This is a genomic window from Citrobacter sp. RHBSTW-01044, assembly GCF_013781945.1.
GTDB lineage: Bacteria > Pseudomonadota > Gammaproteobacteria > Enterobacterales > Enterobacteriaceae > Citrobacter > Citrobacter braakii.
Window position 1 is genome coordinate 4,191,451 of sequence record NZ_CP056180.1, and the last position, 56,951, is coordinate 4,248,401.

A 56,951-nucleotide genomic window follows, 5' to 3' on the forward strand; every position below is an offset into this window, starting at 1 on the left:
GGGTAGATCTCAAAGATACGCAGCTTACCCGGCGGTTTCTCAATAAAACTCTGAATCGCGCGATAGCTGGCTTCATGGTGCTGGACCAGATTCAGCAGCGGTTGCAGGCTGCTTTCGCCCAGCCAGCGTTCCATACGCTTGAACCACTGCGGGGTGTAATACATTTGCGAAGGCACGGTGCGGATAACCACCAGCGTTTTTGCCCCCTGCTTCGCCGCTTCCTGCACGGGAATGGCGTCGCTGACTCCCCCATCGAGATAATTCACACCATCCAGCGCAACCCCTGCGCGGTAGAACCCGGGAATCGCGCTGGAGGCACGAATAAGATCGAGCCAGTTTTGCCGGTTCGGCGAAAAATAGCCTGGCGTGTAGTCATCGCCCCGACAGGCGCACATATAAAACGATTTCCCTGCGGCAAACAGGCGCTCGGCGTTATCCATCGCCAGCGGCATCTGGGACGCGGTCGAATCCACCAGCCAATCGAGATCGATTAAGTTTCCCCCGCGCACAAAGCGCACCGGGTCAAAAAATTCACGTCGGGTAGTGTAACGCATGATGACTTTACGACCGTAACCCGGCTGGTTACAAAGATAGGCTGAAAGGTTTTGCGCACCAGCGGAGGTCCCGTAGAAGAGATCAAAAGGATTGAACTGCGCGCGCATGAATTCATCCAGTACGCCAGCGGTGAAGATGCCTCTTTGTCCGCCGCCCTCACACACCAGCGCCATACTGCCTGGTTGAAACGGACGTAACGATAACGGCGCAATATTGCCGAGCGTGACGGGTATTCTCTGCCCCACCTCTGCCTTCCTGTTGTTTTTGTAATAGAACAACAAAGTAACGCAAATTGCCTGATGCTAAAACCGTAAAAGCCAGTCCGGTGGACTGGCTTAGTAGCAAGTTATCTTTACGGTTAATCCCCAAAATAATTCGAGTCACAAGAAGGCGGCAAGGGCGTAAATCCCGATCTGCTTACTCTGGTAAGTGATACGGGCGAGCACGCGTAGCCAGCGCACCTTTAACTTGAAGAATAAAGGGGATGTCGCTAGGGCCGTTTACGACCTGTAAACAGGCTGACCAGAAACAGAATGATCCCCACCACAAAAACAATTTTCGCTGCGCCAGCAGCGGTACCCGCCAGTCCACCAAAACCCAGTGCAGCGGCAATTAACGCGATAACCAGAAATATGATGCCCCATCGAAACATGCGCTTCTCCTTTACCATAGTTAATGTCACCGCTTGATATGAGCACTCAGGCTGCCCATCGGCGATATTTTCAGTGTGGTGCACAACACGCCTCCCGACAAACGTCGGGAGGACGAATTAAGTCTAATTAGTGAGTTTTAAGATCGTTTTTGACGCTTTTCACGCCATCAATCGCTTTGGCGATGCTCTCAGCACGATCGCTTTGAGCCTGTGATTCAACGGTTCCTGAAAGCTGTACCACGCCATCGGTGGTTTCAACTTTCACTTTGCGGGAAGGGACAATATCATCGGCCAGCAGCTTGGCTTTTACCTCACTGGTGATTGCCGTATCGCCCGCATAGCCTTTTACAGAAGTGTCTTTGCTATCACGTACGTGCAGTTTGTCGCTAACGGAGGTCACACCCTCAACGCCTTTGGCGACTTTAACTGCCTCTTCGGCCTGTGCCTGGCTTTCAACAAACCCGCTTAGCGTCACCACCTTCTGGTCGGTTTTAACGGAAATGTCGGTGCTCTTAATGCTATCGTGATCCACCAGCGCGGCTTTTACTTTCGCAGTGATGGTGCTGTCATCCATGAAATTACCGACTTTGTTCATGGAGCTATCGACTTTCTGCCCCGCACTTTCGACGCCGGATTGCGTTTTATCCGTCGTGGAGTTTTCTGCATAAGCAGAACCCGTTGCAACAGCGGAGGTCAGCATCACGGCCAGCAGCGTTTTAGAAATCTTAAGTCCTGTCATTGTCATCGATGTATTCCTGTATGTTTGCTAAAAGCTGCGCTCTGCCGTAAAACGGCTTGAGCCAGCAACTAATCTTGTAAATGGAATAAATATCAGCAATAGAAGCTGCAACAGGCAGCCTAAAAAGCATTTAACGCCGACATTTATGTCATCACATTGTTAAATATAGTTCAGGATTTCGTGATCGCAGTCCAGATTGACTAAAAAACGTGCAAACAAAAGAAAAACGAGAGGTTTTAAGAACATTCCGCAAGGGATTTAAAAGACAGGAAAAGTTGTAGGGCACGGCGGATACCGTGCCCTGAAGGTCGATTAGTGTTCGCGCGTTTTGCGGAACTGAACGTCAGGGTAACGTTCCTGGGTGAGATTCAGGTTAACCATGGTCGGCGCGATATAAGTGAGGTTATCGCCGCCATCCAGCGCCAGCTGAATTTCGTTTTTACGCTTGAATTCTTCGAATTTCTTCGCGTCAGAACACTCTACCCAGCGTGCTGTCGCTACGTTGACCGACTCATAAATCGCTTCAACGTTGTATTCGCTCTTCAGTCGTGAAACCACCACGTCGAACTGCAGCACACCAACAGCGCCCACGATCAGATCGTTATTAGCGATCGGACGGAAAACCTGCACTGCGCCCTCTTCGGACAGCTGAACCAGCCCTTTCAGCAGCTGTTTCTGCTTCAACGGATCCTTCAGACGAATGCGACGGAACAGCTCCGGCGCGAAGTTCGGAATACCGGTGAACTTCATCATTTCGCCTTGGGTAAAGGTATCGCCAATCTGGATAGTGCCGTGGTTGTGCAGACCCAGAATATCGCCCGGATACGCTTCTTCCACGTGAGAACGGTCACCGGCCATAAAAGTCAGCGCATCGGAGATAACCACGTCTTTACCAATGCGCACCTGGCGCATTTTCATACCTTTCTCGTACTTGCCGGACACCACGCGCATAAACGCCACGCGGTCACGGTGTTTCGGGTCCATGTTGGCCTGAATTTTAAACACGAAGCCGGTGAACTTCTCTTCTGAGGCTTCAACGACGCGGGTGTCGGTTTTACGCGGCATCGGCGCAGGCGCCCACTCCACTAAGCCATCCAGCATATGATCAACGCCGAAGTTACCGAGCGCGGTACCGAAGAATACCGGGGTGATTTCGCCCGCGAGGAACAGCTCATGGTCGAACTCGTTAGACGCGCCCTGCACCAGCTCCAGCTCGTCGCGCAGCTGCTGCGCCAGGTCTTCCCCCACGGCGGCATCGAGTTCCGGGTTGTTCAGACCTTTAACAATGCGCACTTCCTGAATGGTGTGGCCTTTACCCGTCTGGTACAGGTAAGTTTCGTCTTTATATAGGTGATAGACGCCTTTGAACAACTTACCGCAGCCAATCGGCCAGGTGATCGGCGCACAGCCGATTTTCAGTTCATTCTCGACTTCATCCAGCAGCTCCATCGGATCGCGGATGTCACGGTCGAGTTTGTTCATAAAGGTCAGGATCGGGGTATCACGCAGACGGGTAACTTCCATCAGCTTACGGGTCCGGTCTTCAACACCTTTTGCGGCGTCGATGACCATCAGGCAGCAGTCCACCGCCGTCAGAGTACGGTATGTATCTTCAGAGAAGTCTTCGTGCCCTGGGGTGTCCAGCAGGTTTACCAGGCAGTCATGATATGGAAACTGCATCACAGAGGTGGTAATGGAGATACCACGCTGTTTTTCCATTTCCATCCAGTCAGATTTCGCATGCTGGCTGGAGCCACGGCCTTTTACCGTACCGGCGGTCTGAATCGCCTGTCCGAATAACAGTACCTTTTCAGTAATTGTCGTTTTACCGGCATCCGGGTGAGAAATAATGGCAAAAGTGCGGCGTTTGGCCACCTCTTGCAAATAAGGAGACAACGTCATAGTCAAATCTTCTTAGGTAAGCACGGCAACAGGCCGTGCAAGTTGAATACGAAAAATTGCGGCTATTTTACCCATCAACGGGGGGGAGGCAATCAGTGTTTACACAGGAGCCGCTCCAGTTCGCTTAATGACGCTACAGTCCAGGTCGGCTGAATGCCCGCTGGCTGCTCGCGGTGGTGCGTATTTAGCCAGCAGGTGGATAGCCCGGCGTTAATGCCGCCAAGAATATCGGACTCTGCGGTGTCGCCCACCATCAGTACGCGAGAACGCTCAGGATTGCCCGCCTGCTCCAGCGCATGGTCAAAAATACGGGGATCGGGTTTTGCCACGCCAACCTGCTCAGAAATCACCAGCAGGTCAAAATAGTCGCGCAGCCCCGTCCGCTCAAGGCGGATTTGCTGCAACGCCGTAAAGCCGTTAGTAATAATACCGATTTTTGTTTTATCACGAATCGCATTGAGCAGAGAAACCGCCCCTGGCAACGGCGAGCAAATCTCCGCCATCGCATTGATAAAGGCGTCATTAAGCTGGCCTGGCTCAACCTTCAGGCGTTCAGCCCAGCTCTGAAAACGAGCGTGCTGGAGTTGTAATGAGGTAATCGCACCGTTTTGATAATCCACCCACAGCGGTTTATTTACGGCCTGGTAGTCCTGAAAATCCTCAGCGGTAAAGGTAATGCTATAGTCGAGAAACATCCGCTGTAAGCCGGTAAACGAGTCAAACGTAAACAGCGTTTCGTCGGCATCAAAGAAAATCCAGTCCCACTTCTTCATCATTACACCTTGTCTTACATGCTGATTGGCAATGCCATTATAATGGCGTCTTCATGACCATCGGCCGTCGGATAGTAATTGCGCCGGATTGTCGCCTCGTTAAAGCCCAGGCTTTCGTACAGCGCGATAGCGGCAGCATTTGAGGCGCGCACTTCAAGCCACAGTGTCAAAATGCCACGCTTTTCCAGCTCATCGATCAGGTATTCCAGTAGCTCACGCCCCAGGCCCCGGCGCTGAAAGTCAGGATCGACGGCAATATTGAACAGCGTAGCTTCATCCAGCACGACCTGTGTAATCGCAAAGGCGGCCATTACGTCGTCAACCCTCAACTGAAAATTGAGGTAGCGATCGCCCTGGTTGCTGGCAAATGTTTTTTCACTCCACGGAAAAGCGTGAGCGCGTTTTTCAATCTGAAATGCTGCAGGTAAATCAGTCGGTTCGAGGGAAGAAATCGTGTTCATATGCGCAGATTTGTTGCCATAACGCGGCGCGGGCCGCGGGGTTTTCCCGTAATTCATTAAACGCAGGACTCTCGACCTGAGCGCCCTCCAGCAGCAGCGGCTCTTCGGTTCCCAGCCGCCAGCTATTACAGCGACTGCCCTGCGGCAGCATGGCGACACGGTCAGGCGTCAGTTGTAAAACCTGATCCGGGCTGACGGTTAATGCGCGTAAAATATCGCTCATCAACGGTTCGGTTAGTGCGGGTAATTGTGCAGCAACCATCACCAAACGGACGTGCGCAGGAATTGAAATCGCGATCTCGCCCTGCAGTGCGCCGGGACGACGCAATGACCACTGCGTAATGCCCAGTTGCTGTAACTGCCAGTCTCGTCGGGATGTCATAGCGAAACACTCCTGTCTATCAGGGGCGCAAATATAGCAAATTTGTCGAATCCGTGCCATCAAACAACTATAATCCCCCGCTGTACAATTTAAGGAGCACTCCATGTCTGCTTTTACCCCGGCAAGTGAAGTCTTGCTGCGCCACAGTGATGATTTCGAACAAAGCCGTATTCTGTTTGCCGGTGATTTGCAGGATGACCTGCCTGCCCATTTTGAATGCGCCGCCAGCCGTGCGCACACTCAGCAGCTTCACCACTGGCAGGTGCTTAACCGCCAGATGGGCGACAACGTTCGCTTTAGCCTCGTCGCCCAGGCCGATGACGTTGCCGATAGCGATACGCTGATCTACTACTGGCCGAAGAATAAGCCGGAAGCCCAGTTCCAGTTGATGAACATTCTGTCACTGTTACCGGTGGGCACCGATATTTTTGTTGTTGGTGAGAACCGCAGCGGCGTACGTAGCGCAGAGCAGATGCTGGCCGAATACGCACCGCTGAACAAAGTCGACAGCGCGCGTCGCTGTGGCCTGTACCATGGTCGTCTGGAAAAACAGCCGGTCTTTGATGCAGAAAAATACTGGGATGAATACCAGACCGAAGATCTGACCATCAAAACGCTGCCGGGCGTATTCAGCCGTGACGGTCTGGATGTTGGCAGCCAACTGCTGCTCTCCACGCTGACGCCGCACACCAAAGGCAAAGTTCTGGATGTCGGCTGCGGTGCAGGTGTACTCTCCGTCGCCTTAGCCAGCCACTCGCCAAAAGTGCGCTTAACCCTGTGCGATGTTAGTGCCGCCGCCGTTGAAGCCAGCCGCGCAACGCTTGCTGCCAACGGTATTGAAGGAGACGTAATCGCCAGTAACGTCTTTTCTGACGTGACGGGTCGCTTTGATATGATCATCTCCAACCCACCGTTCCACGACGGGATGCAGACCAGCCTCGATGCCGCGCAAACGCTGATTCGTGGTGCAGTGCGCCACCTCAACAGCGGCGGTGAACTGCGTATCGTGGCGAACGCCTTTCTGCCTTATCCGAAGGTACTGGATGAAGTGTTTGGCTTCCACGAAGTTATCGCGCAGACCGGTCGCTTCAAGGTCTATCGCACCATCATGACGCGTCAGGCGAAGAAGTAGAACGGCCATCCCATGCCGGATAAGGTGCCTGCACCGCCATCCGGTAGGGTTTGCTAAATGCGGGGTGGCACTTCGTGTACACGGCCTGCGTTTAGCGCCCATTTTTACATCAATTAAGCGCGTCCTGGGCAATTAACTATTGACGAAAAGTTGAAAACCACTAGAATGCGCCTCCGTGGTAACGATACTTTTTTGAGTGTCGATGGTATGCGAAGGTGGCGGAATTGGTAGACGCGCTAGCTTCAGGTGTTAGTGTCCTTTCGGACGTGGGGGTTCAAGTCCCCCCCCTCGCACCATAATCCACGTTGATATTGCTCGCACTGGGCGAAGGTGGCGGAATTGGTAGACGCGCTAGCTTCAGGTGTTAGTGTCCTTAGGATGTGGGGGTTCGAGTCCCCCCCCTCGCACCAACGAGGCGATATCAAAAAATAAGATGACTGTGCGAAGGTGGCGGAATTGGTAGACGCGCTAGCTTCAGGTGTTAGTGTCCTTAGGATGTGGGGGTTCGAGTCCCCCCCCTCGCACCAATTATCTTATTTCCCTCTCGATTTTCTTCCCTGTTTTGTTCATCCCTGATTCCCGTTCATCATCACCAGAACAATGCCGCCGATCAGCGCCGCACATGAAGGCAACAGGACAAAATGCCGCAAACGCTTGTGGTACAGCATGAGTGAAGTCAACAGTAATCCTAATACAATCATCGCCTTCCATACGTAGACCGACAGGTCGCTAAATGCCATCCCGGCAATCAGTATTCCCGGCAGCAGAACACCCCATCCACTGCCCAGCGTACGTTGCAACATGGTACCACCTATGACATTGATAATGATAACCAATATCATATGATAAATTTTCTCATTTGTCAGCTGGGAGGCACTATCAATTATATGAGTTTTACTTAACGATTGATGACATGAATAATTTAAGGTGATAAATTGCTCGCTGGTTAGCTTTTCAACTAAAAACAATAAAAACCTCTGCGAATGATACCCCGTTCGTTATTTGTTTTATTTACCAACACACCTTCGTACATTGCAGATAACTAACAATATTTACCTATGACAGTACAATCCTGGCGAGCTCTGCGCACCAAAAAATACCAACTCTCTTTACGATTGTTTCTGCTGCTCAACGCAGTCTCCGCACTGTTTACGCTTTTTTTTCCCCTGTTTGCCGTCAAAGCGTTGTCAGTACCGGCATTGCTGATTCTCGTGATGAGTACATTGTTGCTGGCATGGCATAGGAAATATGTGGATAAAAGAATTAATCTTCCTTTTATTTCAATCGTTTTTGGTTTGCTATGGGCATTACATATTTTCCTGAAATATAACGCTCTGGGTCATAATGATTATTATTTTCTATTAATCGCGCTTCTCAGCGTGCTGTTTATTGGTTCTATCGCTTTTGCCAATAATATCATCGCGTTTACGCTTCACTCATTGCCTTCCGTCGCCGTCTGTTTATGGCTGAATGGCAGCGAGCATGGTTTGCGAATTATCTATTTTATGGCGCTGCCCATGGCCGGGATCGCCATCCAGCATGTGATACAAAAGCGCTACGATGGCTTCGCCCAGCAGCTGATGTATAAACTGCTGGAAGAACGGGAAACCCTGAACGGACTCAGCATGCTCGACCCGCTAACCGGTTTGTACAATCGTCGGGGGCTACAACACCGACTCGATACGCTGTTGGCCTTGAGCAACGCGAAGCACTACGTCTTGCTGCTGGATATCGACCACTTCAAAGCCTATAACGATCACTACGGTCATATGATGGGAGATCAGGCGCTGATCCGCGTCTCTGCCGCGATTCGTGACTCCGTGCGCTCCCGGGACGTGGTGGCGCGCTTTGGTGGGGAAGAGTTTATGGTTTTGCTGACCGCGGTCGATCCCCAGCAGGCCCAGGCTGCCGCCGAACGTATTCGCCAGAAGGTGTACGACCTTAAAATTCCTCACATGTTTAACGAGAGCGTGGCAACCAACGTAACCGTGAGTATTGGTATTGCGCCTCTGGTCGAGCAGGATATTGATGCCGCTGTTGCCCGAGCGGATAAAGCCCTTTATGAGGCCAAGAGCCTTGGGCGCAACAGTACGCTGGTTAGCGATGACCTGCGGGTAAACTGCCCTTCTGCCTGAGCTATCTGTGCGGTGTCTCCCGGGATGGCGACAAAGATCTTGCCATCGCTCAATGTCAATTATAGGATTAGCAATCATTATCATTAAGATTAACATCCTTATATCGACATGGCTTATCGTTCCGCACCGATCGTTGAAGATGTCATCTGGCGTAGCCCTCTGCCTGCAAAGATGCCCTCGCTGGCTGCTGCCGTACGCGCAACGATAGCCAACACCCGTGAGCACCTGCTGGACTTCATTCGTCTTGACGAAACGCCCGTGCCAGGTGCGATGACGCTACATGAATGGACGCAATCAACGACGCTAAGTTCATTGCTGGCTGTCTATTCAGACCATATTTATCGCAATCAGCCCACGCTGCCACGCGAAAATAAGCCGCTGATTTCTCTCTGGGCGCAGTGGTATATCGGCCTGATGATGCCTCCGCTCATGGTGGCCCTGCTGACGCAAAAAGAGGCCATCGACGTCTCTCCTGAACACATGCACGTAGAATTCCACGAAACAGGCCGTGCTGCCTGCTTCTGGATCGACGTGCATCAGGATCACCAGGTCACGGCCCAGTCTCCTCAGCAACGCATGGAAACGCTGATTCTCTCGGCGCTGACGCCGGTTGTGCAGGCGCTGGAAGCGACAGGCGAGATCAATGCGAAGCTTATCTGGAGCAACACCGGATATTTAATTCACTGGTATTTAACGGAAATGAAGCCGTTATTAGGTGAAGAACTGCTGACCACACTGCGCCAGACCTGTTTTTTTGAGAAGCAACTCTCCTGCGGTCAGGATAATCCCCTGTGGCGTACCGTTGTTCCGCGCGAGGGACTGTTAGTGCGCAGAACCTGCTGCCAGCGCTATCGCCTGCCCGATGTCCAGCAATGCGGTGACTGCACGCTGAAGTAAGCGAGGAGCCGTAGCCCCTCGCCCGTCAGTTATGCAACCTGCTGATTTTCTTCTTCTATACGCTGTGCTTCTTCTTTTTCCTGCGCTAATAGCTGCTTTTCGTAAACCTTAAAGAATGGGAAGTAGATGACGGCAGACACCAGTGCCAGCAGGACAACCAGAATGGCCGCACGATAATCCCAGCCTAACGCCCATGCCGCGCCAACCGGTGCCGGGGCCGTCCAGGGAACCACTGAAATCACCCGCCCAATTAAATCCAGCTTCATCGCCGCCCAGGCCAGCACTGCGTTCACCATCGGGGCCAGCAGGAAGGGAATAAAGAACACTGGGTTCATGACAATCGGCGTACCGAAAATCACCGGTTCGTTAATATTAAAAATGCTCGGGACAACGCTCAAACGCCCGATCGATCGCAGATGGGCCGAGCGGCTACGCAGATAGCAAATCACCAGCCCCATCGTCGCGCCGGAACCTCCAACCACAATAAAGAACGTCCAGAACGCTTCCATAAAGATATGCGGTAAAGGCGCGCCCTGCGCCAGCGCCGACTGGTTCATCCCGAGATTGGTGAGCCAGAACATTTGCAGCATTCCCGACACAATTGCCGCGCCATGAATACCCGCAAACCACAGCAGATGGCCGATCAGCACCGCCAGCAGTATCGCTGGCAGAGAATCCGCTGCAGACACCAGTGGTTTAAAGATGGCCATGATGGCCTGCGGGATCAGCATGTCAAACTGCGACTGAATCACCAGACTCAGCGGGTACAGCGTCAGTACCACCACCAGCACAGGGATCAGCAGATCGAAGGAGTTTTTGATCATCGGCGGCACCTGATCGGGTAAACGAATGCCGATGTTGTGCGCCTTCAGGAAGCGCATCATTTCAACGCAGTAAATAGCCACCAGGATGGCAGTGAAAATCCCCGTACCGCCCAGGCTATCAACCGGCATCGTGCCTTTGGTTTTCGGTGCAGCAATCAGCAAAAAAGCCATGATCGATAGCATCGCGCACATGAAGGGATCTAGCTGATGCGACTTCACATAGTGCTTGCCCAGGTTATAAGCGATAGCCGCACATATGTAGACTGACATGATCCCCATCGTCATATCAAACGGTGTGAGGATTTGGCCTTCAAACTGTTTCGCCATATCCAGCCACGCACGTGCAAACCCCCAGGTGGTATCCGGAGAGAAAGGTGGATAGGCGAAAACCAGCAGAAACGAGCCTACAATCATAAAGGGCATCGCCGAAATAAACCCATCACGGATAGCCATCACATGACGTTGTGAAGAGATGCGCCCGGCAACAGGGCTGACGTAATTTTCAACGAAGCGGAAAATCACATTAAACACAGCATGATTAGTTGACATAGCCGTTCTCCCGTTGTGCAAAACCCTGCAACCGTGCTGGTATCAACACCACCACGTAAAGCCCCTTACTGCTTTTCGCAACCGTGCCAGGAGGAACGCCAGCGCTACTGCATTTTGAGTTCAGTTTCATAGATGGCTCTTATTATGTAATACAGAGGAAGTGACAACTTCAGTATTAATCGCCATTTGAGCATTCTGCAACCGGTTACTGTAACCGGTTTCTTTGATTGTGAAGACGATCGAAAAACTGCCAATGTTGCCATGTTGTTACATTAAAATATTTACAGCGAGCTTGCCCCTATGACAAATTACGCCATGCGGTTTTCTGCTGGATGGAGCTGCCTGTAGGCGATTTGGAGAGAAGAATGAGTTTGCAATCAGTACGCCAATTTTTAGCGCAATATGCACCAGATATTGAGATTATCGAATTAGATCAGAGCACAGCTACCGTCGATCTGGCAGCGAAAGCCCATAACGTCGAACCAGGCCAGATCGCGAAAACGCTTTCGCTGAAGGTCAAGAACGACATTATTCTGGTCGTCGCCAAAGGTGATGCCCGACTGGATAACAAAAAGCTAAAGAGCACTTTCGGTGCCAAAGCCCGTATGTTGAGTAGCGATGAAGTAGTGAACGCGACGGGCCATCCCGTTGGCGGTGTTTGCCCTTTCGGACTGGAAACGCCGATTTCGGTATACTGCGACGTTTCGTTGAAGCATTACGCTGAAGTGCTTCCCGCCGCAGGCGCCATCCACAGCGCCGTTCGTATCACGCCAGAAAGGATGGCTGAGCTGACTTCCGCCACCTGGGTGGATGTGTGTCAGGGATGATTCACGTTCCGTGCCGATAACGAAACCCGGCACGAAACGATCTAACATTACCCGCTAAGAAGCCGCCTGTAGAAAAGGTGCAGGTTCACCTGCACGCAGGTACAGCAGGATATCTGCAGCATCCAGCAGTCCGGCATCTGAGCTCACGCCCAGCTTGGACATCACATTAAATTTATGTGCCCGAATGGTTTTAATATTCCGCTCTAACTGAGCAGCGATCTGCGGCATTGAATAGCCATTCGACATAAAGCGCAGTATTTCTCGTTCTGTTGGACTGAGCATACGGCTTTGATTGATATACCAATGGTTTTTAGAACCTTCGGTTCCCCGGTTGGGACCGTTCAATACCGTAAATAACGCGTCCTGCAGTACCGTTAATGAAGAAGATTTGCTCACAACGCCATCTAACGGCAACGGTGACAAAGAGCCGATTAATCGCGCTTCAGCGTCATCATCAGCAATCACCACCCGGCGAATACGCGGAAAATTTACCGCCAATTCCGTCAGATAAGCTAACCCGGCCCTGCGATCGGTTCTGATTGCAGAGAGGGAGAAAATAACCGCCGAAAACGACGTTTTTAACATCGCCTGACTAAATGCAGGCTGGCTCGAAAAGATATGAAGTTCGTATTGGTTATCCGGCATGGTATTAAACAGGCTCTTAATACCGACGCTACTCATCGCGCACTTCTCTACCAGCGCAACGTTTCTTTTGATGCTTCGGCTTTCCATTCCGTGGTTTCTCCATAAACTGAAGGTAAATTCAATTCTCGCGATCCTTGAGAACTGTTTATCCAGGCGTACATTTCTGCATTGCTATGTATCGACAAGCGACGCATAGCGCTGTTCTTTTGGGCGCTGATCGTTTTATTGCTTTTCTTCAGCAATGTCGCAATCTGATTAATTCCCCAACCTTTTCCCAGGAGTCTCAGCACTTTCCTCTCCGAGAGGGTAAGTACAATTGAGCGGGCGCTATGGTCTGCTAATTCTGGCATCACGGGCGGAGAGAGCAGCGACTTGCTAATTCTCTCGGCACGGCTATTTCCTGCGTGAATAACATTCACCAAACTTTCAATCGTCTCGGCATCAGATAACAGCGAACTGACAGGACACATCAGCAATTCAATGGCCAGCGGATAAAAAACACGAGAAACGAGAAATACCCAGTGAATATCGCGGTATTGAGATAATAAAGAATAATACTGTTCGCAGACTGAACGTGGATGATTACAGTCTCCGGATAAATCAGCAATCACCAAATCGGCACAACGCAGCTGCAGCAACGTCAATTCTTCGACGGAGCGGCAGTAGGTAAGTTCATAATCAGCGAACTGCCCCTGCATTACACCTTTAAGTCCGGTTTGTACGATCGGTAATTTACTAATAATAATTGCGTTTTTGCAGCGTCCTGGCAACATATCTCCTCCACACTCACCAGTCCGTATTCGCACTTATTAAAAATCCCCTGATAAATTAAAAGTATTAATTAACAGGAAACCCTAAAAAATAGACGAGGTGAATTGTTTATCCTTGGCTTTTATTTATAAACAAAGTTATACCGCTACAATCCCAGTAGCATCAAACTATTGAACCATCATGCCAATAATTACTCATGAATACACTCTTTGTACAATTAAAAGAACTACAATAGATCGTTAGCGTTGCTTACGTATTTTCCATCCTGATAAATAACATTACATTTTCATAAGCGCTGTCTTTATTGATAAGCAAGTGAGGTGTGCAAACGCATCAGACGTACGATCTGCATCTTTTTTCGACGCAAAGATTGATCTTAGCCAGAGCCAACAGGATCATGCTTCATGATAAAAAGAAGACATCCGCCACGCAAAGAGATCCTTTTCAGTCAGAGCGAGTCATGCAAACAGAGCAGTCGTCACAGCGAACGGTTACACGGTTATGTATTCAATGCGGTCTTTTTTTACTTCAGCATGGGGCAGAAAGTGCGCTGGTTGACGAGCTATCCACCCGCCTCGGGCTGGCGCTTGGCATGGATAGCGTAGAAAGCGCTATCTCCTCTAACGCCATCGTCCTGACCACCATTAAAGACGGGCAGTGCCTGACTTCAACGCGAAAAAATCAGGATCGCGGAATTAACATGCACGTCGTGACGGAGGTGCAGCACATCGTTATTCTGGCGGAACACAAACTGCTGGATGTTAAAGGCGTTGAGAAACGCTTTAGCCAGATTAAGCCGCTGCGCTATCCAAGATGGTTGGTCGCCTTTATGGTCGGCTTGTCCTGCGCCTGCTTTTGTAAACTCAATAATGGCGGATGGGATGGCGCGGTGATCACCTTTTTCGCCAGTATGGTGGCGATGTATATTCGCCAGATTCTGGCGTCCCGGCATTTGCACCCGCAAATCAACTTCTGCATTACTGCGTTTGTGGCAACCTCGATTTCTGGTCTGCTGCTGACGTTGCCGACGTTTAACCACACTCCAACCATCGCCATGGCCGCCAGCGTGCTGCTGTTGGTTCCGGGTTTTCCGTTGATCAACTCCGTCGCGGATATGTTTAAGGGACACATTAATACTGGGCTCGCTCGCTGGGCTATTGCCAGTCTGCTGACGCTGGCGACCTGCATTGGCGTAGTCATGTCGATGACCTTATGGGGGCTGCGCGGATGGGCGTGATCGATTTCATTTTGGCGCTAATGCAGGACATGATCCTGTCGGCAATACCTGCGCTTGGTTTTGCCATGGTATTTAACGTACCACATCGGGCGCTCCCCTGGTGCGCGTTACTCGGCGCACTCGGCCACGGTTCACGAATGGTGATGATGAGCGCAGGATTTAATATCGAATGGTCAACCTTTATGGCGTCGCTACTGGTGGGCTGCATTGGGATCCAGTGGTCACGCTGGTATCTGGCGCATCCGAAAGTCTTCACCGTTGCGGCAGTAATCCCCATGTTCCCTGGGATCTCTGCCTATACCGCCATGATCTCGGCGGTAAAAATCGGCCATTTTGGTTACAGCGAAGCGCTGATGATCACGCTGTTGACCAATTTCCTGAAAGCCTCATCGATTGTCGGAGCGCTCTCCATCGGGCTATCCGTACCGGGATTATGGCTGTATCGCAAACGCCCGCGCGTTTAGCGGCACGCTTTGTTAGCCCTCGCAGAGAGGGGAATCGTCCCCTCATCTGCTGCTCTCCTTCTTCTCTGTGTTACTATAAAAGCAGTCCCCTTCTCGGTTGTTGTTCAGTATTGAGAAACATTATGCCCAGCAAAATTTTGACGCCGGACGTCACTAGCATTGACGCCTTACTACACGATCACCACACGGTGCTGGCCAGGTCTGCGGGCGGCGCCGTAGCCGTATTCGCCAATAACGCGCCAGCATTTTACGCGGTGACGCCTGCACGACTGGCCGAGTTGTTAGCGCTTGAAGAGAAGCTGTCACGCCCGGGAAGCGATGTGACGCTGGATGCACAATTTTATGAAGAGCCGCAAACCGCTCCTGTTGTCGTGCCAATGGGGAAATTTGCGATGTACGCTGACTGGCAGCCCGATGCCGACTTTCAGCGCCAGGCCGCCCTGTGGGGCGTGGCGTTAAGAGAACCGGTCACCGCCGAGGAACTGGCCTCATTTGTCGCCTACTGGCAGGCCGAAGGCAAAGTCTTTCACCATATTCAGTGGCAGCAAAAACTGGCACGCAGCATCCAGATTGGCCGGGCCAGCAATGGCGGAATGCCGAAGCGCGATGTGAACAGTGTCAGCGAGCCTGACAACCATATTCCACCGGGTTTTAGAGGATAACGATGAAAAACGTTGGCGACCTGATGAAACGTCTGCAAAAAATGATGCCGGCTAATGTCGAGCCAGCCTTTAAAACGGGCGAGGAGCTGCTGGCATGGCAAAAAGAGCAAGGTGAAATTCGCGCCGCAGCGCTGGCCCGTGAAAACCGGGCCATGAAAATGCAGCGCACATTCAACCGTTCCGGTATTCGTCCACTGCATCAGAACTGTTCGTTCGATAACTATCGGGTGGAATGCGAAGGTCAGATGAACGCCCTGAGCAAAGCTCGCCAGTACGTTGAAGAGTTTGACGGCAACATCGCCAGCTTTATTTTCTCTGGCAAGCCCGGCACCGGCAAAAACCATCTGGCCGCCGCTATCTGCAACGAACTGCTGCTGCGCGGCAAGTCGGTGCTGATTATCACCGTTGCGGACATTATGTCAGCCATGAAAGATACCTTCAGCAACCGTGAAACCAGCGAAGAACAGCTACTCAACGATCTCAGCAATGTCGATTTGCTGGTGATCGACGAAATCGGCGTGCAGACCGAATCCCGCTATGAAAAGGTGATCATCAACCAGATCGTCGATCGCCGCTCGTCTTCAAAACGCCCGACCGGTATGTTGACCAACAGCAATATGGATGAAATGAACAAACTGCTGGGCGAGCGGGTAATGGACCGTATGCGCCTTGGCAACAGCCTGTGGGTGATTTTTAACTGGGAAAGCTACCGTAGTCGGGTAACCGGTAAAGAGTATTAACGTATTAGGACCACTCCTAAGACTGCCGGCGCTATACTGCGCTGAAAAGGCATAACACGAGTTGCATATAATGATGAAAACAACCAAACGTCTGCTGTGCTGTGCGCTTGCCGCCAGCACGCTCATCTCGACCAGCGTTTTCGCCGCCTCCTGGCAGGATTCGCTCTCCAGCGCGGCCAGCGAACTGAGCAAACAAAGCTCCGGCTCGCAGGGCGGCTCGTCGCTCTCTTCCCTGACCAGTCTACTGAATGGCAGCAATCAGTCGCTGACCTCCAGCAGCATGAATAACGCCGCCGGGATCCTGGAATATTGCGCGAAACAGAAACTGGCCTCGGTCACCGACACGCAGAACGTCAAAAACCAGGTGCTGGATAAACTAGGCCTCAGTGCTCCAGAGCAGAAACAAGACACCAACTATATGGACGGCATTCAGGGGCTGCTCAACGCCAAAGATGGTCAACAACTGGACCTGAACACAATTGGCAACAGCTCGCTGGCGAAGCAGGTAAAAACCAAGGCCTGCGATCTGGTGTTAAAACAGGGTATGAACTTCATTTCCTGACGCACGACATGCCGCGTATATCCTGCGCGGCATCAACCTGCTCCCCATAAAATTCACACGTCAAATAATCAGTAAATCCCCGCAAAAAACACGCATATCTAAACCAATTCTGAATAACAACGTAATTTAATGTCACTACAATTGCAGCAATGCAACATCGCTATTACATTGTGCTTTCCCAAAATCATTAGCCTGCCTGGCGTTTGCCCGGTTTACTGAGGATCGATCGTTGTCAGAACTCATCTCCATCACTCTGTTTCTCGCTTCAGTGCTGATTTACGCCTGGAAAGCGGGTCGCAATACCTGGTGGTTTGCTGCCACGTTAACGGTGCTGGGGATTTTTATTGTCTTGAATATCACGCTGTATGCCAGTGACTATTTCACCGGCGACGGTATCAATGACGCGGTTCTGTACACGCTGACCAACAGCCTGACCGGCGCGGGAATTGGAAAATATATCTTACCTGGTGTCGGGATTGCGCTGGTCCTGACGACCGTTTTTGTCGCTCTCGGCTGGATTCTGCGCCGCCGTCGCCATCATCCGCATCATGTGGGTTACAGTCTGCTGGCCCTGCTGCTGGCGCTGGCCTCCGTAGATGCCAGCCCGGCGTTTCACCAGATAACCGAACTGGTAAAGTCGCAGTCGCGCGATGGCGATCCGGATTTCCCAACCTATTATAAAGAGCCGTCAAAAACGATTCCCAACCCGAAGCTGAATCTGGTTTATATCTATGGCGAAAGCCTCGAGCGCACCTATTTTAACAATGACGCGTTCCCGGATCTGACCCCGGAACTCGGTGCGTTGAAAAACGAAGGGCTGGATTTCAGCAATACCATGCAACTGCCGGGTACCGATTACACCATCGCTGGCATGGTCGCCTCCCAGTGCGGTATTCCGCTGTTTGCGCCGTTTGAAGGCAACGCCTCGGCGTCGGTCTCCAGCTTCTTCCCCAACAATATCTGTCTGGGCGATATCCTGAAAAACTCCGGCTATCAAAACTACTTTGTGCAGGGAGCCAACCTGCGCTTTGCCGGCAAAGACGTGTTCCTGAAATCTCACGGTTTTGATCATCTCTACGGTGCGGAAGAGTTAAAAAGCGTGGTTGCGGACCCGGCCTATCGCAACGACTGGGGCTTCTACGACGATACCGTGCTGGATGAAGCGTGGAAAAAATTCGAAGAGCTTTCACGTTCGGGCCAGCGCTTTTCACTATTTACGCTGACCGTGGATACCCATCATCCAGATGGATTTATCTCACGTAGCTGCAACCGTAAACGTTATGACATCGACGGGAAGGCCAACCAATCCTTCAGCGCGGTCAGCTGCAGCCAGGAAAACATTGCCGAATTTATCAATAAGATCAAAGCCTCACCGTGGTTCAAAGATACCGTTATCGTGGTTTCTTCCGATCATCTGGCGATGAACAACACCGCATGGAAGTATCTGAACAAGCAGGATCGCAACAACCTGTTCTTCGTGCTGCGCGGCGACCAGCCACAGCAGGAGACGCTGGCGGTGAAGCGTAACACGATGGATAACGGGGCAACGGTACTGGATATTCTCGGTGGCGATAACTTTATCGGTCTTGGCCGCAGCAGTTTGTCGAGCGAATCCGTGTCTGAAGTGTTCCTGAACATCAAAGAAAAAATGCTGGCGTGGAAGCCCGATATCATCCGCCTGTGGAATTTCCCGAAAGAGATGAAAGAGTTCACCGTCGACCAGGACAAAAACATGATCTCTTTCTCCGGCAGCCATTTCCGCCTGCCGTTGCTGCTGCGCGTATCGGACAAACGCGTCGAGCCGCTGCCGGAAAGCGAATACTCGGCCCCGCTGCGCTTCCAACTGGCAGATTTCGCGCCGCGAGATAACTTTGTCTGGGTTGATCGCTGCTACAAAATGGCGCAGCTATGGGCCCCGGAGCTGGCGCTCTCCACCGACTGGTGCGTATCGCAAGGCCAGTTAGGCGGGCAGCAAATCGTGCAGCACGTCGACAAAGCCAAATGGAAAAGTAAAACCGTGTTTAAAGACACGATGATCGACATGGAGCGCTACAAAGGTAACGTTGATACGCTGAAAATTGTCGATAACGACATTCGCTACAAAGCCGACAGCTTCGTCTTCAACGTGGCGGGCGCGCCGGAAGAGGTTAAACAGTTTAGCGGCATATCACGCCCCGAATCCTGGGGGCGCTGGTCCAATGCGCAGCTCAGCAAAGAGGTGACCATCGAGTACAAGGCCCCGCTGCCGAAGAAATTCGATCTGGTCATTACAGCGAAAGCCTTCGGCGACAACGCCAATCGCCCTATTCCCGTACGCGTTGGCCACGAGGAACAGACGCTGGTGTTAGGCCATGATGTCACTACCACTACCTTGCATTTTGATAACCCGGCAGATGCCGATACGCTGGTGATTGTCCCGCCCGATCCGGTCGCCACCAACGAGGGCAATATTCTCGGCCACTCGCCGCGTAAGCTGGGGATCGGGATGGTTGAAATCAAAGTGGTCGCTCAGGGCTCATAACATGAAATGGCTGATGGCGCTTCGCTTATCAGCCTTACAGCTAGCCGCATTTATTGTCTGAAAAAAAAACAGCGCCCAACACCACACCGGGCGCTGCATGGCAACCTTATTCCAGACTTTTCACTGCCTGGCGCATACCCTGCACCAGAATCATTTCCAGGTTTGCCGTCACCTGCCCGGCAAGCCCGGGCAGCAACGTCAAATCTTCACCCCAGTGCGCCGCATCGCCGAGCACAGTATCCACCAGTTCACGCAGCGTTAAATCTTTGCCAACTCGCGGCCACAGACTGGCATACAGGCTAACCCACTGCTCATCATCCTGTATCGGATAGCGTTCTCCCTCCCGCTCTGCGCGATAAAACGCCAGCAGCGCCGCGAGGGCGAACGTTAACCGCACGGGCCAGCGCCCATTTTGCTGGCCCGCCAGCAGTTGCGGCAAAATTCGGGTACGGAATTTGGTCATCCCGTTAAGCGCAATGGAAAGCAACTGGTGACGAATGTAGGGGTTTTGAAAACGCCCGCTCACCGCGTCGGCAAATTCACGCAGTTCATCCGCCGGGAGATCCAATACCGGTATAATTTCCTCGCTAATCGCCCGCTCGATAAAGTGACGGACATCGGCATCCTGCATCGCTTCGCCGACGGTCTCCAGGCCACACAGCCAGGCCACCGGCACCAACGCCGTATGCGCGCCATTGAGAATGGCGACCTTACGCTCTTTGTACGGTTTAATATCGCTCACTACCCGAATGTTCAGCGGGCACTGCGCCAGCTTCAGCTCCTCGGCCAGCCACTGCGGCCCCTGAATCACAAACAGGTAAAAATGCTCCGCGGTATCGAGAAACGCATCGTGATAGCCAAGCGTAGCTTCCAGCGCGGCGGCTTCTTCTCGCGGGTAGCCGGTGACAATGCGGTCGACCAGCGTGGAACAGAAGGTGTTTGCCGTCGCCACCCAGTCGGCAAACGCCGGGGGAAGCTGCCAGTCCTGCGCATACTGCAGTACCAGCGTTTTGAGCGCCTCACCGTTATAGTCGATAAGCTCGCACGGGATAATGACCCACCCCTTATCCACCGCGCCCTCAAAATGATTAAAACGTTCCAGCAGCAGACGCGTCAGTTTAGCCGGAAAGCTTACCGGCGGTGCATCATCGACCCGGTCTGCCGCGTGATAGCTAATTCCGGCTTCGGTGGTATTCGAAAACACAAAGCGAATATCCGCATTGTGGGCAAGCACCAGATACGCCGCGAAGTCCTGATACGGATTGATTTCGTTATTCACCGAACGGATAAGCCGCGCCTCGCTCACCGCTTCGCCCTGCGCGTTTAGACCGCGAATAAGCGTGGTATACAGCCCGTCCTGGGTATTCAGCGACGGTGGAAAATCGGTATTGATCGGGCGAACGATAGTCACGCCAGCGTTCAGAAAGGTTTGCTCGTTGAGGATATCCAGTTGCCAGTCGATAAACGCTCGCAGGAAATTCCCTTCACCAAACTGGATCACGCGCGTTGGGTAGCTTGCCCCCGGAAAATCACGTCGATTCAATGTCTTCATCGCATTTCCCCTCTCAGAACGTGATCACGCCTTTAATCAGATCACGGTTGTTAATCACATCCCGTTCGTAGATTTCTGCCAGTGTGGCAAACGCGTAACGGTGCGTGAGCATCATGTCGGCGGTCAGTTTGCCTTCCGACATCAGGCGGCCCACTTTGGCGAAATCTTCCGGTGTGGCGTTGCGACTGCCCATCATGGTGGTCTCTTTCTTGTGGAACTCAGGATCGGAGAACTGCAAATCGCCTTTGAATAGCCCAACGAAAACAATGCTGCCGCCATGGCGAATCAAATTCACCGTGTTGTTCATCGCATGCTGATTGCCCGTGGCATCAATGACCTTTTGCGCCAGCGAACCGCCAAACTGGTCACGCAGTTGCGCATCAAAATCTTCAGCAGACGGATCGATAACCGGGAGCCCCAACCGGGAAACCACATGCTCCCGGCGAGCCGGACTGGTATCGGCGACCACCACCTGTGCGCCATCGGCTTTGGCAATCGCCGCCGCGCCCAGACCAATCGGACCGGCACCAACCACCAGCACCTGCTCACCCGGAGCCACCGCCGCCCGGCGTACCGCATGCGCGCTAATGGCATAAGGCTCAATCAGCGCCGCCGCCTGCGGATCAATTCCCTGCGCATCCAACAGGTTGGTGACCGGTACGGACAGGTATTCGCTGAAGCCGCCATCCTGATGCACGCCAATCACCGAAATCTTCTCGCAGCAGTTAGTGCGCCCGCTCAGACAGGCCGGACACTGCTGGCAGGCCACGTAAGGAATAACCGCCACCTGCTGACCATTTTTCAGATTCTGTATATTTTTGCCCAGCCCGACAATTTCCCCACATATTTCATGACCCAGCACACGTGGATAGCTGAAAAATGGCTGATTGCCGCCCCAGGCATGAATATCGGTACCGCAAATCCCGACTGATTTAATTTTTATTAATGCTTCACCCTCACCCGGAATAGGTATTTCACGCTCTTTCCAGACTAATTTTTTAGGTTCCTGGCAAATCAACGTATTCATCGTAGACATGATTCTGCTCTCCTGTTTTTTTGTTGCCTCAGATATCAACGAAAATAAAAAAGCCGGAGAAAGCAGAAACACAATCTGTGAATCCCAGCGCATAAAAATGTTTTAAATCGGGTTTTAATACGCAAAAAGGAGAAGCCATGAGCCGTTCACAGAACTTACGCCACAATGTGATTAACCAGATAATCGATGATATGGCGCGTGGTCATATCCCTTCCCCCCTCCCGTCGCAAAGCGCGCTGGCGGAGATGTACAACATCAGCCGCACCACCGTGCGCCATATGCTGAGCCACTTAGGCGAGTGCGGCGTGCTGACCCAGGTCGGCAGCCACTATGTCATCGTACGTAAACCCGACCATGACGACGGTTTTGCCTGTACCACCGCCTCCATGACTGAGCAAAACCGGATTTTTGAGCAGGCTTTTTTCACCATGATCAACCAGCGTCAGCTACGCGCAGGGGAGAGTTTCTCCGAACTACAGCTTGCCAGAGCTGCAGGGGTCAGCCCGGTGGTGGTGAGAGAATATCTTTTAAAATTCGAACGTTACAATCTGATCAAAAACGAAAAACGCGGCCATTGGAGTATGAAGCAGTTCGATCAGGCCTATGCGGAACAGCTGTTTGAACTCAGAGAGATGCTGGAAACCCATTCCCTGCAGCATTTTCTCAATCTGCCCGACGATGACCCGCGCTGGCTGCAGGCTAAAACACTGCTGGAGCGCCACCGGGTCCTGCGCGACAGCATCGGCAGCAGCTTTCGTATGTTCTCGCAGTTAGACCGTGAGTTTCATGCTTTACTGCTCTCCGCAGCAGATAATATATTTTTTAATCAATCACTTGAAATTATCTCCGTGATTTTCCATTTTCATTATCAGTGGGATGAAAGCGACCTCAAGCAGCGCAATATCATTGCCATTGATGAGCATATGACCATCCTCAGCGCACTGATTTGCCGCAGCGACCTGGATGCCACCCTGGCGCTCTGTAACCATTTGAATTCAGCCAAACAATCGATGATTCGCTCCATCAACCAAAGCCATAGCGCCGCTCATTAAGTACCGATAAAAAACAGCAAACCATTACCGGGAGCACGATTTTATAAAAATAAAAACGCCGGAAAAATACCGCTTGCCTATGCTCACACTAAGTCGACTGCATTAAAAACTTTTGTGAGCGGTGATGAGCAAATTGATTTATCACTGGTATTTTTCAATACTGCACAGCCCGGCTGTGTGAAAATAAATTATTGAGGTTCAGGAGTCCGGCGTGGAAAAAAATAATATTACCCTCGACCCGAGTTCTTCGTTTGGCACGTCGTCATCTGCGGATATTAACGTTCCGCCTGAGGGCATGGTGCAACGCAGTAGCCGAATAAAACGTATTCAGACCACAGCAATGATTTTATTATTTTTTGCTGCGGTGATTAATTATCTCGACCGCAGTTCACTGTCGGTCGCCAACTTAACGATTCGTGAAGAACTGGGGCTGAGCGCCACGCAAATCGGCGTACTGCTGTCAGTGTTTTCTCTCGCTTACGGTATTGCACAGCTGCCCTGCGGCCCGCTGCTGGATCGCAAAGGTCCGCGCATTATGCTGGGGCTGGGGATGTTCTTCTGGTCGTTGTTTCAGGCGATGTCTGGCATGGTTCACAGCTTCACTCAGTTTGTTCTCGTGCGTATCGGGATGGGGATTGGTGAGGCGCCCATGAACCCGTGCGGCGTAAAGGTCATCAACGACTGGTTTAACATCAAAGAGCGCGGCCGCCCAATGGGGTTATTCAACGCCGCTTCCACCATCGGTGTTGCCATTAGCCCGCCGATTCTGGCTGCCATGATGCTGGTGATGGGCTGGCGTTGGATGTTTATTACCATCGGCGTGCTGGGTATTTTCCTCGCCATCGGCTGGTACATGCTGTATCGCAACCGCGAGCAGATTGCGCTGAGCGCTACTGAACAAGCATATCTGAACGCCGGTAGCGTCAATGCCCGCCGCGATCCGCTGAGCTTTGCCGAATGGCGCAGCCTGTTCCGCAACCGCACTATGTGGGGCATGATGCTGGGCTTTAGCGGCATCAACTACACCGCGTGGTTATATCTGGCGTGGCTGCCAGGCTACCTGCAAACCTCCTACAACCTGGATTTAAAAAGCACCGGATTAATGGCAGCGATCCCATTCCTGTTTGGCGCAGCCGGCATGTTAATTAACGGTTTTGTCACCGACTGGCTGGTGAAAGGCGGTATGGCACCGATTAAGAGCCGTAAGATTTGTATTATCGCCGGGATGTTCTGTTCTGCGGCCTTCACTTTCATCGTGCCGCAGGCCACAACGTCGATGGCCGCCGTCTTACTGATCGGTATGGCGCTGTTCTGTATCCACTTCGCCGGCACCTCGTGCTGGGGCCTGATCCACGTAGCCGTCGCCTCACGCATGACCGCCTCCGTGGGCAGTATCCAGAACTTTGCCAGCTTTATCTGCGCGTCGTTTGCACCAATCGTCACCGGATTTATTGTTGATACCACCAACTCTTTCCGTCTGGCGCTGATCATTTGTGGCTGCGTCACCATGGTGGGAGCCCTCGCCTACATCTTCCTGGTGCGCCAACCCATCAGCGATCCGCGTAAAGATTAATCCTCATGATGCCCGATAACACCGCGCTTATCGGGCATGTTATGCTCGACAAATGAACATCACCTTACGCTCCACCACTCTGGCAGAAACTGCCGCTCTTCCCGCCATCGAACGATCTGCGGGGCAACGTTTTTTACTCATCCCCGAACTGGCGTGGATTGCTGACGACCAGACTATATCGGCTGACCAGCATCGGGCATTTGTCGCCGCTGGCATGAGCTGGCTGGCGCAGGTCGACGAGCATCCGGTCGGTTTTTTAGTTGCCGAAACGCTGGGGTCATCGCTGTTTATTGCTGAACTTTCACTGCATCTGGAGTGGCAGGGAAAAGGTATTGGTCGCAGATTGATTGGCTATGTTGCCGAACAGGCGCGCGAGAAAGGTTATACATCGCTCACGCTGACCACCTTTCGCGATGTGCCGTGGAATGCGCCATTGTACGCACGATTGGGGTTTGAAATGCTGGCTGACGAGGCGCTTCCTGCACTGCTGCGCCAGAAAAGAGAAGACGAAGCGGCGCACGGGCAGACGTACGAACTACGCTGCGCCATGCGCCTGATGCTGCGTTAATTGCCCGCGGGCGGCTACGCCTTATCGGGCATTACCAACTTAGAACGTTTCCCAGTTATCCCCGGCATCCGTTACCGCAGCTTTTCGCGGCTGGACCGTTGAAACCGGTTTAGCGGCAGCAACGTCACGCGCGCGCTGTTGGTCATGCTGAATACGGAACACGGCAACGGCCTGGGTCAGACGGCTGGCCTGCTCTTCCAGCGCCGCAGCGGCGGCGGCGGATTCTTCCACCAGCGAGGCGTTCTGCTGCGTCACACGATCCATCTCAGCAACGGCCAGACCGACCTGGTCGATACCGCGGCTCTGTTCATCAGAAGCAGAGGCGATTTCACCCATGATATCGGTCACGCGGGTTACCGCATTGACGATCTCATCCATGGTTTCACCAGCGCTTTCTACCAGCGTTGAACCCACATCCACACGGCTGACCGAGTCTTCAATCAGGCTCTTGATCTCGCGCGCGGCCTGCGCACTACGCTGGGCCAGGTTACGAACTTCACCCGCAACCACCGCAAAACCACGGCCCTGCTCGCCCGCACGCGCGGCTTCTACCGCGGCGTTGAGCGCCAGAATGTTGGTCTGGAAGGCAATGCCGTCGATGACGCTGATAATGTCGGCGATTTTCTGCGAACTGGAAGCGATGTCGCGCATGGTTTGCACCACGTTATCCACCACTTTGCCGCCTTTCTGCGCGGTTTCAGAAGCGCTCAGGGCCAGATGGCTAGCCTGACGCGCGTTTTCGGCGTTCTGCTTCACGGTCGCCGTCAGCTGTTCCATGCTGGCTGCGGTTTCTTCCAGAGATGCAGCCTGCTGCTCGGTACGCGAGGAGAGATCGTTGTTGCCCATCGCAATCTCGCTGGCCCCGCTATAAATCGCGTTGGCACCGTTACGCACATCACCTACGGTGTTCATCAGCTCACCCTGCATATGACGCAGGCTTTCCGCCAGTTGGCCAATCTCGTTGGAACCTTCCACCTCAATACGCTTCACCAGGTCGCCGCTGGCGATATGACGAATGCTGTCGATCAGACGGTTCATTGGGGAGATAAGAGTCAGTTTGATGCCGAACCAGACCGCAATAATTGCCGCCAGTACGGTAATCAGCACGCAGACCAGTACCCACATCGCCTGGCTGTAAGAGCTGTTGTTATCTGCTACCGCAATGTCATACAGACGATCGTTCTGCTGCATGTAGTTGATGTATGTCTTCTCAAAACCATCCTGATAGCTTTGCGTGGGTTGATCAAAGAACGCATTGATCTTCCCGTCACCCAGTAACTGGATCAGCTCCGCTAGCGCGCCGTGATAGATATCATAGGTGCGGTTGATCTCCTGGAACGCGGCTTCACTTTGACGCGGATCGCGCGGGAGCGACTCGTAAATCGCCCAGTTTTTTTCCGTCAGTTTCAGCGCCGTGCTGGCTACCTGCATCAGCTCAGCAACGGTCGCACCGCTGCCGATATTGCTCTGATCCATCATGTAGCGAATACCCGCCCGGTTCAGGGTATTACGCGTTTGCAGCAGCTCAACCCAAGTGGCGTTCAGCGCAGACTGTTGCTGGCGAATGGTTTGCAGAACGGTAAAGTTCTCTTTGTCATTCTTAAGTGAGTTAAAAAACAAGCCGCCGGAGGCGAGCTGTAAAAGGCCAAATAGCGCCAATACCAGCAGTAAGCTGGTAACAATCTTCATTCGTTTTAACATGTTTTCTCTTTCCGCTAGACAGATACTCTGGTTTTCGGCCTGGAAAGAGAAAACTTTATGGTGTCAGCAATTGCCACAGAATTATCGTTTTCACATTAAATCCCGTTCCCTATGACAAATTACGCAAAAAATCTGTCGTTCTGTTGCGCATTAGGTGTAGGATTCCCGTTTTTTAAGAAAAGGATGCTTCTATGTTGAATCGCGATTTTGATCACCTATCCACTCTCGCACACCACTTTTTTGAACGTGAAGATGTTCGTCAAAAGCTCAATATCATCGATCAGTACAACATCTCCGGTTGGGAAGTGTGGATGCAGATAGAATTTGCCAATCTGTTGGCTTCGACAGGTCATGAATGGTGGCGTGAACAGACCCTCGCTTGCGATCTGCGGAAAAATCCACAGCGTTTGTCTGTGCGTGCAGATTTCTTATTGCGGAAAAAAGGCTGGACGCAGGACAGCTACATTGCGCTTGAGCTCAAGCAGAACCAGGATCCGACAAGCTGCGTCAGAAATATGATTGCGGATTTGGTTAAAAGCGCAAAAATCAAACGTTCGGAATTAGAGCTACGAAGCTTCTGGACGTTAGGAGTAACACCCCGCATAGACAAAGAGCGCCTCGATGAACTGATTGACTATTATCTGGATGAAAAATATTACCTGACTAAATCACGTAAGAAACATGTGCTGCTTAAAGACATCGAACAAACGCCTTACTGTTATATCGTGATCTAAGTATCTCAGTGAGATGCTTCATCAGTTGGAAAACACGGCATGTAGATGGGCGAACGCTATAATGCCGTGATCTCAATCACATAAATTCCCCCACTCACCCCCATTACTTACCGCTCACTGACACTTGGGACCGCTTAAGCTGACATACAACCGCTCACTTATTTACCTTACTTTACGCGCGTATTTCTCTGGCAAGATCCCCCCAACATAGCAGTCAATTTACCTCCTCAAACACAAGATCAAACCCACGCGGCTTCGGCCAATTATTAATTAGATACCAGGTTTTACTATGGATACGAAAAAGATATTCAAGCACATACCCTGGGTGATTCTCGGAATCATCGGTGCATTCTGCCTCTCGGTAGTGGCATTACGTCGGGGTGAGCACATCAGTGCCCTGTGGATCGTGGTCGCCTCAGTTTCTGTTTATCTGGTGGCCTATCGTTACTACAGTCTGTACATCGCCCAAAAGGTGATGAAACTTGACCCGACGCGTGCCACGCCGGCGGTCATCAACAATGACGGTCTGAACTACGTTCCAACCAACCGTAACGTATTGTTTGGCCACCACTTTGCCGCTATCGCAGGTGCAGGTCCGCTGGTTGGGCCGGTACTGGCCGCGCAGATGGGCTATCTGCCCGGTACGCTGTGGCTGCTGGCGGGTGTCGTGCTGGCCGGTGCGGTGCAGGACTTCATGGTGCTGTTTATCTCTTCACGCCGTAACGGCGCATCTCTGGGTGAGATGATCAAAGAAGAGATGGGCCCGATCCCGGGAACCATTGCGCTGTTCGGCTGCTTCTTAATCATGATCATCATCCTTGCGGTACTGGCGCTGATCGTGGTGAAAGCGCTGGCTGAAAGCCCATGGGGTGTGTTCACCGTCTGCTCAACCGTACCTATCGCGCTATTCATGGGGATCTACATGCGATTCCTGCGACCGGGTCGCGTGGGCGAAGTGTCGGTGATTGGTATTGTGCTGCTGGTTGCGTCTATCTACTTCGGCGGCGTGATTGCTCACGACCCATACTGGGGCCCGGCGCTGACCTTTAAAGACACCACCATTACCTTTACCCTGATCGGCTACGCGTTTATCTCTGCGCTGCTGCCGGTATGGCTGATCCTCGCGCCGCGCGACTATCTGGCTACCTTCCTGAAAATCGGCGTTATCGTCGGTCTGGCGGTGGGGATTGTTATCCTCAACCCGGAACTGAAAATGCCGGCGATGACTCAGTACGTTGATGGTACTGGTCCGCTGTGGAAAGGCGCTCTGTTCCCGTTCCTGTTCATCACCATCGCGTGTGGTGCGGTATCTGGCTTCCACGCGCTGATCGCTTCTGGTACCACACCGAAGCTGCTGGCCTGTGAAACCGACGCGCGCTTTATCGGTTACGGCGCCATGCTGATGGAATCCTTCGTGGCGATTATGGCGCTGGTTGCCGCGTCCATTATCGAACCGGGTCTGTACTTCGCAATGAACACCCCGCCTGCGGGCCTTGGCATCACCATGCCGAACCTGCATGAAATGAGCGGCGAGAACGCCCCGCTGATTATGGCGCAGTTGAAAGACGTAACCGCACATGCGGCGGCGACCGTCAGCTCCTGGGGCTTCGTCATTTCGCCTGAGCAGATCCTGCAGACCGCGAAAGACATCGGTGAACCGTCCGTTCTGAACCGCGCAGGTGGCGCGCCGACGCTGGCCGTTGGTATCGCTCACGTGTTCCACAAAGTGCTGCCAATGGCTGATATGGGCTTCTGGTACCACTTCGGTATTCTGTTTGAAGCACTGTTCATCCTGACCGCACTGGATGCCGGTACCCGTTCTGGCCGCTTTATGCTGCAGGATTTACTGGGTAACTTCGTTCCGTTCCTGAAGAAAACCGACTCTCTGGTTGCGGGTATCATCGGTACTGCGGGCTGCGTAGGCCTGTGGGGTTACCTGCTGTATCAAGGCGTTGTTGACCCGCTGGGCGGCGTTAAGAGCCTGTGGCCGCTGTTCGGTATCTCTAACCAGATGCTGGCTGCCGTGGCACTGGTTCTGGGCACCGTGGTACTGGTTAAAATGCAGCGCACCAAATACATCTGGGTTACCGTTGTTCCGGCAGTATGGCTGCTTATCTGCACCACCTGGGCGCTGGGTCTGAAACTGTTCAGCACCAACCCGCAGATGGAAGGCTTCTTCTTCATGGCGAATCAGTACAAAGAGAAGATTGCTAACGGCGGCGAACTGACCGCTCAGCAGATTGCCAACATGAACCACATCGTTGTCAACAACTACACCAACGCAGGCCTGAGTATTCTGTTCCTGGTGGTGGTGTACAGCATCATTTTCTACGGGTTCCGTACCTGGCAGAAAGCCCGCGCCATCAACGGTCGCTCTGATAAAGAGACGCCGTATGTACCGGTGCCGGAAGGCGGCGTGAAAACCTCTTCACATCACTAACCGTATTCAGCCCCGCTTCGGCGGGGCTTTTCGCTTATCAGGATTGTTTATGTTTGGTACTTTAGGTCAGGCAAAAAAATACCTCGGTCAGGCGGCAAAGATGCTGATTGGCATTCCGGACTACGACAACTACGTCGAGCACATGAAGACCAACCATCCCGATAAGCCGTACATGACCTACGAAGAATTCTTCCGCGAGCGCCAGGAAGCCCGCTACGGTAGCGGCGGAAGCAGTTGCTGTTAGAAGGAGAAATGAATGACCCCGATTGCAGTTACCCTACTCACCGGTTTTCTTGGCGCGGGTAAAACCACCCTGCTGCGCCATATTCTCAACGAGCAGCACGGCTATAAGATTGCCGTTATCGAAAACGAATTCGGCGAAGTCTCGGTGGACGATCAGCTGATTGGCGACCGCGCCACGCAGATCAAAACCCTGACCAACGGCTGCATTTGCTGTACCCGCTCCAGTGAGCTGGAAGACGCACTGTTAGATCTGCTCGACAACCTCGACAAAGGCGCCATCCATTTCGACCGTCTGGTGATCGAATGCACCGGCATGGCCGACCCCGGCCCGATTATCCAGACCTTTTTCTCCCATGAAGTGATTTGCGAACGCTACCTGTTGGACGGTGTGATTGCGCTGGTTGACGCGGTACATGCCGACGAGCAGATGAACCAGTTCACCATAGCCCAGTCGCAGGTGGGCTACGCTGACCGCATCCTGCTGACCAAAACCGACGTGGCGGGTGAAAGCGAGAAACTGCGTGAGCGCCTGGCGCGCATCAACGCCCGCGCCCCGGTGTATACCGTCACGCATGGTGATATCGACCTCTCCTTGCTGTTCGATACCAACGGTTTCATGCTCGAGGAGAACGTGGTCAGCGCCAAACCACGCTTCCACTTTATCGCCGACAAGCAAAACGATATCTCCTCGATCGTCGTCGAGCTGGATTACCCGGTAAACATCAGTGACGTGTCACGGGTAATGGAAAATCTGCTGCTGGAATCCGCCGAGAAGCTGCTGCGCTACAAAGGCATGCTGTGGATTGAAGACGAGCCGAACCGCCTGCTGTTCCAAGGCGTTCAGCGTCTGTACAGCGCCGACTGGGATCGCCCGTGGGGCGATGAGCAACCGCACAGTACGCTGGTATTTATCGGCATTAATCTGCCGGAAGACGAGATCCGAGCCGCGTTTGCGGGATTGAAGAAGTAACTCTGCTATTTCACATTATTCATATTTACACATGCCTGTAACGTGGCATGTGTAAATTTCACACTAAGGTTATACTAGCCAAAGTTGTTTTAATTGAGACTTCATATTTTCATGCCGTATTTTAAGCTCGGACAATCCCCATTCGGCTGATTTACATACATCTTTTGTGAGATCAAATGAACTTTTGCTATTCAATTTTTCATAAATAGATTTTTTCTTAATAAAGTCAGAATGCTGCGCTTCTGAATTTTTAGTACCGCTAATAAGAGTCAAATTACCTATTTTATGCAACCAGTAAACATGTTCATGTGGTTCAAATCGATTAATCCAATATTCATTCACCAAAGCCTGAGGGAGAATATGTTCAATAGTTATTCTTCCTGTATAAGTTTTAATTACACTCTCGTCTTGCTGTTCCATGTCAAGACGAAGTAAAATCGCTTTAATTAAATTAACCTGATTAGGCCTTGGTTCATATAAATCATCATCAAGTGCAGTAATAAATCCTTCATTATCCGCATGCTGATTAATTTGATTAATTATAGAAGGAAGAGGCATACCATTATTTATGGCAACAAGCGCAGAATAACAAACCATCTCTCTTTGGCTTTTAATCTGTTTTTTCAACCAACCATGCATATATACTTTTTCAAAGCAGGTAATAAACTGAGAAAATTCTTCTAATGTAAACTCTTCTGTACGAACCATTCTGTTCAGGAAGGCTAAGGCAGGAGGGATCCATTCATCTACTCCAAGATTACTCAGGGAAGCTATTTTCCTTCGAATAGAAGAATGTTCAAAATCATTCTCCAGTATTTTAGAGTAATTTTTAGCAGAACTGACTAACATCAGCGACATCGCGATAGCATCGCCATCAAAATTTTCTTGTAAATTCTCAATAAAGGATTCAAATCCTTTTTGTAATACCCTGTCACGATCTTTCTTCTCTGAAAGTTTGTGAAGTGTAAGAAACTTATCAAGCCTTCTAACACCAACCATATCCTCAATTTGGGACCATGCCGACTCAATTTGTTCAGATTTTTTATTATGTGCAGCCGCAGACTCAAAAAGCGCGTTTTTCAATAAATCTGCATTGCTCAGAGGTAATCCCCGACTATTTAGAACATTAAATAACCGGAATGATGATGCAAAATCATCAGTTTGCACAAACACTATATATACATTTTGTAATATATATTTAGCCAATAACCTCAATTCATCATCTGATAACTTCGCTAAGTAATCCCTAATAACTTCCGCATTGCTAATAAAGACCAAATCAGTATCTGACGGTTTTTCTGGTTTATAATTCTTAAGATCCTGAAGAATATAATACTTATAAAGTTCATACTCCTTCTTTCTGACAACTAGCCTAGGTTCTTCCGCTTCATCAGAATAGACATCAATTGGCAAAACTCTTTTTTGCAGATCGTCTTTAATACCTTGTATTGATATCTTTTTTTTCAGCTCAGACACAATAATACTAAGTGTTGTCAAACGTTGCTGCCCATCAACAACCTCATATTGATTCTGCCCCTTGTTGATGCAAATCATACTCCCTATAAAATATTCACGCTCTTCAGATTGAGAACTTTCATATATATCATCAATAAGCTGTTCTGCATTATCAACAGTCCAACTATAAGGTCGCTGATAAGAAGGAATGATGTATTTTTTGTTTTCGGTAAGGATATCTTGGACCTTACACTCTTTAGCTTCCATTTTCACATCCAAATTAATAGTTAATGGCTACATTATCTTTCTTGATCTACAGAAAGGCAACCTTAGAAGATTTGTATCTCCATGTTCTTCATGATTTTTATAACAACTGTCAAGTTAAGCTATCCCCCGTTATCGGTAGAGAACGGACATGTCTGACCTGAACCTTAGAACCCTGACGGAAGCAGACATCATCACCAAACGCGTTATGCCCGCCATCCTTGATGCAGGCTGGAACGACACAACGCAAATCAGACAAGAGATCAAACTCCGGGACAGCAAGGTCATCGTACGCGGCAAAGTCGCGTTATCCGGATTACACGCATGTTCCGGCAATTATTATGAAAGGCCAGTGGCTGGAGGCAGCCGGTTTCACCACCGGCTGCAAATTCGATGTCAGAGTGATGCCCGGCTGCATTGTGCTGATGGCCAAGCTGCCGGAGCCGGAAGAACTAGCGTTATTACATTCGCTGCGTCGGGTGTGCAAGCTGTCCGCACGTAAGCAACTAAGCAACAGCAGGTGCAGGTGCAGGTGCAGGTGCAGGAGTTTATCGACGTAATTTCGGCGAAGCCTGTCAGGCAGAAATAAACGCCCGGATGCCAGTCAGCGCTCATGAGTATAAGCGCCGTGTATTGATTGCATTACAGCTCTGGGTAAGATCATTTTATCCGGAGCCGTTTACTCAAGACCCTAAGCGATAATCCCAATCATCATAGTGGACTATATTCCCATCATGATAGTGCCAGGTAATCTTCTTGTAACGGAGCTGAGCAAGTTCAAGATGGGTCTGTTTTTCGTAATAAGGATCTTTAACATCGTGCATCAGTGAAAAAAGCGTAACGACTTTCACATTTTCCAGGGTTATCGTAAAATAGACCTCTTCCTGACCAGCATAATTTATTCGATAGAGGTCAATAACCGCTTTCCTTAATGTTTCTCCGGTACTTAATGATTTGTACAAAAGCACACTAGAAGCATCAATTTCCTTTTCAATTAAAAATGGACGATGTTGGCGTTTATTCAACACCCTCCCATTATGCAAATCAGAGTTGTAGCTCACATTATGATACAGACCTAAAATCTCGATCTGATTTTCACGGTCTTTTACCATTACACTACCTTTGATAATATTACCAGCATCATCGATTAATGACATATAACCGGGGATAGCCATTTATAAATCCTTGTTAAATGGAATAGAATTCTCAACATTATTGATCATAACCGTAATACACCGCTTCCCTTCTGTCGTTTTGACCTTATACATTTCCCTGATGGAATTAACAAATAGCTTATTCATTTCTTCTTCTGACTCAGGGTAAGAGGTAAATGCGCATACCTTCTCAATATTCAGCAATGGTCTGTTATCGTTGAGGATAGCCAGAACACCGACTGGGTTATGTGGAATGGCTTCAGAGACCGCCCCCTGTAAATCTTCCGCCGTACTGGCATCAACTCCGGATTCAAGAGCACTTGCTACCGTTAACCAGTCATTATTACCTTTGCTAATTTCAGGAATAATATGGTTCCACCATTCTGACTCACTGCCATCATAAAGTTCGTGTACAACAGTATTTGCTCCTTTTTCATTTATCATCTGCAGAAGCTGTGCTGCAGTATGCACTGCAGCACAGGGAGCACCCGAAAGAATAAATAGAAAGGAGATAAAAATAAATTTCATTATCTTACCACCAAAATTGTGTCACCCGAATCGTAAATGGTTTGGCGCTTATCTTGTCCATTCATAATGATACATCCTGCAGATGCCGTTCCCGGTGGCTGCCCTTTTTTATCACCATGAATTTCGAAATGATCTCTGCCAAAAGTATTTGTCCCTGCAATAGGTTCGAGGATAATAGCGGCGGGACTTTTATGATTATTCCATCCAGCAATAAAATAAACGCCTCGTGGAATGGGGCCCTTGTTACGTATGTGTTCACAGTTCGGTTTATCCTTTGATTCACCAGCACCACTGTAGCAATAAGCAATTAATTTACCGTTATGGCTCAGTATACCTGTCGATACTTTATATTCCCATGTCATATGATTTACACCCTTTAAAATATAATAATTATGCTTATCATATTTAATTGTAAAATTAAATATGTTCATAAAGTCACAATTATTAAAATTCAAAATATTTATAATTCATACATCTTTATTTCTCGAACCAATAAATCGTATTCTGAATAATTAGATAACGGGGAAGCAGCAGGCAATCTGAAAACACCCGGTGTACCAGAAATACCATCGTTAGCGTTGCCACCAGCGCGACGTAACCGGATACGCGTGAGGAAACGGGCGTTACCACGCGCATCACCGTGGAGTCCGGCGTCAGCGGGATCCAGATATCGGCAACGATAAACCAGGCGAATATTACCAGGAAAGCGGCAATACTCACCCTTACCCAACGGGCAAATTTTTGTTCTGGGGTCATCATAGTTTTTAGTGTTGATTGTCTTCTTCGCGGATTGTCCGCAAATTGCAGGCGAGTTGAATTAAGGTCGCGCTGAATAAGGCAAGCTCCGCTTCAGGAATGGTGCAGGTGACGCGATGTTGATATGTCTCAATCACCCGGTTAAGTTCTTCAAGCCTTGAGCGGCCTTGCGCGGTCAGCGTTAGCAGACGGATGCGTTTGTCATAAGGCGATGTGGAACGCAGCAGATAGCCCTGCTTTTCCAGCTGCGAAAGGGTGCGCATTAGCGGCGGCAGTTCAATGCCCTGTATTTGTGCCAGTTCACTGACCGAGACGTTGTCTCCCAGTTGATACAGTTGCATCAGTACCGTCCAGCTTGACTGCGTCAGGCCAGTATCAGTGATGGCAGCATCAATAATGGCTCGCCACTGGCGCACCACCATTGCCATGCGCATCCCCATCGGACGGCGGGCAAACAGTTCATCTTCCGTCATCTTACTTTCCCCTCATCGCTGAGAAGAAAATAATACTTATCAGGGTAGTATCAAGAAACAGGCTATCCAGAAGCATGGATTGATAAATAATGTGAATATAAAAGAGGCCGGGGCGATAACCCCCAGCCTCTGTCGATGGAAGAAAATCACTCAACCTGATCGCGTCGCAGCCCGACGTCCCGCAGCCGCTCATTACTCATCTGTTGCAGTACGCGCCGCGTTTGCGCCCGTAACCGCCACGCCTTATATGCCCGCCAGATCAGAACAAACCCAATAAATGGCTGCTTTGCTTTATTCTCATGAAATTCCATACCTTGCCTCCCCGCCTTGTCTGAGGCTTTATCTTCACGGATTTGGCCCTAAGCAATACAGACTCACAAAGTACTTTTATTTAACATACAGATTGGTTAAAAAGAGTTCTGCATCGCTTTTTTCACGCCAATCTGTACTGGTTTTTTAATCTGTATGGTACCCATAAGGGATACAGTATGACGCGTTACCAACATCTGGCCAATCTGCTGGCCGAACGCATTGAGCAGGGGTTGTATCGCCATGGCGAAAAACTGCCTTCGGTACGTAACCTGAGTCAGGAGCACGGGGTCAGTATCAGCACCGTCCAGCAGGCGTATCAGATGCTGGAACAGCGACAGCTGATCACCCCGCAGCCGCGTTCCGGTTATTTTGTCGCGCCGCAAAAAGCGCTGCCGCCCGTACCGCCGATGTCACGCCCGGTGCAGCGTCCGGTCGAGATAACGCAGTGGGATCTGGTGCTGGATATGCTAAAAGGGCATAGCGATAAATCTGTGATCCCCTTCAGCAGCGGCGCGCCAGATGTCAGTCAACCGAGCCTGAAACCGCTCTGGCGCGAGCTCAGCCGCGTAGTGCAGCATAATCTGAAGGCGGTGCTGGGGTACGACAAGCTTCCCGGCAGCCAGGATCTGCGCCAGCAGATCGCCCGTCTGATGCTGGACAGCGGTTCAGTCCTCAACGCCGATGATATTGTGATAACCAACGGGAGCCAGAGCGGAATGTCGCTGGCGCTGCTGGCGGTTTGTCAGCCAGGGGACATTGTCGCCGTTGAATCCCCCACCTACTACGGCACAATGCAGCTACTGCGCGGCCTGGGGATCAAGGTGATTGAGATCCCAACCGATCCGGATACCGGGATCAGCATTGAAGCGCTGGAGCTGGCGCTGGATCAGTGGCCGATCAAAGGCGTGCTGCTGGTTCCCAACTGCAACAACCCTCTCGGGTTCATTATGCCGGATGCGCGTAAGCGGGCGGTGCTCGCCCTCGCCCAGCGTCACGACATCGTCATTTTTGAAGATGATGTGTATGGCGAACTGGCCACAGAGTATCCGCGCCCGCGTACGATCCACTCCTGGGACAGTGACGGCCGGGTAATACTCTGCAGTTCGTTTACCAAATCCGTAGCCCCAGGACTGCGCGTGGGTTGGGTGGTTCCCGGTCGCTATTACAACAAACTGCTACACATGAAGTACGCCGTCATTGGTACTAACGTTCCCGCTACGCAGCTGGCAGCAGCCTCCTTTGTGCGCGAAGGTCATTACCATCGGCATATCCGGCGTATGCGCCAGATTTATCAGCGTAATATGGAGATCTACACCAGCTGGGTACGGGAATATTTTCCCTGTGGGATCTGCGTCACCCGACCGAAAGGCGGCTTTATGCTGTGGGTCGAGCTGCCGCTCCAGGTCGATATGGTCTGCGTCGCTAAGCAGCTCTGTCGCCTGAAAATCCAGGTCGCACCGGGATCGCTGTTCTCCGCATCCGGAAAGTATCGCAACTGCGTACGCATCAACTGCGCGTTGCCGCCAAACGAGAAGCATCAGGAAGTGATGCAAAAGCTCGGCGAGGCGGTAAAGATGGCGATAGAGTAAACCGGACCGCCCGGTGATTTCGGCCAGACGATTATGCGATTTAACTCATATCTAATGACTTAAACCCTGAATATCTTCTGCGGAAAGCCGGGTAATTTTTTGTACCGTGCAGATATCAATACCGTCTGCCAGCATGGTGTGGGCAATACGGAGCGCCTCATCAAGTCGCCCTTCTATAAGCCCTTCTTGTCGTCCTTCCTGTAACCCTTCCAGCCTGCCTTTTTGTAGCCCTGCCTCATGCAATCTGTCGGCGATCGTCATCAAGTGATCCTTATGCTGCGGTGAACGTTCGGCAACCTCACGAATAAACTCACTGAATCGAGGTGCATCGCCAGTTCGTAAAATATAATTAAACAGCGTCTTTATCTGGCTGTCATTAGTCAGTCCGGTAAGTAGCAGGGAAACAATTTGCTCGACCAGCCCCATAAGGTCGCGCTGACGAATATGTTTTTGGATTAACTCCAGCAGCGCCATACGTCGATGCTGCACAATTTCGTCATCCGGGGTAACCGTAATATCCACCAGCGGAAACGCCACAGCATACAGCTGACGAGCCAGCTTCGGGTTGGCAAACTCGTCCAGCCAGCATAGGGAATAAGGATACGGGCTTTTCGCACCGTGATAGAACAACATCGGCACCACCAGCGGTAATTGCTGATGCCCGGCATCTAAATGCTTCTGCATGGCCGCTACCGCGTAACGCATCAACCTGAATGCCATATGCGCATCTGGTGTGCTTTGGTGTTCAATCACCACATAAACATAGCCATCACCTTCCGTCGTTTTCACGGACCACAGCACATCGGAATAGTGCGCACGTAAATCCTCTTCAATGAAACTATCCGGCTTGAGTTTCAGCGTCTGAAAATCGCAAAGTTCGCGCAGCGAAGCGGGAAGATGTATTTGTAGAAAATCCCGAGCTGTCTCAGGGTGGCGCAAAAACGTTTTAAAGACCGCATCATGCGGGGTGGAAGTCGGTGCTTTGTTCATGGCGATCCATCACCTTGAAATAAGATGCCGTTACTGTAGCGCTGGTAAACCACACCCTCACCTGTAACTTTCTCTCTTTGCGAGACGATTTCCGGGATAAAAACGCCCCTTTGTAACGTCTGCATTTGTCTGGAACGCATCGCGCAGAATCACGACCTCAATGCACATTCCCGCTTTTTCACCGCAGGGCCTGTGCTATAACAAATCATCACTTTCATGGAGGACACGATGTGACGCATACCCGGGATATTCCACAATCGTTCTGGCGTGATGAGCAACTGCCGTGGCTGGAGCTTCGCAGCACCTGGCAAAGTCAGCAGGCCTATAAGCGCCATCACCACTCTCAGCTCTCTATTGGGGCAATTCTCGAAGGAGGAACCTGCTGCCTGTGCGATGACAAGGAATACCATCTGAAGGTGGGCGATCTCATTGTGATCCCACCACTGGCACCCCACAGCTGTAATCCCGTCAACGGGCAATTTCGCAGCTATCACATGCTTTATCTTGATGCCCGGTGGTGTCTTGCCCATCTGCCTGCGCTGAACAGCAATCAACGGCTTTGCACGCGCACTCCTGTTATCCGCGATCCGCAATTATTCCAGTGCTACATGCACCTTGTGGCGCTCATGCCGCAACGGCAAACGACGCAGATAACTGATGCTGCACAAGCATTGCTGCGCTCGCTGCCATTGCAGTCGGTAACACCTGAAAACCTAAGCGTCACCAGCCAGTATCTGCGCAAGCGGTTGCAGTCCAGTCTGCTCTCCCCACCCTCGCTGGATGAGCTGGCAGATGAGTGTCACATGCGTAAAGAGACGCTGATTCGGACCTTTAAGCAGGATACCGGGCTGACGCCGGGAAATTATCTGAACATGATGCGGATTGACTATGCCCGTCAGCGGCTACGGGCCGGGGACGAGATTGTCGATGTCGGCTACCAGAGCGGGTTTGCCGACCAGAGCCATTTCCATCGCACCTTTGTTCGCTACACAGCAGCCACACCGCGCCAGTACGCATTGGGACGATCAATATCAGACAATAATTAGCGTTGCGTCAGGCGTACGCTGATCTCTGATTCATTTTCTGAGGTCGCTATGTCGCCGCTTGCTGAACTTTTTCCGTCTGCTTTTCCCGCGCTGGCGCTGGCGCATTTTGTTGCACTACTCAGCCCAGGGCCGGACTTCTTTTTACTGGTCGGTTACGCCGTACGTTACCGGATGCGCGGCAGCGCCGGACTGTGCGTGGGGATCGCCATTGGCAACGGGCTGTATATTCTGCTGGCGATTATTGGTTGGGGGATTCTGCGCCAGCTTCCCCTGCTGTTTACGGTTATTGAGCTGCTGGGCGCGCTCTATTTATTATGGATTGGCAGCCTACTGATACGCAGCCGCCCGCAAACCCTGACCGGAGCAGACGCCCAGTCTACCTGTCCAGGATTTGGCAAACAGCTGCTGCTGGGATTAGGCTCGTCGCTGCTCAACCCAAAAAATGCGCTGTTCTATCTGGCGCTGATGACCGCCCTGCTCGGCCCGTCGGTGACGCTGCTGCAACAAACCATGAGCGGGATCTGGATGACCAGCGTGGTGTTGTTCTGGGATCTGCTGATCGTGATGTTCATCGGCTTACCGCAGATCCAGCGACGGTTAACCAGAGGGATATTGTGGATCGAGCGTATCGCCGGCGGCGTATTGATCGTCTTCGGTTGTGCAATCGCGCTGCGTTTTCTGCAGAGCGTCACTTTCTGATAAGCGTGACGATTTTCTGCAAATAAAGCGGATAAACTCGTTTAATTAATATCCAATCCGCATTACACTTTGGGTGGCTATTATCCATTCAACCAATTCTTCTCGAGGTGCGATGTGCTGATTGTTACTTGTAATCGTTACGTTTTCTGACCCGAGTCTGAAAACGTTTCTCCTGTTTGCGCCTCGCGCAGGCAGCGTTTTTGATTACATGAAATTCAGTACATTTGCAGTCTGCTTTTTTCTGTCATCGGTCTGACGTCTCAAAGACGGTATTGAATTTCGCTATTCCCGTTGAGGGTTTTCTCCCGAAAAGGAGCTGTTTTATGCAACGGATTCTCGCGTTTTTCTCCCAACGCACCACGACGCTATTTTTTCCTGTCGCGTTGATTTTATATGACTTCGCCGCCTATCTGTCGACGGACCTGATCCAGCCAGGCATCATCAATGTGGTGCGTGATTTCAACGCCGACGTCAGCCTGGCCCCCGCTGCGGTGAGCCTCTATCTGGCTGGCGGCATGGCGCTGCAATGGCTGCTGGGACCGCTCTCCGACCGGATTGGCCGTCGACCGGTGCTGATTGCGGGGGCGTTAATTTTTACGCTCGCCTGCGCTGCCACGCTATTGACCACCTCAATGACGCAATTTCTGGTCGCCCGATTTGTACAGGGCACCAGCATCTGCTTTATCGCTACCGTTGGCTATGTCACGGTGCAGGAGGCGTTTGGGCAAACGAAGGCCATAAAGTTAATGGCGATAATCACCTCCATTGTGCTGGTTGCGCCGGTTATCGGCCCGCTCTCCGGCGCAGCGCTGATGCACTTTGTACACTGGAAGGTCCTGTTCGCCATTATCGCCGCCATGGGGCTTATCGCCCTGATAGGGCTAGCGTTAGCAATGCCGGAAACCGTTAAGCGCGGCGCGGTGCCGTTCAGTGCACGCGGCGTACTGCGTGATTTCCGCGACGTTTTCCGCAACCGGGTGTTCTTGCTTGGCGCAGCCACGCTGTCGTTAAGCTATATCCCGATGATGAGCTGGGTGGCGGTCTCGCCGGTGATCCTGATCGACGCTGGCGGTATGAGCACATCAGAGTTCGCCTGGGCGCAGGCACCGGTGTTTGGCGCGGTGATCGTCGCCAATATGGTGGTTGTTCGTTTTGTGAAGGATCCAACCCAGCCACGTTTTATCTGGCGGGCGGCACCCATTCAACTGAGCGGACTGGCGGTGCTGATTGCCGGCAATTTGCTGTGGCCACACGTCTGGCTGTGGTCGGTGCTGGGAACCAGCCTGTATGCGTTTGGCATTGGTATGATCTTTCCGACGCTGTTCCGCTTTACGCTGTTTTCCAACAACTTACCGAAGGGTACGGTCTCGGCGTCGCTGAATATGGTCATCCTGACGGTGATGGCGGTTTCTGTCGAAATCGGACGTTGGCTGTGGTTTAACGGCGGCAGGATTTCGTTTCATCTGCTGGCGGTTGCGGCGGGTATTGCTGTCGTCTTTACCCTGGCAGGCTTACTGAAGCGGGTTCGCCAGCATGAAACAACAACGTTAGCCACTGAAAACTAACCTGCCGGATGGCACTGACGCTTATCCGGCCTGTGTCGTAGTGATAGGCCGGATAAGGTGCCTGCGCCGCATCCGGCAACCATCACATTGTCTTAAGCAATGCGCGCAAACCCTGCTTCCAGATCGGCAATCAGGTCGCCAATATCCTCAAGGCCAATATGCACCCTGACCAGTGTGCCGCTGAAATCTACCTCTCCGGCTGGGCGAATGCTGTTCAGCTCTTCCGGCTGATTCGCCAGAATAAGCGACTCAAATCCGCCCCACGAATAGGCCATATGGAACAGCGAGAAGTTATCGAGGAAATTCGCCATCTGCTCGTCGGTCAGTCTCTTTTTCAGCACAAACGAGAACAGGCCTGAGCTTCCGGCAAAGTCACGCTGAAAATACTCGTGCCCCGGGCATTCCGGTAATGCCGGATGATTCACCCGCGCCACTTCCGGCCTTGCCGACAGCCAGCGGGCAATATGGATGCTGCTCTCCTGATGCTGCTTAAGACGTACCGCCAGGGTGCGCAATCCACGGCTGCCGTTGTAGGCCGTATCGGCATCCAGCGTTTGCCCCATCAAATAGGAGTTCTCGCGCAGACGATCCCAACAACGCGCGTTGGACACCGCCGTGCCCAGCATGCCGTCCGAATGACCGATGGTGTACTTCGTTCCCGCCTGAATGGAAATATCCACGCCATATTCCAGCGCTTTGAACAGCACACCCGCCGCCCAGGTGTTGTCGATCATAATGACAATCTCCGGATTAACCGCGCGGATAGCTTTCACCATCCCCGGTACATCCTGGACTTCCATGGTGATCGAACTTGGCGATTCGAGGAATACAACTTTCGTTTCCGGACGCAGAAGATCAACGATACCAGCACCAATCAACGGATCGTAATACGTTGTTTCCACATTGAATTTACTCAGGATCTTATTGCAAAAATCCTGGGTTGGCTCGTAGGCCGCGCCCGTCATCAAAATATGATCGCCACCCTGAACAAACGCCAGAATCGCATTGGTCACCGCCGCGGCGCCGCACGGGTAAAGCGCGCAGCCAACGCCGCCTTCCAGTTCGCTCATTGCCTTCTGGAAGGCAAAGTGGGTGTAGGTTCCGCGACGACCGTAAAACAGCTCGCCATTTGCGCGATTGGCGGTGGCGAATTTTTTGTCTTTCACGGTATCAAACACCAGCGAAGAGGCGCGCTGGATAACCGGATTCACCGCTCCCTGGGTGTAGCGTTTGTCGCGACCCGCAACAACTAATTGCGTCTCAAGCTTCATTGCGTCTTTCATAACATCTCCTGTTCTTAATCCGTGTGAAACCTATACCACCGCAGCAGTAGAGTTTATTTCAGTGTTGGTCTGCTTTTTTCCAGCGAACCGTTCAACAATCTGCGCCGCATTCAAATCATGGATAACGTTAATCAGTGTGGCAGGCGCATCGGTAATCGTGCCCAGCACTACCAACATCGGGATCGCTTCCATTGGCAGGCCCAGCGTAGTGACGATAAAGATTTCACCGAGGAATGCCCCGCCCGGTACGCCGCCGACGATAATGGCGGAGAGCACCGCAATCAGCATGGTCAGGAAGAAGGTCTCGGTGGTGAACTCCATGCCCAGCACGGAATAGATAAAGACAATTTTCAGCGCGGCAATCATCGCCACGCCACCTTTGTTCAGGTTAACCAGTAGCGGAATGGAGACATCAACGATTTCCGGGTTAATCCCCATCGCCTTACCGGCACGCAGCGTCACCGGGAGAGTCCCCAGCGAAGAGCAAGTCCCCAGCGCAGTCGCAGACGGTTCAATCGCATTACGCCAGAAAGCTTTGACCGCCGGAATACCGCCGCCAATATACGAATAGAGAATTGAGCCAAAAACAAAGTAGACCAGCGTGGCCACCATGAACAGACCGATGGCGCGAGCAAAGGTCAGCAGCAGTGCAGAGTCCTGACTGGCCATAGTGGCAGCGAAATAGCAGCCCAGGCCAATCGGTGCGACCTTCATAATGATCGAGACGATCTTCATGATCACGGTATTGGCATCTTCCAGCAGCGACGCAATGCGCTTACCGGCCTGATCCGATTGACCAATCGCCACACCAGCAATAATCGCCATTACAATCAGCGCCAGAATATTGGACTTGGAAAACAGTCCGATAAAGTCGCTGGTCGTGATCATGCTGACAAAATCCATCTTACCGCTGCCCGCCTGCACCGACTGCGAAAGATCGATAGTGACGCCCTGCGCCGGGTTATACCATAGCGCCAGCGCAACGATCCCGGCAGCCGGAATAAAGGCCATTGCGATCGAAACAATAAAGATAATCGCCATAATACGCCCCAGCCTTTTCAGGTCGGTCATACTGGCGATCGAAGACATGACGCTGATCCCCACCAGCGGCACAATAATCATAAATAGCAGATTTAAGAATATCTGGCCGATTGGCTGGAGTTTACTTGCAAACGAGGGGGCATAAATACCTAATAAGCCGCCAATCACCAGAGCAACTAATAAAATAATCGACGATCTGTAGGGTTCGAGTCGTGACCACATAATCGGTACCTTTAGAATAATATTTAATGAGATTAAATTCACAATGTGATGAGTTTCCGTTTCGCCTCCTTTTATTTTGTGACGTAACTCACCTAAGTTGTTATTTTTTCATTTTGCCAGCAAGTTGTTTCCTGTGATTCAATAGTTGCATGTTTAAAACGCGAATGTAACGGCCTATTCGTACCGTTTTTGCAAATCACTTGTGAATAAAAGGAAACTATGAGTACGCCGATTTCACTCAAGCATCTGGAGTTTTTCATTAAAATCGTCGACTGCGGAGGATTGTCAGAAGCCGCGGCGCAGCTCAACGTCTCGCCATCTGCGGTCAGCAAAAGCCTGGCGGCAATGGAAGATACGTTAGGCACGACATTAATTAAACGTACCACCCGCAGTATTACCCTGACCGATGCCGGGCAATATCTCTTTAACCGCGCCAATAAGCTTTTGAAAGAATTCGATGAAACGCTGAATACCACCTCCGGTTATTACCACAGCCCGCAGGGTGAATTACGCATAACCTGCTCAATTGCGTTTGGTTATTCCCGGCTGGTGAACCTGGTGGATAAATATCGTTCCCAGTTCCCAGACGTGAATCTGTATATCGATCTCAACGATAACTTCGTGAATCTGAACGAAACGGATTTCGACATCGCCCTGCGAATCTCCACCGCACCACCGCAGAACTACGCAATGCGCAAGCTGGTGCCTGTCCGCTGGGCGTACTGCGCCTCACCCGGCTACCTTGCCAAAAAAGGCATGCCCCAGCGTCGTAGCGATCTGGTCAATCATGATTGCCTGGTTTACCCAGGTCTCACGCCGGTGCTGAAGGTGGCGGATGAACAGGATCGTCTGCATCAGTTAAAACTGCATATGCCTATCCAGGCCAACAGCAGTCTGGTATTGCTGAAATCGGTGTTAGAAGATCAGGGAGTGGCGTATTTGCCCACCTATCTGATTGGCGATCATATTCAAAAAGAAGAGATAACGCCGCTGATGCTCGACGGCACCATCACCTGCGAAACCCACGCCCTGTATGCGCTCTATTTTCCCAGTAAGTACAGCAATCCGAAGGTGCGATCGTTTATCGATTTTCTGGTGGCGGAACTCGGCCCCTTACCCGCCTGGGACAACTGGATCCCGGAGTAAGCTTTGCTCGTCTGAAAATGGGAGGCGCTCCACATTTTTTGCGCGATCCCCCCGTCTGGCTCTATCCTTAAGCCTATGAATAAAATTGCTGAACTCAAACGCGCCAAGCGACTGGCGCTCTCATTGCTGCTGATTGCCGCCGCTACCTTCGTCATCACGCTGTTTCTGCCGCCTAACTTCTGGGTGCTCGGGATCAAAGCGATCGCCGAAGCGGCGATGGTCGGCGCGCTGGCGGACTGGTTCGCCGTGGTGGCGCTTTTTCGTCGGGTACCAATCCCGTTCATCTCGCAACATACGGCGATTATCCCGCGCAATAAGGATCGGATCGGGGAGAATCTCGGTCAGTTTGTGCAGGAAAAATTTCTCGACACCCAGTCCCTGATCGCCCTGATCCGCCGCCATGAACCGGCGTTGTTGATCGGTAACTGGTTCAGCCAACCGGAAAACGCCCAGCGAATTGGCCAGCATCTGCTGCAGATCATGAGCGGTTTTCTCGAACTCACCGACGACGCCCGCATTCAGCGGCTGATCAAGCGGGCGGTGCACAAAGCCATCGACAAGGTCGATCTCTCCGGTACCAGCGCGCTGATGCTGGAAAGCATGACCAAAAACAATCGCCATCAGGTGTTGCTCGACACATTGATCGCCCAACTTATCGCCCTGCTCCAGCGCGACAGCTCGCGGGCGTTTATCGCCCGACAGATCGTGCACTGGCTGGAGACCGAGCATCCGCTGAAAGCGAAGATCCTGCCGACTGAATGGCTGGGCGAGCACAGCGCCGAACTGGTGTCTGATGCCGTTAATTCCTTACTGGATGACATCAGCCACGATCGGGCGCATCAGATCCGCCACGCCTTCGATCGCGCCACGTTTAAGCTAATCGATAAGCTCAAACACGATCCGGAGATGGCCGTGCGGGCCGAAAGCATGAAAAACTATCTGAAGGAAGACGAGGCCTTCAACCGTTATCTTGGCGAACTGTGGGCAGACCTGCGCCAGTGGGTGAAAACCGACATTAACGCTGACGATTCGCGCGTGAAGCAGCGCATCGCCAGCGCCGGACAGTGGTTCGGCGAAACACTGGTTGCCGACAGCGCCCTGCGCGCCTCACTGAATGGGCATCTGGAGCAGGCCGCGTATAAAGTTGCGCCGGAGTTCGCCACCTTCCTGACGCGCCACATCAGCGACACGGTGAAAAGCTGGGATGCGCGCGATATGTCGCAGCAAATTGAGCTAAACATCGGCAAAGATTTACAGTTTATCCGCATCAACGGCACGCTGGTCGGCGGTTCTATTGGGCTGGTGTTATATCTGTTGTCGCAAATTCCTTCCCTGCTGACGCTGGCGAATTTTTAAGGAGAAAGTAAAACGCCCATTTTTATTTTACTTTTCATTATCATTTGCACATGTAATATAACAATTATCAAACTAACAGCGTGAAATGAGAGTCCGTATGTCCGAGGGAAGCCCCGATTCAAATCGTCATGCCATCAGCGTCGCGCTCTTTGGCATGCTGGTCTTAACGCTGGGCATGGGAATTGGACGCTTTCTGTATACGCCGATGCTCCCGGTACTGCTGTCGGAAGGTCAGTTTACGTTTGACCAGCTCTCCTGGATTGCCAGCGCCAACTACGCCGGATATCTGGCGGGAAGCCTGCTCTTCTCCTTCGGGCTCTTCCATCTTCCCTCACGTTTACGCCCGATGTTGTTAACTTCTGCGCTCGCTACCGCAGGGTTGATTCTGGCAATGGCAAGCGTTAAGCAGCCCGCTCTGGTGATGCTGATCCGTTTTCTGGCAGGCGTCGCCAGTGCCGGTATGATGATTTTTGGTTCGATGATCGTCCTGCATCATACCCGGCATCCCTTCGTGATCGCCGCATTGTTTTCCGGCGTTGGCGCAGGCATTTTGCTGGGCAATGAATATGTCATCAGCGGTCTGCATTTTGCGCTGTCATCACACACGCTCTGGCTGGGGGCAGCGGCAGCCTCCGCGCTGTTATTTGTGCTACTCGTTATGCTCCTGCCATCTCGCGACCATGCGCTTCCCGCCGCCACACCGGTAAAAACAGAGCATCAGCCTATGTCCTGGTGGCTGCTGGCGCTACTGTATGGGTTAGCCGGATTTGGCTACATCATTGTCGCTACATACCTGCCACTGATGGCGAAAAGTGCCGGGTCGCCGCTGCTGACGGCCCATCTCTGGTCGTTGGTCGGTATATCGATTATTCCGGGTTGTTTCGCCTGGCTGTGGGCAGCCCGACGCTGGGGGGTATTGCAATGCCTGACGGCGAATTTACTGATCCAAAGTGCCTGCGTGGTCATGACGCTCGCCAGCGACTCCTTGCCGCTGCTGGTGATAAGCAGCGTGGGTTTTGGCGCAACGTTTATGGGGACCACTTCGCTGGTCATGCCTCTCGCCCGTCAACTTAGCGTACCGCGCAATATTAATCTGCTGGGCCTGGTCACCCTGACTTACGGTATTGGGCAAATACTCGGGCCGCTCTTAACCAGCCTGCTGGGAAGCGGCGCTCAAGCGATCGTTAATGCCACGCTATGCGGTGCCGTCGCCTTGTTTATTGCGGCACTGATCAGCCTCACACAATTATACAAACAGCGTTTCGCCTCCCCCAAAAAGGTATAATCGACAACCTTATAAACAGGTATCTTAGGATTAGTCCGCAATCAAATGTCAACATTTAATAAACAACAAATAATCAGCAATTACCCGCCAGACAATTTATAATTCCCGGCTGTTCATTTATAAACTCAATTTAAAATGCGTAAAAATGGACATATTAACTCAGCATCAACACTATCTTCGGGAAAAGTACATGTCATGGTTTAAAAAAATACTACTGGGGTTAATTATTTTGGTGGGTTTAATTGGCACGCTAAAGGATTATAAAGACTTTGGTCTATTTGGCGCGTTAGGATTGTTTCTTATATTCCTGTTAACAACAACATTTTTATGGCAATGGGCCTCTGGCAGGTTACCAGAGATAACCCAGCTTCAGGCCGTATTTATTTTACTGGCCAGCGCGGTAGCCTCAATTTTTGTTATCAATATGGCAATTGCCGGAAATTTGCATGTGGATTTAATGGAGGTCATGTACGTTACCATTACGCATAATCCACTTTTTTACCTGATTCTCTGCGTGGTCGCATGGGTAAAAGTGGGCATCTGGCAATGGCTGTTTAGCAGTGGACAGGTCAAAGAGAGTCAGCCAGTTTAAACACGGCAGAGGTAAAAAAGGCGTCTTAGCTAAGACGCCTTTTGCATATCAGAACAAAAAATTAGAACTGATAGGTCAGACCCGCAACAACCTGGTTGTCGTCGTCTTTGCCGTCGAGCAGGTTAATTTTGTAACCCACATCAGCCACGATGTTTTTGTTGAAGTAGTAATCCGTGCCCAACGCTACGTATTCAGTCAGGTCATTATTGTTGTTGTCACGCGCGTGAACGTAACCCACGTTCGGACGCAGACCAAAATCAAACACATACGCAGCCATTGCTTCAAAGTGCTCAGCTTTATCCGCATCCTGAATCAGGTTGTGGGACTCGCCGTACATGGTCGCGACGTAGATGGCATTAGCATCATATTTCAGACCCGCGCCCCAGAACTCTGCGTTTTCGCCATCCCATTTACCGTCTTTATTGCCTTTCTTTTGGGCTGCTGTGATTGAACTATTTGTGTAGGTCGCAATAGCAGACACGCCGGAATCCGCAATGTTGTCATAGCCCAGGGAGAAGCCGTAGCCGTTACCGTGCTGCTTAGTCAAATTAGGTTTTGTCGGGTCTTCCGAGTTGGCATCACCTTTACCCTGGTATTGCGCACCAATGTTCAGACCATCAACGGCTCCAAAGAGATTTTTGGTGCGGAGTGTTGCAACGCCAGAAGTACGTGAAGTAAGGAAGCGGTCAGCATCTTCAAAGGAGTCGCCGCCGAACTCTGAAAGAGTGTCAGTGTAAGCTCCCACGTCGTAAGCGATACCGTAGTTACGACCGTAGTCAAAGCTAACGTCATGGCCATAATCCAGGCCAGCAAACGCCAGACGTGTATTGACGCCATTCTGAGAACCTTCTGCTTTAGAGGCATCAAACTGACTTTCAAATTGGCCATAACCGGTCAGTTGATCGTTGATTTGTGTCTCACCGCGAAAACCCAGACGCGCGTATGTACCGTCGGCATCGGTGCCGCCAGTCCAGGAATGGACCGCTTTTACTTTGCCGTACAGATCCAGTTTGTTGCCATCTTTATTATAAATTTCCGCTGCATGAACGGAGGTTACCCCTAATACCATTACAGCTAATGCCACTGCTGACTTTTTCATGTTATTACTCACTTTTAATTGTGAATTTTGCTATCAACTTTGTTATGAAGGCAGAATACCCGCATAAAAAAGCCCCCTATGGAAAAGGGGAAAACCTCTAACACACCAATGAAGGTAATAATAAAGTGGCAAGACACATATCATTTTGGGTTAAATAAAACCCGAACAGAGAGTAATTACTTGGATTCTTCGTTTACGCTCTCATTAACAGAGCGATATAACATTATTGCTTCGGCAATAATATCTTGTTTACTTTTACGGGTTTCAAATGCCAGCGTACGAACATATTCCCACAGAGAGGTATCGACACGGGCACTTAAAAGAACCATATCTTTTGAACGGGTACCCCTGGCCTTTCTAATATCGGGGTAATCTCGAGAGGGCATTATCATCTCCTGAACGCAAACACGCTTATGGCGATGAAATATGCAGTCAGTGTAAAAACATGTCAACGGCAAAATACAGTGACAATAGTAATGAAACTGTTAATAACGGACAAAAAACTGGAACAGCATTTCAAATGAAAGATAACTTGATTATAGAATAATGTGTAATTTTAACTTTACATATATTCACTTTTATTCATTTGATTAAAAAAGCCAGAACTATTGACAATAAACATGACCTCAAATCAAAACATCATTACAGCCAATAAGTTACGTGCCGTTATTAATGTCTACATTTCCGTGAAGCGCCTGTTTTTATGCACTGTTATTCCAGGCTGCCTCGCTCTGACCACCGCGTAAATCAGTTTGATTCTCACTTAACACAGGCCCGTTTTGTCTAAAAATAAGCACGGAAAGGTAAAAATAAGGTAAACAATGCATTTTTTCGCATGCAAAAATAAGTTGTTTTTAATTGATATAAATCAATTTTCACCGCGTAACCACGGAGGAAAAATCATCATCTGAGGTGATGGAAAGCTTTGTTTACGTGACGTTCATGACGAGAAAAAAGCGTTGTTATGCAATAAACTTTTGTGCTGAAAAGTGTCGCGCGGACTGCAACAGCCCGCATGGGAGAGGAAGGAAAATCAGGCGTTAACTTTATCCAGCGGCCAGGAATCAAACAGATAACCATCAAAGTCGATGTCATCAACATTTGAAAACTCCAGCAGGCGCTGTTTGACGTTTTCCAGATGCTGCCACATTGCCAGCTTGGCTGCGCGGGCATCCTTTTTGATTAATGCCGCCAGGATCTGTTTGTGGTCACCCATCCACTCTTTACGGTAATGGGTATCGTCAAGGTGGCTATGGAGCTGGATCCACATCGGGTTGTTTTCACGCCACTGCCATGACTGGCGAAACAGCTCCACCAGCATGCTGTTATGCGTGGCTTCGGCTATAGCGAGATGGAACTGCATGTCGCCGCTTTCAGAACCGTTCGCTTCGCTGGAGGCCAGCTCCCGCTCTTCCAGCTGTAACGCCTGGCGCATTTTAACGATATCTTCACGGGTAGCCTGCAGCGCGGCGAATTCGGCGATATTGCTTTCCAACAGCTGTCGCGCCTGCAGCAGCTCAAACGGACCCGCGTCATTGCAATGATTGACATCCGTACTGTCGATGGTCTGCGCATCTGCATTGTCGAGTACGTAGATCCCGGCGCCGCGACGCACGTCCACCAGACCTTTAATTTCCAGCATAATTAACGCTTCGCGAACCACCGTGCGAGTGACATTGAGCATCTCAGCAATTTCACGTTCCGGCGGCAAACGCTCCCCGGGCTGGTACGGCGTCTGGACAATCAGATCGCGGATCATTGCACCCACTTCCTGGTAGGGTCTTTGTTGAGAAGTGTTCGATTTCATCGTGTTATGTCCGTCAGATGCGTCAATTCAGATCCGTAGGCCGGATAAGGCACATGCGCTGCCAACCGGCACCTGTGCCGTTGGCTGATGGCGACGCTGACGCATCTTATCAAGCCTACAAAAAACATTTTTTCGCCTGAACTATAGCATTTGCGGGAAGCCAAAAACAGAAAACGGGTCAACCAAATCAGCATTTTGATTGACCCGTCATACTTCGGGGATTATGCGTCAGCGCCTAACGCCGCAACGCACTCGCGTGCACCGTGTTCACACAGCTGTTGATACGTCGCGATAACTGTCTCCACAAAATCAGCGTTTTCCGCCAGATCATGGCCAAAAATGCCGCTCAGCCCCAGCAGCGCCGTCACGCGTTCGGCCCCCTGGAACTGTTGGTTAATGCGCTGGAACTCAGCCAGCAAGGGGTCGACAACATCAATGGCCTGCCCCTGTTCATCCACGCCACGGGTGTAGCGCATCCAGCCCGCCACGCCCAGCGCCAGGTGACGCCAGTCGCTGGCGTTTTGCAGATGCAGACGCACCGGATCCAGCAGGCGCTGCGGCAATTTCTGGCTGCCGTCCATCGCAATCTGCCAGGTGCGGTGACGCAGTGATGGGTTGCTGAAACGCTCAATGAGCAGCGTCGCATAGGCGTTAAGATCGGTGCCTTCCGGCATCGACAGCGTCGGCGCTTGCTCCTGCATCATCAGCGCGAACGCCGCTTTGCGGTACGCCGAATTTGTCATGGTATCAGCGATAGTTTCATAGCCGCCGAGATAGCCCAAATACGCGAGGAAAGAGTGGCTGCCGTTGAGCATACGCAGTTTCATCATTTCAAACGGCACCACATCGGCAACGAACTGCGCACCAACGTTGTCCCAGTCAGGGCGACCGTTGACAAAGTTATCTTCGATAACCCACTGACGGAACGGCTCACAGGCGATAGCACACGGATCGTACACGCCCAACTGGTCGGCAATCTCTTGCAACGTTTCTGGCGTCGCCGCCGGAACAATGCGGTCGACCATGGTGCACGGGAAAGTGGCGTTAGCCTCAATCCACTGCGCCAGCTGCGGGTCGCGCGCCTGCGCCAGGCCCAGCACCGCGACTCTCGCCACATGACCATTTTCACGCACGTTATCGCAGGACATCACGGTAAAGGCCGCAAGCCCTTGCTCACGACGCAGATGCAGCGCCTGTACGATGTAACCAATCGCCGATTTCGGCGCGCCTGGATTCGCCAGATCGTGTTTAATCAGCGGGTTATTGAGATCTAACTGTCCGCTGGCAGCATCGGTGCAGTAACCTTTTTCCGTGACCGTCAGCGAGACAATTGCCGTCTGCGGGCGCGCCATAGCCTGTAAAATACCATCACAGCCGTCAAGCTCCGGGTGCAACGCTTCTTTCATCGAGCCAATCACTTTCAGCACGGTGTTGTCCGCGCCTTTTTCCGCCACGGTATACAGCAGTTGCTGTTTGCGCAGGTTTTCAATCAGGACGCGATCGTTACCCGGCATCAGGTTAACTTCACAGATCCCCCAGTCGCTGTCGGTGGTTTCCAGCAGATGATGGGTGTACAGCGCCTGATGCGCGCGGTGAAATGCGCCGCATCCCAGGTGAACAATGCGGGATTGCAGGCGCGAGCTGTCCCATGCAGGGCGAGCAACCGGCAGGTTGCTATTGGCAATTGTCGTTGTCATCGTGAACTCCAGAACCCGTTGAATGACCAACGGAAGAGAAAAGAAAAAGCCGGCCAGACAGGTGACCGGCAACTCGCTTTAGCGGCTAAAGAAAGCGCGCTGGATAGCCATCTCAACGCCACGCACTTCCGCCAGCCCTTTCAGGCGACCAATCGCGGAGTAGCCTGGGTTGGTTTTCTTTTTCAGATCGTCAAGCATCTGATGGCCGTGGTCCGGACGCATTGGGATCAGGTCCTCTTTACCCTCGGCTTTACGGCGCTGCTCTTCCTCAACGATCGCTTTCACGACTCCGTACATATCGACGTCGCCGTTAAGATGCGCCGCTTCATGGAAGGTTTTCGGGTTATCTTCACGCAGCGTGGAGCGCAGGTGGGTGAAGTAAATACGTGGGCCAAACTGTTTGATCATGTTGACCAGATCGTTGTCCGCCCGGACGCCGTAGGAGCCGGTGCACATGGTAAAACCGTTCGCCATGCTGTTGACCGTATCGACCATCCATTGCATATCTTCCACGGTGGAAACAATGCGCGGCAGGCCGAGGATTGGGCGCGGCGGATCGTCCGGGTGTACCGCCATCCGCACGCCCGCTTCTTCCGCCACAGGAATAATTGCTTTCAGGAAGACGGCAAAGTTCTCGCGCAGTGCGGCTTTATCGATATCTTTATAACGCGCAAGATGCTGGCGGAACTGGTCAAGCGTATAGCCCTCTTCCGCGCCTGGCAGACCGGCGATGATATTGCGGGTCAGACGCGCTTTGTCTTCATCGCTCATGGTGGCGAAGCGTTCATTCGCCTGAGCAATCTCTTCGGCGGTGTAATCCGCTTCCGCGCCCGAACGTTTGAGGATGTGCAGCTCAAAGGCGGCAAATTCAATCTGGTCAAAACGCAGCGCTTTGGAGCCGTCCGGCAGGACGTATTCCAGGTCGGTACGGGTCCAGTCGAGAACCGGCATGAAGTTGTAGCACACGGTACGAATGCCGCACTGGGCCAGGTTACGCAGGCTTTGCTGATAGTTGGCGATCCACTGCTGATAGTTACCAGAACGGGTTTTAATATCTTCGTGGATCGGTACGCTTTCGACGACCGACCAGACCAGGCCCGCCTGCTCAATAATGGCTTTACGTTTTAGGATCTCATCAACCGTCCACACTTCCCCGTTCGGGATATGGTGCAAGGCGGTGACCACGCCCGTGGCACCCGCCTGACGTACATCCGCTAAGGTGACCGGATCGTTAGGACCATACCAGCGCCATGTCTGTTCCATCTTTTATTCCTCATTTACGTTATGGACTCGACGATATGGCACATAAATTCCTCCTTTTGGTATGACATGTCAACCTGAAGGAATGAATTGGTTAACCAAATCACGATTTTTGCTGATTAGATCGCCATTTTACGGCCATAAAGCGCAGTAAAGATGTAAACATGTAACGCAATGTGACATTCATCGCATCAATGGTTAACCAATACAGATAACATCTCAACCAAAATCATAATAGTTCAACCAATAAAGGTAGACGTTATATGCATGTTCTCAATATTCTGTGGGTCGTATTCGGCATCGGTCTGATGCTGGTGCTCAATCTAAGATTCAAAATAAACTCGATGGTCGCCCTGCTGCTGGCGGCGCTCTCGGTCGGCATGCTGGCGGGTATGGACTTAATGGCGCTGCTGCACACCATGAAATCCGGCTTTGGCAGCACGCTGGGTGAGTTGGCGATTATCGTGGTATTCGGGGCAGTCATCGGTAAGCTGATGGTCGATTCCGGAGCGGCGCATCAGATTGCTCATACGCTGCTGGCGCGACTCGGTCTGCGCTATGTGCAGCTTTCGGTGATCATTATTGGTCTGATTTTTGGCCTGGCGATGTTCTATGAAGTGGCGTTTATTATGCTGGCGCCGCTGGTGATCGTCATTGCCGCAGAAGCGAAGATCCCGTTCCTCAAGCTGGCGATTCCTGCCGTTGCCGCCGCCACCACCGCCCACTCTCTGTTCCCACCGCAGCCTGGTCCGGTCGCGCTGGTTAACGCCTACGGCGCTGACATGGGTATGGTCTACATCTACGGTATTCTGGTGACTATTCCGAGCGTGATCTGCGCCGGGCTTATCCTGCCGAAGTTCCTCGGCAACCTCGATCGCCCGACGCCGTCATTCATGAAGGCCGACGTACCGGTTGACCAGAACAATCTACCGTCTTTCGGCATCTCTATTCTGGTTCCGCTGATCCCGGCGATCATCATGATCTCCACCACCATTGCCAACATCTGGCTGGTGAAAGGAACGCAGGCGTGGGAAGTGGTCAACTTCTTAGGCTCCTCGCCAATTGCGATGTTTATCGCCATGATTGTCGCCTTCGTGCTGTTTGGTACCGCGCGTGGTCACGACATGCAATGGGTGATGAACGCCTTTGAAAACGCGGTGAAAAGCATCGCTATGGTGATCCTGATCATCGGCGCGGGCGGCGTACTGAAGCAGACCATTATCGATACCGGCATCGGCGATACCATCGGCATGCTGATGTCGCACGGCAATATTTCGCCATACATCATGGCGTGGTTGATAACCGTGCTTATTCGTCTGGCAACCGGTCAGGGCGTGGTCTCAGCCATGACGGCAGCGGGGATTATCAGCGCAGCCATTCTCGACCCGGCAACCGGTCAACTGGTGGGCGTCGATCCGGCGTTGCTGGTACTGGCGACGGCGGCTGGCTCCAACACCCTGACCCATATCAACGACGCCTCGTTCTGGCTGTTCAAAGGCTACTTTGACCTGTCGGTGAAGGATACGCTGAAAACCTGGGGTCTGCTGGAGCTGGTGAACTCCGTGGTTGGCCTGGTAATCGTGTTGATCATCAGCATGATTGCATAACGTCGATACCGCTCTGGCCCACAGCCCAGAGCGGTTCTTTCTCCTGCCTTAACAATCCTCAATAATCAGATACACCGCCTTCACCGGGCCATGCACCCCAACCACCTTGATAAGCTCGATATCCGCCGTCGAGCTGGGTCCACTGATAATATTAATGCACGACGGCATACGCTCACCGGCCTGCGCTTTCTGATGCAGTTTTTCTGCCAGTTGTGCCACGCGCGGCAGGATGGTGCTTTTACGCAGCACGAAAATCGAGGACTCCGGCAACAGGCTCAAAGAACGCCCGCGCTCCGGCGCGGAAAACAGCACCACACCGCCGGACTCAGTCAGGCCATACTCGGCATACACTACGCCGACTTTCGCCTGCTCGGCCTCGGTAATATTTTCGCTGCCTCGCGCCGGATCCCAGACCACGGCGTTGCA

At 51.6% G+C, this 56,951-nt stretch carries 55 protein-coding genes, 3 tRNA genes and 3 pseudogenes (2 of these 61 only partly in view); 31 read left to right on the forward strand and 30 right to left on the reverse strand.

Annotation, left to right across the window (positions count from 1 at the left end; all coding sequences use genetic code 11):
- The 7 genes from HV352_RS20090 to holD all read right to left on the reverse strand — a co-directional run.
- Positions 1-800, reverse strand: the 5' portion of a protein-coding gene (locus HV352_RS20090; RefSeq protein WP_049040450.1) for a patatin family protein. It extends 274 nt beyond the left edge of the window; the window shows 800 of its 1,074 coding nt (coding positions 1-800); the start codon lies at positions 798-800; its stop codon lies off the left edge, out of view.
- A 245-nt stretch (positions 801-1,045) separates the two neighbouring features.
- On the reverse strand, positions 1,046-1,207 hold the full coding sequence (locus HV352_RS20095) for a DUF1328 family protein (RefSeq protein WP_003019081.1): 162 nt from the start codon (positions 1,205-1,207) through the stop codon (positions 1,046-1,048).
- A gap of 127 nt (positions 1,208-1,334) precedes the next feature.
- Positions 1,335-1,952, reverse strand: coding sequence for a molecular chaperone OsmY (gene osmY, locus HV352_RS20100; RefSeq protein WP_016151602.1), 618 nt, complete (start codon positions 1,950-1,952; stop codon positions 1,335-1,337).
- A 306-nt stretch (positions 1,953-2,258) separates the two neighbouring features.
- Positions 2,259-3,848: a peptide chain release factor 3 gene (gene prfC, locus HV352_RS20105; RefSeq protein WP_047358377.1), complete on the reverse strand. Its 1,590-nt coding sequence runs from the start codon at positions 3,846-3,848 to the stop codon at positions 2,259-2,261.
- Positions 3,849-3,940: 92 nt separating this feature from the next.
- Positions 3,941-4,621 (reverse strand): pyrimidine 5'-nucleotidase, encoded by a 681-nt coding sequence (gene yjjG / locus HV352_RS20110; protein ID WP_016151600.1) that lies wholly within the window; start codon positions 4,619-4,621, stop codon positions 3,941-3,943.
- 14 nt (positions 4,622-4,635) lie between these two features.
- On the reverse strand, positions 4,636-5,082 hold the full coding sequence (gene rimI / locus HV352_RS20115; protein ID WP_005123887.1) for a ribosomal protein S18-alanine N-acetyltransferase: 447 nt from the start codon (positions 5,080-5,082) through the stop codon (positions 4,636-4,638).
- Entirely contained in the window at positions 5,051-5,464 is a 414-nt protein-coding gene (holD, locus tag HV352_RS20120) for a DNA polymerase III subunit psi (RefSeq protein ID WP_003837254.1), read from the reverse strand. Before holD ends, rimI begins: the two co-directional genes overlap by 32 nt.
- 103 nt (positions 5,465-5,567) lie before the next feature.
- Between holD and rsmC the strand changes: the two genes are divergently transcribed.
- The 4 genes from rsmC (at position 5,568) to HV352_RS20140 (ending at position 7,123) form a co-directional block, all read left to right on the forward strand.
- Positions 5,568-6,596, forward strand: coding sequence for a 16S rRNA (guanine(1207)-N(2))-methyltransferase RsmC (rsmC, locus tag HV352_RS20125; protein ID WP_181635020.1), 1,029 nt, complete (start codon positions 5,568-5,570; stop codon positions 6,594-6,596).
- A gap of 209 nt (positions 6,597-6,805) precedes the next feature.
- Positions 6,806-6,892 (forward strand) — tRNA-Leu (locus HV352_RS20130).
- A 28-nt stretch (positions 6,893-6,920) separates the two neighbouring features.
- Positions 6,921-7,006, forward strand: a tRNA-Leu gene (locus HV352_RS20135).
- 31 nt (positions 7,007-7,037) lie between these two features.
- A tRNA-Leu gene (locus HV352_RS20140) sits at positions 7,038-7,123 on the forward strand.
- Between the two features lie 39 nt (positions 7,124-7,162).
- On the opposite strand, the gene HV352_RS20145 is transcribed toward HV352_RS20140, so the two are convergent.
- On the reverse strand, positions 7,163-7,438 hold the full coding sequence (locus HV352_RS20145) for a DUF1435 domain-containing protein (RefSeq protein WP_019078313.1): 276 nt from the start codon (positions 7,436-7,438) through the stop codon (positions 7,163-7,165).
- Between the two features lie 216 nt (positions 7,439-7,654).
- On the opposite strand from HV352_RS20145, the gene HV352_RS20150 reads away from it, so the two are divergent.
- Positions 7,655-8,731, forward strand: coding sequence for a GGDEF domain-containing protein (locus tag HV352_RS20150; RefSeq protein ID WP_016151597.1), 1,077 nt, complete (start codon positions 7,655-7,657; stop codon positions 8,729-8,731).
- A 108-nt stretch (positions 8,732-8,839) separates the two neighbouring features.
- Positions 8,840-9,628 (forward strand): siderophore-iron reductase FhuF, encoded by a 789-nt coding sequence (fhuF, locus tag HV352_RS20155; RefSeq protein WP_047414505.1) that lies wholly within the window; start codon positions 8,840-8,842, stop codon positions 9,626-9,628.
- 29 nt (positions 9,629-9,657) lie between these two features.
- On the opposite strand, the gene HV352_RS20160 is transcribed toward fhuF, so the two are convergent.
- Complete coding sequence (locus HV352_RS20160) at positions 9,658-11,001, reverse strand: PTS sugar transporter subunit IIC (protein WP_016151595.1); 1,344 nt, start codon at positions 10,999-11,001, stop codon at positions 9,658-9,660.
- 365 nt (positions 11,002-11,366) lie between these two features.
- On the opposite strand from HV352_RS20160, the gene HV352_RS20165 reads away from it, so the two are divergent.
- Complete coding sequence (locus HV352_RS20165; protein WP_016151593.1) at positions 11,367-11,828, forward strand: YbaK/EbsC family protein; 462 nt, start codon at positions 11,367-11,369, stop codon at positions 11,826-11,828.
- Between the two features lie 54 nt (positions 11,829-11,882).
- On the opposite strand, the gene bglJ is transcribed toward HV352_RS20165, so the two are convergent.
- Positions 11,883-12,560, reverse strand: a complete 678-nt coding sequence (gene bglJ / locus HV352_RS20170) for a DNA-binding transcriptional activator BglJ (protein WP_075847912.1) — start codon at positions 12,558-12,560, stop codon at positions 11,883-11,885.
- A complete protein-coding gene (locus HV352_RS20175) occupies positions 12,521-13,246 on the reverse strand; it encodes a response regulator transcription factor (protein ID WP_016151591.1) in 726 nt (241 codons plus the stop codon). Before HV352_RS20175 ends, bglJ begins: the two co-directional genes overlap by 40 nt.
- 458 nt (positions 13,247-13,704) lie before the next feature.
- On the opposite strand from HV352_RS20175, the gene HV352_RS20180 reads away from it, so the two are divergent.
- The 6 genes from HV352_RS20180 (at position 13,705) to opgB (ending at position 19,430) form a co-directional block, all read left to right on the forward strand.
- The gene (locus tag HV352_RS20180) at positions 13,705-14,481 is read left to right on the forward strand and encodes a threonine/serine exporter ThrE family protein (protein ID WP_016155624.1); all 777 of its coding nucleotides are present in this window, start codon (positions 13,705-13,707) and stop codon (positions 14,479-14,481) included.
- Positions 14,472-14,945: a threonine/serine exporter gene (locus HV352_RS20185; protein WP_016151589.1), complete on the forward strand. Its 474-nt coding sequence runs from the start codon at positions 14,472-14,474 to the stop codon at positions 14,943-14,945. Before HV352_RS20180 ends, HV352_RS20185 begins: the two co-directional genes overlap by 10 nt.
- Before the next feature lie 122 nt (positions 14,946-15,067).
- Positions 15,068-15,607, forward strand: a complete 540-nt coding sequence (gene dnaT / locus HV352_RS20190; protein WP_016151588.1) for a primosomal protein DnaT — start codon at positions 15,068-15,070, stop codon at positions 15,605-15,607.
- 2 nt (positions 15,608-15,609) lie between these two features.
- Entirely contained in the window at positions 15,610-16,347 is a 738-nt protein-coding gene (gene dnaC / locus HV352_RS20195) for a DNA replication protein DnaC (RefSeq protein WP_016155623.1), read from the forward strand.
- 70 nt (positions 16,348-16,417) lie between these two features.
- Entirely contained in the window at positions 16,418-16,909 is a 492-nt protein-coding gene (locus HV352_RS20200; RefSeq protein ID WP_016151586.1) for a DUF2501 domain-containing protein, read from the forward strand.
- Positions 16,910-17,138: 229 nt separating this feature from the next.
- Positions 17,139-19,430, forward strand: a complete 2,292-nt coding sequence (gene opgB, locus HV352_RS20205) for a phosphatidylglycerol--membrane-oligosaccharide glycerophosphotransferase (RefSeq protein WP_181635021.1) — start codon at positions 17,139-17,141, stop codon at positions 19,428-19,430.
- Positions 19,431-19,536: 106 nt separating this feature from the next.
- Here opgB and HV352_RS20210 read toward each other — a convergent pair whose 3' ends face one another.
- On the reverse strand, positions 19,537-20,982 hold the full coding sequence (locus tag HV352_RS20210; RefSeq protein ID WP_181635022.1) for a tagaturonate reductase: 1,446 nt from the start codon (positions 20,980-20,982) through the stop codon (positions 19,537-19,539).
- Positions 20,983-20,995: 13 nt separating this feature from the next.
- Positions 20,996-22,018 (reverse strand): zinc-binding alcohol dehydrogenase family protein, encoded by a 1,023-nt coding sequence (locus tag HV352_RS20215; RefSeq protein ID WP_181635023.1) that lies wholly within the window; start codon positions 22,016-22,018, stop codon positions 20,996-20,998.
- Between the two features lie 137 nt (positions 22,019-22,155).
- Here HV352_RS20215 and HV352_RS20220 point away from each other — a divergent pair, with 137 nt between their 5' ends.
- The 3 genes from HV352_RS20220 to HV352_RS20230 all read left to right on the forward strand — a co-directional run bounded on the left by HV352_RS20220 (position 22,156) and on the right by HV352_RS20230 (position 25,211).
- Entirely contained in the window at positions 22,156-23,070 is a 915-nt protein-coding gene (locus tag HV352_RS20220) for a GntR family transcriptional regulator (protein WP_016151582.1), read from the forward strand.
- A 211-nt stretch (positions 23,071-23,281) separates the two neighbouring features.
- Positions 23,282-24,643: an MFS transporter gene (locus HV352_RS20225; RefSeq protein WP_016155619.1), complete on the forward strand. Its 1,362-nt coding sequence runs from the start codon at positions 23,282-23,284 to the stop codon at positions 24,641-24,643.
- Between the two features lie 52 nt (positions 24,644-24,695).
- Positions 24,696-25,211, forward strand: coding sequence for a GNAT family N-acetyltransferase (locus HV352_RS20230; RefSeq protein ID WP_104651994.1), 516 nt, complete (start codon positions 24,696-24,698; stop codon positions 25,209-25,211).
- 39 nt (positions 25,212-25,250) lie between these two features.
- On the opposite strand, the gene tsr is transcribed toward HV352_RS20230, so the two are convergent.
- Entirely contained in the window at positions 25,251-26,912 is a 1,662-nt protein-coding gene (tsr, locus tag HV352_RS20235; protein WP_016155617.1) for a methyl-accepting chemotaxis protein, read from the reverse strand.
- A 191-nt stretch (positions 26,913-27,103) separates the two neighbouring features.
- Here tsr and HV352_RS20240 point away from each other — a divergent pair, with 191 nt between their 5' ends.
- The 4 genes from HV352_RS20240 (at position 27,104) to yjiA (ending at position 31,299) form a co-directional block, all read left to right on the forward strand.
- On the forward strand, positions 27,104-27,646 hold the full coding sequence (locus HV352_RS20240) for a hypothetical protein (RefSeq protein WP_016151578.1): 543 nt from the start codon (positions 27,104-27,106) through the stop codon (positions 27,644-27,646).
- 289 nt (positions 27,647-27,935) lie between these two features.
- The gene (gene btsT / locus HV352_RS20245) at positions 27,936-30,086 is read left to right on the forward strand and encodes a pyruvate/proton symporter BtsT (protein ID WP_003830033.1); all 2,151 of its coding nucleotides are present in this window, start codon (positions 27,936-27,938) and stop codon (positions 30,084-30,086) included.
- 49 nt (positions 30,087-30,135) lie between these two features.
- Complete coding sequence (locus tag HV352_RS20250; protein ID WP_003830038.1) at positions 30,136-30,330, forward strand: YbdD/YjiX family protein; 195 nt, start codon at positions 30,136-30,138, stop codon at positions 30,328-30,330.
- Positions 30,331-30,342: 12 nt separating this feature from the next.
- Positions 30,343-31,299, forward strand: a complete 957-nt coding sequence (gene yjiA / locus HV352_RS20255) for a GTPase (protein ID WP_104651993.1) — start codon at positions 30,343-30,345, stop codon at positions 31,297-31,299.
- 69 nt (positions 31,300-31,368) lie between these two features.
- Here the strand turns inward: yjiA and HV352_RS20260 are convergent, their stop codons facing one another.
- Positions 31,369-33,021 carry a DUF262 domain-containing protein gene (locus HV352_RS20260; RefSeq protein WP_172860883.1) on the reverse strand — a complete coding sequence of 551 codons (1,653 nt, stop codon included), beginning with the start codon at positions 33,019-33,021 and terminating at the stop codon, positions 31,369-31,371.
- Between the two features lie 148 nt (positions 33,022-33,169).
- Between HV352_RS20260 and HV352_RS20265 the strand changes: the two are divergent.
- Positions 33,170-33,325 (forward strand): annotated as a pseudogene (locus tag HV352_RS20265) (type I restriction endonuclease subunit R); the annotation flags it as partial.
- Positions 33,306-33,607 (forward strand): annotated as a pseudogene (locus HV352_RS20270) (SymE family type I addiction module toxin); the annotation flags it as partial. The pseudogenes HV352_RS20265 and HV352_RS20270, both read left to right, overlap by 20 nt.
- Before the next feature lie 94 nt (positions 33,608-33,701).
- Here the strand turns inward: HV352_RS20270 and tssD are convergent.
- The 6 genes and pseudogenes from tssD to HV352_RS20300 all read right to left on the reverse strand — a co-directional run bounded on the left by tssD (position 33,702) and on the right by HV352_RS20300 (position 36,240).
- Positions 33,702-34,193, reverse strand: coding sequence for a type VI secretion system tube protein TssD (tssD, locus tag HV352_RS20275; RefSeq protein ID WP_016151575.1), 492 nt, complete (start codon positions 34,191-34,193; stop codon positions 33,702-33,704).
- Positions 34,194-34,700, reverse strand: coding sequence for a hypothetical protein (locus HV352_RS20280; protein ID WP_016155610.1), 507 nt, complete (start codon positions 34,698-34,700; stop codon positions 34,194-34,196).
- Entirely contained in the window at positions 34,700-35,062 is a 363-nt protein-coding gene (locus tag HV352_RS20285) for a tlde1 domain-containing protein (RefSeq protein WP_016151573.1), read from the reverse strand. Before HV352_RS20285 ends, HV352_RS20280 begins: the two co-directional genes overlap by 1 nt.
- A gap of 226 nt (positions 35,063-35,288) precedes the next feature.
- Positions 35,289-35,459, reverse strand: a pseudogene (locus HV352_RS23780) (hypothetical protein); the annotation flags it as partial.
- Positions 35,460-35,464: 5 nt separating this feature from the next.
- Positions 35,465-35,929: a MarR family transcriptional regulator gene (locus HV352_RS20295; RefSeq protein ID WP_049269958.1), complete on the reverse strand. Its 465-nt coding sequence runs from the start codon at positions 35,927-35,929 to the stop codon at positions 35,465-35,467.
- A 146-nt stretch (positions 35,930-36,075) separates the two neighbouring features.
- Positions 36,076-36,240 (reverse strand): DUF1127 domain-containing protein, encoded by a 165-nt coding sequence (locus HV352_RS20300; RefSeq protein WP_016155606.1) that lies wholly within the window; start codon positions 36,238-36,240, stop codon positions 36,076-36,078.
- Between the two features lie 177 nt (positions 36,241-36,417).
- Here HV352_RS20300 and HV352_RS20305 point away from each other — a divergent pair, with 177 nt between their 5' ends.
- A complete protein-coding gene (locus tag HV352_RS20305; RefSeq protein WP_181635024.1) occupies positions 36,418-37,830 on the forward strand; it encodes a PLP-dependent aminotransferase family protein in 1,413 nt (470 codons plus the stop codon).
- 51 nt (positions 37,831-37,881) lie between these two features.
- Here HV352_RS20305 and HV352_RS20310 read toward each other — a convergent pair whose 3' ends face one another.
- Positions 37,882-38,820 carry an Rpn family recombination-promoting nuclease/putative transposase gene (locus HV352_RS20310; RefSeq protein ID WP_181635025.1) on the reverse strand — a complete coding sequence of 313 codons (939 nt, stop codon included), beginning with the start codon at positions 38,818-38,820 and terminating at the stop codon, positions 37,882-37,884.
- Positions 38,821-39,050: 230 nt separating this feature from the next.
- Between HV352_RS20310 and HV352_RS20315 the strand changes: the two genes are divergently transcribed.
- The 3 genes from HV352_RS20315 (at position 39,051) to mdtM (ending at position 42,130) form a co-directional block, all read left to right on the forward strand.
- Complete coding sequence (locus HV352_RS20315) at positions 39,051-39,866, forward strand: AraC family transcriptional regulator (protein ID WP_019078299.1); 816 nt, start codon at positions 39,051-39,053, stop codon at positions 39,864-39,866.
- 48 nt (positions 39,867-39,914) lie between these two features.
- Positions 39,915-40,565 (forward strand): LysE family translocator, encoded by a 651-nt coding sequence (locus HV352_RS20320; protein WP_019078298.1) that lies wholly within the window; start codon positions 39,915-39,917, stop codon positions 40,563-40,565.
- A gap of 323 nt (positions 40,566-40,888) precedes the next feature.
- Positions 40,889-42,130: a multidrug efflux MFS transporter MdtM gene (gene mdtM / locus HV352_RS20325; RefSeq protein ID WP_181635026.1), complete on the forward strand. Its 1,242-nt coding sequence runs from the start codon at positions 40,889-40,891 to the stop codon at positions 42,128-42,130.
- A gap of 92 nt (positions 42,131-42,222) precedes the next feature.
- Here the strand turns inward: mdtM and metC are convergent, their stop codons facing one another.
- Positions 42,223-43,413 carry a cystathionine beta-lyase gene (metC, locus tag HV352_RS20330; RefSeq protein WP_016155600.1) on the reverse strand — a complete coding sequence of 397 codons (1,191 nt, stop codon included), beginning with the start codon at positions 43,411-43,413 and terminating at the stop codon, positions 42,223-42,225.
- 30 nt (positions 43,414-43,443) lie between these two features.
- Complete coding sequence (locus HV352_RS20335; RefSeq protein ID WP_003019196.1) at positions 43,444-44,676, reverse strand: dicarboxylate/amino acid:cation symporter; 1,233 nt, start codon at positions 44,674-44,676, stop codon at positions 43,444-43,446.
- A gap of 219 nt (positions 44,677-44,895) precedes the next feature.
- Between HV352_RS20335 and HV352_RS20340 the strand changes: the two genes are divergently transcribed.
- The 4 genes from HV352_RS20340 (at position 44,896) to HV352_RS20355 (ending at position 49,055) form a co-directional block, all read left to right on the forward strand.
- Positions 44,896-45,822 (forward strand): LysR family transcriptional regulator, encoded by a 927-nt coding sequence (locus tag HV352_RS20340; RefSeq protein ID WP_016151563.1) that lies wholly within the window; start codon positions 44,896-44,898, stop codon positions 45,820-45,822.
- Positions 45,823-45,897: 75 nt separating this feature from the next.
- Positions 45,898-47,178, forward strand: coding sequence for a DUF445 domain-containing protein (locus HV352_RS20345; protein ID WP_016151562.1), 1,281 nt, complete (start codon positions 45,898-45,900; stop codon positions 47,176-47,178).
- Positions 47,179-47,275: 97 nt separating this feature from the next.
- Complete coding sequence (locus tag HV352_RS20350) at positions 47,276-48,463, forward strand: MFS transporter (RefSeq protein WP_181635027.1); 1,188 nt, start codon at positions 47,276-47,278, stop codon at positions 48,461-48,463.
- 190 nt (positions 48,464-48,653) lie between these two features.
- A complete protein-coding gene (locus HV352_RS20355; RefSeq protein WP_181635028.1) occupies positions 48,654-49,055 on the forward strand; it encodes a hypothetical protein in 402 nt (133 codons plus the stop codon).
- A 61-nt stretch (positions 49,056-49,116) separates the two neighbouring features.
- Here the strand turns inward: HV352_RS20355 and HV352_RS20360 are convergent, their stop codons facing one another.
- The 5 genes from HV352_RS20360 to uxuA form a co-directional block, all read right to left on the reverse strand.
- Positions 49,117-50,154, reverse strand: a complete 1,038-nt coding sequence (locus HV352_RS20360) for a porin (protein ID WP_016151559.1) — start codon at positions 50,152-50,154, stop codon at positions 49,117-49,119.
- 176 nt (positions 50,155-50,330) lie between these two features.
- On the reverse strand, positions 50,331-50,540 hold the full coding sequence (locus HV352_RS20365) for a hypothetical protein (RefSeq protein WP_016151558.1): 210 nt from the start codon (positions 50,538-50,540) through the stop codon (positions 50,331-50,333).
- Positions 50,541-51,187: 647 nt separating this feature from the next.
- Positions 51,188-51,961: a Uxu operon transcriptional regulator gene (uxuR, locus tag HV352_RS20370; RefSeq protein WP_029139754.1), complete on the reverse strand. Its 774-nt coding sequence runs from the start codon at positions 51,959-51,961 to the stop codon at positions 51,188-51,190.
- A 221-nt stretch (positions 51,962-52,182) separates the two neighbouring features.
- The gene (locus HV352_RS20375) at positions 52,183-53,658 is read right to left on the reverse strand and encodes a fructuronate reductase (protein ID WP_181635029.1); all 1,476 of its coding nucleotides are present in this window, start codon (positions 53,656-53,658) and stop codon (positions 52,183-52,185) included.
- A gap of 78 nt (positions 53,659-53,736) precedes the next feature.
- Complete coding sequence (uxuA, locus tag HV352_RS20380) at positions 53,737-54,921, reverse strand: mannonate dehydratase (RefSeq protein WP_109017275.1); 1,185 nt, start codon at positions 54,919-54,921, stop codon at positions 53,737-53,739.
- 260 nt (positions 54,922-55,181) lie between these two features.
- On the opposite strand from uxuA, the gene gntP reads away from it, so the two are divergent.
- Positions 55,182-56,525: a gluconate permease GntP gene (gntP, locus tag HV352_RS20385; RefSeq protein WP_016151554.1), complete on the forward strand. Its 1,344-nt coding sequence runs from the start codon at positions 55,182-55,184 to the stop codon at positions 56,523-56,525.
- A 48-nt stretch (positions 56,526-56,573) separates the two neighbouring features.
- On the opposite strand, the gene HV352_RS20390 is transcribed toward gntP, so the two are convergent.
- A protein-coding gene (locus HV352_RS20390) for a lactate utilization protein C (RefSeq protein ID WP_016151553.1) crosses the window boundary here: on the reverse strand, positions 56,574-56,951 show its 3' portion. 315 nt of this gene lie beyond the right edge of the window; 378 of the gene's 693 nt are visible here — the last part of the coding sequence; its start codon lies off the right edge, out of view; the stop codon is at positions 56,574-56,576.

What these genes read in the sequence shown, in the direction of transcription:
- HV352_RS20095 (WP_003019081.1), bottom strand. Translation starts at nt 1,207, where the DNA reads ATGTTTCGATGGGGCATCATATTTCTGGTTATCGCGTTAATTGCCGCT.
- osmY (WP_016151602.1), bottom strand. Translation starts at nt 1,952, where the DNA reads ATGACAATGACAGGACTTAAGATTTCTAAAACGCTGCTGGCCGTGATG.
- prfC (WP_047358377.1), bottom strand. Translation starts at nt 3,848, where the DNA reads ATGACGTTGTCTCCTTATTTGCAAGAGGTGGCCAAACGCCGCACTTTT.
- yjjG (WP_016151600.1), bottom strand. Translation starts at nt 4,621, where the DNA reads ATGAAGAAGTGGGACTGGATTTTCTTTGATGCCGACGAAACGCTGTTT.
- rimI (WP_005123887.1), bottom strand. Translation starts at nt 5,082, where the DNA reads ATGAACACGATTTCTTCCCTCGAACCGACTGATTTACCTGCAGCATTT.
- holD (WP_003837254.1), bottom strand. Translation starts at nt 5,464, where the DNA reads ATGACATCCCGACGAGACTGGCAGTTACAGCAACTGGGCATTACGCAG.
- rsmC (WP_181635020.1), top strand. Translation starts at nt 5,568, where the DNA reads ATGTCTGCTTTTACCCCGGCAAGTGAAGTCTTGCTGCGCCACAGTGAT.
- HV352_RS20145 (WP_019078313.1), bottom strand. Translation starts at nt 7,438, where the DNA reads ATGATATTGGTTATCATTATCAATGTCATAGGTGGTACCATGTTGCAA.
- HV352_RS20150 (WP_016151597.1), top strand. Translation starts at nt 7,655, where the DNA reads ATGACAGTACAATCCTGGCGAGCTCTGCGCACCAAAAAATACCAACTC.
- fhuF (WP_047414505.1), top strand. Translation starts at nt 8,840, where the DNA reads ATGGCTTATCGTTCCGCACCGATCGTTGAAGATGTCATCTGGCGTAGC.
- HV352_RS20160 (WP_016151595.1), bottom strand. Translation starts at nt 11,001, where the DNA reads ATGTCAACTAATCATGCTGTGTTTAATGTGATTTTCCGCTTCGTTGAA.
- HV352_RS20165 (WP_016151593.1), top strand. Translation starts at nt 11,367, where the DNA reads ATGAGTTTGCAATCAGTACGCCAATTTTTAGCGCAATATGCACCAGAT.
- bglJ (WP_075847912.1), bottom strand. Translation starts at nt 12,560, where the DNA reads ATGGAAAGCCGAAGCATCAAAAGAAACGTTGCGCTGGTAGAGAAGTGC.
- HV352_RS20175 (WP_016151591.1), bottom strand. Translation starts at nt 13,246, where the DNA reads ATGTTGCCAGGACGCTGCAAAAACGCAATTATTATTAGTAAATTACCG.
- HV352_RS20180 (WP_016155624.1), top strand. Translation starts at nt 13,705, where the DNA reads ATGCAAACAGAGCAGTCGTCACAGCGAACGGTTACACGGTTATGTATT.
- HV352_RS20185 (WP_016151589.1), top strand. Translation starts at nt 14,472, where the DNA reads ATGGGCGTGATCGATTTCATTTTGGCGCTAATGCAGGACATGATCCTG.
- dnaT (WP_016151588.1), top strand. Translation starts at nt 15,068, where the DNA reads ATGCCCAGCAAAATTTTGACGCCGGACGTCACTAGCATTGACGCCTTA.
- dnaC (WP_016155623.1), top strand. Translation starts at nt 15,610, where the DNA reads ATGAAAAACGTTGGCGACCTGATGAAACGTCTGCAAAAAATGATGCCG.
- HV352_RS20200 (WP_016151586.1), top strand. Translation starts at nt 16,418, where the DNA reads ATGATGAAAACAACCAAACGTCTGCTGTGCTGTGCGCTTGCCGCCAGC.
- HV352_RS20210 (WP_181635022.1), bottom strand. Translation starts at nt 20,982, where the DNA reads ATGAAGACATTGAATCGACGTGATTTTCCGGGGGCAAGCTACCCAACG.
- HV352_RS20215 (WP_181635023.1), bottom strand. Translation starts at nt 22,018, where the DNA reads ATGTCTACGATGAATACGTTGATTTGCCAGGAACCTAAAAAATTAGTC.
- HV352_RS20220 (WP_016151582.1), top strand. Translation starts at nt 22,156, where the DNA reads ATGAGCCGTTCACAGAACTTACGCCACAATGTGATTAACCAGATAATC.
- HV352_RS20230 (WP_104651994.1), top strand. Translation starts at nt 24,696, where the DNA reads ATGAACATCACCTTACGCTCCACCACTCTGGCAGAAACTGCCGCTCTT.
- tsr (WP_016155617.1), bottom strand. Translation starts at nt 26,912, where the DNA reads ATGTTAAAACGAATGAAGATTGTTACCAGCTTACTGCTGGTATTGGCG.
- HV352_RS20240 (WP_016151578.1), top strand. Translation starts at nt 27,104, where the DNA reads ATGTTGAATCGCGATTTTGATCACCTATCCACTCTCGCACACCACTTT.
- btsT (WP_003830033.1), top strand. Translation starts at nt 27,936, where the DNA reads ATGGATACGAAAAAGATATTCAAGCACATACCCTGGGTGATTCTCGGA.
- HV352_RS20250 (WP_003830038.1), top strand. Translation starts at nt 30,136, where the DNA reads ATGTTTGGTACTTTAGGTCAGGCAAAAAAATACCTCGGTCAGGCGGCA.
- yjiA (WP_104651993.1), top strand. Translation starts at nt 30,343, where the DNA reads ATGACCCCGATTGCAGTTACCCTACTCACCGGTTTTCTTGGCGCGGGT.
- HV352_RS20260 (WP_172860883.1), bottom strand. Translation starts at nt 33,021, where the DNA reads ATGGAAGCTAAAGAGTGTAAGGTCCAAGATATCCTTACCGAAAACAAA.
- tssD (WP_016151575.1), bottom strand. Translation starts at nt 34,193, where the DNA reads ATGGCTATCCCCGGTTATATGTCATTAATCGATGATGCTGGTAATATT.
- HV352_RS20280 (WP_016155610.1), bottom strand. Translation starts at nt 34,700, where the DNA reads ATGAAATTTATTTTTATCTCCTTTCTATTTATTCTTTCGGGTGCTCCC.
- HV352_RS20285 (WP_016151573.1), bottom strand. Translation starts at nt 35,062, where the DNA reads ATGACATGGGAATATAAAGTATCGACAGGTATACTGAGCCATAACGGT.
- HV352_RS20295 (WP_049269958.1), bottom strand. Translation starts at nt 35,929, where the DNA reads ATGACGGAAGATGAACTGTTTGCCCGCCGTCCGATGGGGATGCGCATG.
- HV352_RS20300 (WP_016155606.1), bottom strand. Translation starts at nt 36,240, where the DNA reads ATGGAATTTCATGAGAATAAAGCAAAGCAGCCATTTATTGGGTTTGTT.
- HV352_RS20305 (WP_181635024.1), top strand. Translation starts at nt 36,418, where the DNA reads ATGACGCGTTACCAACATCTGGCCAATCTGCTGGCCGAACGCATTGAG.
- HV352_RS20310 (WP_181635025.1), bottom strand. Translation starts at nt 38,820, where the DNA reads ATGAACAAAGCACCGACTTCCACCCCGCATGATGCGGTCTTTAAAACG.
- HV352_RS20320 (WP_019078298.1), top strand. Translation starts at nt 39,915, where the DNA reads ATGTCGCCGCTTGCTGAACTTTTTCCGTCTGCTTTTCCCGCGCTGGCG.
- mdtM (WP_181635026.1), top strand. Translation starts at nt 40,889, where the DNA reads ATGCAACGGATTCTCGCGTTTTTCTCCCAACGCACCACGACGCTATTT.
- metC (WP_016155600.1), bottom strand. Translation starts at nt 43,413, where the DNA reads ATGAAAGACGCAATGAAGCTTGAGACGCAATTAGTTGTTGCGGGTCGC.
- HV352_RS20335 (WP_003019196.1), bottom strand. Translation starts at nt 44,676, where the DNA reads ATGTGGTCACGACTCGAACCCTACAGATCGTCGATTATTTTATTAGTT.
- HV352_RS20340 (WP_016151563.1), top strand. Translation starts at nt 44,896, where the DNA reads ATGAGTACGCCGATTTCACTCAAGCATCTGGAGTTTTTCATTAAAATC.
- HV352_RS20345 (WP_016151562.1), top strand. Translation starts at nt 45,898, where the DNA reads ATGAATAAAATTGCTGAACTCAAACGCGCCAAGCGACTGGCGCTCTCA.
- HV352_RS20350 (WP_181635027.1), top strand. Translation starts at nt 47,276, where the DNA reads ATGTCCGAGGGAAGCCCCGATTCAAATCGTCATGCCATCAGCGTCGCG.
- HV352_RS20355 (WP_181635028.1), top strand. Translation starts at nt 48,654, where the DNA reads ATGTCATGGTTTAAAAAAATACTACTGGGGTTAATTATTTTGGTGGGT.
- HV352_RS20360 (WP_016151559.1), bottom strand. Translation starts at nt 50,154, where the DNA reads ATGAAAAAGTCAGCAGTGGCATTAGCTGTAATGGTATTAGGGGTAACC.
- HV352_RS20365 (WP_016151558.1), bottom strand. Translation starts at nt 50,540, where the DNA reads ATGCCCTCTCGAGATTACCCCGATATTAGAAAGGCCAGGGGTACCCGT.
- uxuR (WP_029139754.1), bottom strand. Translation starts at nt 51,961, where the DNA reads ATGAAATCGAACACTTCTCAACAAAGACCCTACCAGGAAGTGGGTGCA.
- HV352_RS20375 (WP_181635029.1), bottom strand. Translation starts at nt 53,658, where the DNA reads ATGACAACGACAATTGCCAATAGCAACCTGCCGGTTGCTCGCCCTGCA.
- uxuA (WP_109017275.1), bottom strand. Translation starts at nt 54,921, where the DNA reads ATGGAACAGACATGGCGCTGGTATGGTCCTAACGATCCGGTCACCTTA.
- gntP (WP_016151554.1), top strand. Translation starts at nt 55,182, where the DNA reads ATGCATGTTCTCAATATTCTGTGGGTCGTATTCGGCATCGGTCTGATG.